Source organism: Exiguobacterium sp. Leaf187, assembly GCF_001423925.1.
GTDB classification, from domain to species: Bacteria; Bacillota; Bacilli; order Exiguobacteriales; family Exiguobacteriaceae; genus Exiguobacterium_A; species Exiguobacterium_A indicum.
The window spans coordinates 1108719-1165730 of record NZ_LMPR01000009.1 but is presented as its reverse complement, the minus strand read 5'-3'; the positions used below and the strand labels follow the sequence as shown (position 1 = coordinate 1165730).

Sequence of the window (57012 nt, the reverse complement as noted above, 5' to 3'; positions counted from 1 at the left end):
AGCGCTTGAAGACGAACGGTTACGGGAACTAATGGATATCAAGGTGTTCGTCGATACGGATGCGGACGTTCGCATTTTGCGTCGGATGCAACGTGATATCAACGAACGTGGACGTTCGATCGACTCAGTCGTTGAGCAGTACACGAACGTCGTTCGTCCGATGCATCTGCAGTTCTGTGAACCAACAAAACGGTATGCGGACATCATCGTACCGGAAGGCGGCGAGAATCATGTCGCGATCGATTTACTCGTGACGAAGATTCGAGCGATTCTTGATTATCGTTCAGCACTCGATCAAAGAGGATATTGATTCCAAAAAAGATGTGAATATACTATACTAGTGGAATAAAAAGGAGCGTGACAAAAATGGCAGAAAAGCAATACTACATGACGCTTGAAGGTAAAGCGAACATTGAAAATGAATTGAATGAATTGAAGTCAGTCCGCCGGAAAGAAGTCGTCGAGAACATCAAGATCGCCCGTTCGTTCGGTGACCTTTCAGAGAACGCAGAGTACGATTCAGCAAAAGAAGAGCAAGCGATGGTCGAAGGCCGGATCGCTCAACTTGAAGAGATGCTTCGTAATGTTGCCATCATCTCAGAAGAAGAGAAGGATATCTCGGTCGTCAGTATCGGAACGACAGTCACTTTCTTAAGTGTCGAAGATAACGAAGAAGATACGTACACGATCGTCGGTAGTGCCGAAGCAGATCCGTTCACGGGTAAAATCTCGAACGAATCACCAATCGCGAAAAGTTTAATGGGGCACCAAGTCGGAGATCAAGTCTCTGTACCAGCACCCGGCGGCGAATACGCAGTAAAAATTACATCGATCAAATAAAGAACACAGGAGCCGGAGCAATCCGGCTTTCTGTTTGATGGAGGAATGAATTATGCCAATCGCAATCATCGGCGCAATGGAAGAGGAAGTCAACTTATTGCGTAATGAGTTATCAGAACGTAAAGATACAGTCATCGCAAACTATCATTTTTATGAAGGGCTCTTGAATAGCGTTCCTGTCGTCATCTTGAAGTCAGGAATCGGGAAAGTGAACGCTGCGATCGGGACGACATTATTGCTGGACCACTACAAACCAAGTGCTGTCATCAATACAGGCTCAGCAGGCGGATTCAAGGAAGGGTTAACGGTCGGGGATGTCGTCGTCTCAACAGAAGTGCGACATCATGACGTCGACGTGACGGCATTTGGATACGAATATGGACAGGTACCTGGAATGCCAGCTGCCTATCAAGCAGATCCGAAGCTTGTTGCGACAGCAGAAGCCGTCATCGAGCGGATGGATGCAATTCGCGTCGTTCATGGATTGATTGCGACAGGTGATTCGTTCATCCACGATTCAGAGCGCTCTGCTCAAATCAAGGCGCACTTCCCAGAAGTCGCAGCCGTCGAGATGGAAGCAGCACCAATCGCACAAGTCTGTCATCAGTTCGGTGTTCCGTTCGTCGTAACGCGTTCGATTTCAGATAGCGCCAATGAAGAAGCGTCACTCTCGTTTGATGAGTTCCTCGAGATTGCGTCAATCAATTCCGCTAAAATGGTCATGGAAGTCGTACGGACGTTAGCAGAATGAGGTATGGGGAAGGGCACGGGAGACCATGCTCTTCCTTTTTTCTTTGACAAAAGCATATTAACGCTTTATATTAGTACCAGATACTAATAAAAAAAGGGGATGCCTTATGAAGATCGGGATTGTAGGATTAGGAACGTCTTTACCGTCACGCCGCGTGACGAACGATGAATTAGCAACGACGCTCGATACGAGCGATGAATGGATTCGGACACGGACAGGAATCGGGGCACGACGGATTGCAGCCGATGATGTGGATGTCACTGACTTAGCGACAGAAGCTGCTCAGAAAGCGCTTGATGATGCTGGATTGACAGTAGAGGACATCGGGTTGATCGTCGTCGGAACGGCAACAGGACGAGCATTTCCGTCTACTGCCTGTATCGTTCAAGAGCGTCTTGGAGCACGCGGAGCGACTGCATTCGATATTAGTGCGGCATGTAGTGGTTTCATCTTTGCATTACAAACAGCTGCTAGCATGTTAGCAACAGTCGAAGGAAAACATGCGCTCGTCATCGGTGCTGAAAAAATGTCGAGTATCGTCGACTGGTCAGACCGGTCAACTGCCATCTTATTTGGAGACGGTGCAGGGGCAGTCGTCATCGGATCAACTGAGCAAGAGGGTCTTAATGCCTTTGAGCTTGGAACAGATGGACGCGGAGCACATTTGTTATTTAAGGACATCGATGGACCAATCGAGATGAATGGTCGTGAAGTCTTTAAGTTCGCTGTTCGCAAATTACCGGAAATCGTTGAAAAAGTCATTCAAAAAGCGGATAGCACACTCGAAGACATTGATATCTTGATTCCGCATCAGGCAAACCTACGAATTATCGATGCAGCGTGCGAACGACTGCATATACCGCAAGAGAAAGTCATCGTCACCATCGATGAGCATGCGAATACATCGGCTGCTTCGATCCCACTCGCGCTCGAAGAAGCACGTCAACAAGGACGCTTGACACCTGGTACGAAGCTCGTACTTGCTGGATTCGGTGCCGGATTGACTTGGGGAGCAGCATACATTACTTGGACTAAAGGAGAGAACACATAAGATGATGAGAAAACGCGTTGTAGTCACAGGAATCGGAGCACTGACACCAATCGGGAACGATGCTAATACATTCTGGGAAGCATTAAAAGAAGGAACGAACGGGATTCGACCGATGGAGCGTCTCGATATCGATGAATATCCAACAAAGGTCACTGGCGAATTGCAGAACTTCGACGTGACAGAATTCATCGAGGCGAAAGAAGCACGCAAGATGGACCGCTTCGTTCATTACTCACTTGTCGCAAGCATGGAAGCTGTAAAAGATGCTGGAATTGATATCAAGTCGATTGCTGAACGTGCAGGTGTCTGGATTGGATCAGGGATCGGTGGCGTGGAGACAATCGAGAAACAAGCAAAAATTTACTTCGAGCGCGGACACCGTCGTGTCAGCCCGTTCTTCATTCCGATGATGATTCCGAACATGGCAAGCGGTCAGGTATCGATCTATACCGGAGCCAAGGGGCCGAATAACTGTTCTGTCACAGCATGTGCTTCAGGAACGAATGCGATCGGGGAAGCACTTCGTGTCATCGAACGGGGCGATGCAGATGTCATGATCGCTGGTGGAGCGGAAGCACCAATCACGAACTTAGCGTTTGCTGGTTTTTGTTCCAACAAAGCGATGTCAACGAATCACGATCCTGAGACAGCAAGCCGTCCGTTTGACGAAGGACGTGATGGATTCGTCATGGGAGAAGGGGCAGGCATCTTGATTCTTGAAGAGTACGAGCATGCGGTAGCACGTGGCGCAAAAATCTATGCCGAAGTCAGTGGGTATGGATTAACAGCTGACGCCTACCACATCACAGCTCCAGATCCAGATGGAGACGGTGGAGCACGTGCGATGGCAATGGCAATCCAAGATGCAGGTATCGCACCAGGAGCAGTCGGATATATCAATGCACACGGAACGAGTACACCGATGAACGACATTCTTGAAACGAAAGCGATCCACAGTGTCTTCGGTGAACAGGCAAAACAACTCGTCGTCAATTCGACGAAATCGATGATTGGTCACTTGCTTGGTGGCGCAGGTGGGGTCGAGGCGATTGCGACGATTAAATCGCTACAAGAACAAACCGTTCACCCAACGATTCATCTCAAACAGCCGAGTGAAGGTTGTGATCTTGATTACGTGACGGAAGGTGCACGGAGCGTCGAATTGAATTACGCCCTGAGCAACTCGCTCGGGTTCGGTGGACACAACGCATCACTCGTCTTCAAACGTTACGAAGCTTAAGCTTAAGCGATTCCCTTGGAAAAACGAGGGGGTCGCTTTTTTGCTGATTTTCTGATTCAATAGAGAAATGCGTGTTTGACGCAGAAAGGAGTCGTTTATGACTAACATCACAAGAAAAACATCAATCCTGATACTGATCCTATTTTTATTGATTGGTCTCAGTGGTACGCTCATATATCGTCTATCATCTCAAAAGACGAAAACAGATCAGGAGACCCAAGCAGTGAAGGTTGAATTAATTGAATCATCACTCCCGAAAACATCCGATATTGCGTTAGCGACGGATAGCCGTTCTCAGACACTGTTAGCACAACTGTATGAAGGATTATATGTCTTTACTTCTGGGACATCCGTCCGTAGAGGATTAGCACAGGATATGTCAGTCTCAAAGGATCGTCTGACGTATACGATTCAACTCAAACAAACGAAAAATGCGCAGGGTCAGTCGATCACGGCACAAGACTTTGTCGATAGTTTCCGACGTGTAGCAGCTAATAAAACGAATTCTCCTTATGGTTTTTTATTTGAAGTGTTTGAAAATGGACGTGCCGTCAACGACGGAAAAATGAAGCCAGAGCGTTTAGGTGTAAAGGCGAAAGGACGCGATCAACTTGTCATCACGCTGAATCAGCCGGTTTCGAATCTAAAAGAACTACTCGCGATGTCCGTCTTTTATCCCCAACCGGAATCCAAGAAGTGGCAGGAGCTCACGGGTAATGGTGCGTTTACACTAGAACAGATGTCGAAAAACGGATATACGCTTAAGAAAAACAACCAGTATCATCAACAAAATGTTGTCACGGTCGAGAAAGTGAAAAGTCGCATCATCTTTGATCATCAGACGCAATGGAGTACGTATGAGAACAGTAAAGCAGCGATTCTTCCGTTACAAGAGAGTGTCGAGACACAAGAAGATCAAGTCTCTCGACCAACCTATCAAAAAAAGCGGAGCGGTGTCTTTTATATCGCATTTAATCAAAAAAATGAAGCCTTCCGCGAAAAGACACTCCGACAACGAATTGCTTACGCCTTGATGGAAAAAGAGTCCGTTCAACTTCCTTTAGGATATGCAGGCATTCCGACGAATCGATTCGTTGTCACAGATACGAATGTATTAATGACAGAACCGGTACAAGTAAAAAAAGAAAATGGTAAACAACAGAAGAAACAACGAATCGAGATGCTTAATTTTGATGATCCACAGGCAAAACGGATCGGGAAACAGCTCGAGACGTATCTTGAGAAACAGTTGCCTGATATTGATATCGTCCTTAAACCCGTTGCGATTGAAGAGAAAATAAATAAAGAACAATCAGCACAATATGCGATGACACTTACAGGTTGGATGCCAGATTATCCAGGTCCACTTGCGTATTTGAATCAGTTCGTTTCGGATAATCCGTTAAATTCCGTAAACTATCAATCCGATACGTATGATCAGACGATTGAAAAAGCACGACAGACACAAGATGTAAAGAAAAAACAAGCACTGTATCATCAAGCGGAAAAACGTTTAATTAAACAAGATGCTGTCATCGTTCCTTTGTATCAGACGACTGAAAAATTATATGTTTCTGATACGATTCAAGGAATTGAAGTCCCCATCTATGGACCAGAATACCTACTTCGATCGATGAAAATTCTAAAATAATTATTTAACTGGGACTATTTTTGCGTGTGGTCCTAGTCTTTTTTGAAAAAATATTTAGAAAAATCGGATAAAAGGTTTGCAAAATTATCAGAACATTGTAAACTATTTGTAACGAAGGGTTTGATTCGAATATAGTAATTCTTTTTTTTTCGGTCAAAAACCTGACAGTATCATGCTTTTAGAATTTTAGGGGGGTCATCGTAACATGAAGAAGAAAAGCTTTGCTCTAGCTACATCTGTAGCTCTCGTATCAAGTGCGTTCCTCGCAGCTTGTTCGACAACGGATTCAGGCGACAAATCGGGCGACACAGGTTCAAGCAAAAAATCAAGTGAACAAACGCTTAACTTGATTGAATCAGCTGATATTCCTACACTGAACCCGACGACTTCGACGGACTCAGTCTCATTCAACGTGTTGAATAACACGATGGAAGGTCTGTACCGTCTTGATGACAAGCAGCAACCAACACCAGGTATTGCTGAAAGCCACAAAGTATCGGACGACAAGTTGACGTACACGTTCAAATTACGTGATGCGAAATGGTCTGATGGTACACCACTTACGGCAAAAGATTTCGAATATGCATGGAAAGAAGTTCTAAATCCTGAGAACGCTTCACAGTATGCATATGTCTTCTACAATATCGAAGGTGCAGAAGAGTACAACACGAAAAAAGGCGATCGTGATGCTGTCGGTGTTAAAGCAGTCGATGACAAAACGCTCGAAGTTAAGTTAAAAGCACCTGCAGATTACTTCCTCGGTCTCACTGGATTCGGACCATTCATGCCGAAATCAGAAGAACTTTCGAAGAAAATCGGGAAAGACTTCGGTTCGACTGCAGATAAGTCGCTCTATAACGGACCATTCAAATTAACAGAGTGGACACGTGAGCAAGGCTGGAAAATGGTTAAAAACGATAACTACTGGGATAAAGATGCGGTCAAACTTAAAACGATCAACGTTAAGGTCGTTAAAGAGACAGCGACAGGTGTTAACCTTTACGAAAAAGGTGACATCGATCGTACAGGTCTAACTTCTGAGTTTGTTGCTCAGTACAAAGACAATAAAGAGTTTAAAACAAAAGGTGAATCAACAATCTTCTACCTTTACCTCAACACAAAGGTAAAAGCACTTGATAACGAAAAAATCCGTCGCGCCATCGATATGGGTTACAACAAAAAAGGAATCACGGATGTTATCCTTGCAAACGGATCACTTCCAGCAAACTATCTTGTACCAAAAGATTTCGCGAAAGACGCTGACGGAAAAGACTTCCGTGACAAGTATCCAACATTCAACGAATACAATGCAGACGAAGCGAAAAAACTCTGGGAAGAGGGCTTAAAAGAAATCGGTCAAAAATCGGTTGATCTTGAACTCTTGAACTATGATAGCGATGATTCGAAGAAAATTGGTGAGTTCTTGAAAGGCGAGCTTGAGAAAAACCTTCCAGGTATGAAGGTTACGATCAAGCAACAACCGTTCAAAAACAAACTTGATCTTGAGAACAAAGGCGATTTCGAGTTCTCAGTAGCGGGCTGGGGTCCTGACTATCAAGATCCAATGACGTTCCTCGATCTCTTCGTCACTGGCGGACCATACAACCGTGGTAAATGGTCAAATGAAGAGTACGATAAACTCATCAAAGATGCACAAACACAAACAGATGCAGCAAAACGTTGGTCTGAATTGCAAGAAGCTGAGAAAATCCTTCTTGATTCTGCAGCGATCTCACCTGTTTATCAGCGTGGACGTGCATTCCTCGTTAAACCATACGTCAAAGGAGTCGTCGAGCATAACTTCGGCGCAGACTTCTCTTACAAATGGGCTTCGATCGAAGGAAAATAAGCAAAATAAAAACTACTTCCGATTTCATTCGGAAGTAGTTTTTTTTGTTTGGAAATATCAAAAAAGACCGGAGCATTCCGATCTTTTTTGAAAAAACTTATTTTTTTACTTTGGCACGCTTCCGCTGTAAGCCCATTGCCTTCTCGATTTTCCCGAGTTTTTTAGCAGCAACGGCTTCAGCACGGTCACGCCCAGCATCAAGAATCTGATCGAGTTCTTCCGAATCAATCAATTCATAGTAGCGTTGTTGAATCGGTTCAAGTTCCGAAATGATTGCTTCGGCGACATCTGCTTTAAATGTTCCGTAGTTCGAACCTTCGTATTTAGTTTCGAGATCTGGAATCGAGATGCCAGCGAGTAGGGAGTAGATCTCAAGTAAATTCGACACACCTGGTTTGTTCTCTCGATCGAATTTGACGATACCTTCCGAGTCCGTGACGGCTGATTTTACTTTTTTACGAATGACGTCTGGTGCGTCAAGCATCGAGATGAAGCCTTTCGGATTCTGATCAGATTTTGACATCTTTTTGTCTGGCGTCGTCAGGCTCATGATCCGAGCTCCTGACTCAGCGATGATTGGTTCTGGTAATGTGAACGTCTCATAGTAACGACTATTGAAACGCTGAGCTAGGTCGCGCGTTAACTCAATGTGTTGTTTTTGATCATCCCCGACCGGAACGAGTTCCGCATCATAGAGTAGGATATCGGCTGCCATGAGTGTGGGATAAACAAACAGACCTGCACCAATCCGGTCTTTTCCTTGAGATTTATCTTTATACTGTGTCATACGCTCGAGCTCACCCATCCCGGAGAGACACGTCAACATCCAGCCGAGTTGCGCATGCGCTTTGACTTCCGATTGAACGAAGATCGTTGATTTTTCTGGATTCAGACCACTTGCGATGTAAAGTGCAGCGAGTGCACGTGTATTGTTCATCAGTTCGACACGATCGATATCGACCGTGATCGAATGTAAATCAACGACGCAATAATACGCATCATGCCCGTCCTGTAAGTTAACGAAGTGTTTCATGGCACCTAAGTAATTTCCGAGTGTCACTGTTCCTGTTGGTTTGATACCTGAGAAAATCGTTTTCATAGTGAAATCCCTCCAAATAATAAAATCAAAATAAAAAACGTCCCTTGAAAATCAAGGGACGAATCATCGCGTTGCCACCCAAGTTGCTATTCGCATAGCCGCTCAATTTGCTGTAATGGGCAACCCCATCTGACTCTACTTGATTCAAGTCAGCCACTCGAAAGTCCATTCACGTAGGCATCACCTGTCCATTTTCAGCACCATGGACTCTCTGAAAGGGATATACCTAAGTTACTACTCTTTGTCGTCATGTTTTCTTGTTTAATTCCTTTAAGTTTACCATACGATAGAAGACACGTCACGGTGATTTCGATTAAAAGTAAGAGATGATCAGCGATACGATGATGAAGATGACACCGCTAGATACATAAGGTTTCGTTCGGGCAGAAGCTCGATTTTGCTTTTTACGGAGGACTTCTTCCTCTTCGTCATCATCTTCGTAGTAATCACCATCAATCTCTCGAAGCTTCGCCTCCCGTTGTTTTTTAAATCCAGCTGTCATGCCACGGAAGAAGCCGTTAGCCGACATGTTGGAAAAGAATCCGATTGCCATCAGCAAAAAGCCTCCAATGAACAACCCACCGGATAGATGGTATATAATACCGTGCGTCGAATCGATGATAGTCGCCCATATCGTATAAAGTAACACCAGAATGACCGCAATGATGACCGGTCGGAAATAGGTCGATTGCATGAAAAATCCCCCTTTATTGCATTGATACTCTTAGTATACGAAACTTTTAATCCTGTTACGAATCAGTAACAGACGAATGATGCAAAATAGCAAATAGTGTGACTATTTACTTGACGTTAATGCTATTCTCACATAAAATCAATTTATCACTTCGTTTAGGTTTTTGAAACTAGGTCAATGGATTTTGGGGAATACATTGCAGTTTCGACGGGACGTTATTGATGTCATAGGCATTATGGCAACTTAGAAATTGAAAAGGAGATGACTTACCGATGAAGAAAAAAACAGTCGGTCTTGCTTTATCCGTCATGCTTGCAGGAAGCGCTGTGCTTGCTGGATGTTCGACAGGTGGAGGAGACAGTGATTCAGGTTCGACAGACGGAAAGAAAAATTTACGTTTGACGGATACATCGGATATCACGACAGTTGACCCAGCGAAAGCTACGGATGCTGTCGCGTTTAACATGATCGGGAACACGATGGAAGGTCTTTATCGTTTAGACAAAGACGGAAAAGCGATTCCAGCACTTGCAGAAAAAACAGATATTTCAAGTGACAATTTAACGTATACGTTCACACTTCGTGATTCGAAATGGTCTGACGGTACGCCGGTCAAAGCACAAGACTTTGAATTTGCATGGAAGCGTGCAGCTGATCCGAAAACAGGTTCTGGTTATTCTTACATCTTTGACACGTTAAAAAACGGCTCTGATGTGACAAAAGGTAAAAAATCTGTCGACGAACTCGGTGTTAAAGCAATCGATGACAAAACGTTAGAAGTAAAACTTGAGCGTCCGGCTCCTTACTTCCTCTCATTGACATCTTTCGGTACGTACACGCCAATTAGCGAAGATTTCTACAAAAAGAATGAAAAAGACTTCTCACTTAAACCAGATAAATTGCTTTATAACGGTCCTTTCGTTTGGGAATCGTGGAAAACGGATTCAAAACGTGTTCTGAAAAAGAACGACAACTACTGGGATAAAGATGCCGTCAAACTTGATGAAGTTACGATCAGTGTCGTTAAGGATACGTCAACAGTAGCGAATCTTTATGATTCAAATGAGATTGATTATGCAGGTCTGACTTCAGAGCAAGTTGAAGCTTATAAATCGAAGCCGGAATTCAAAACAGCTCTTCGCTCTTCGATTGCTTATTTGAAATTCAACAACGAAGATGCAACGATGAAGGACGTGAATGCACGTAAAGCCATCGCTCGTGCGATCGATCCAAAAGGAATCACGGATACGCTTCTTGCGAACGGATCGATTCCAACAACAAGCTTCATTCCAAAAGAATTTGTCAAAGATGCATCAGGAAAAGACTATACAAGCGACATCAACTGGTTCGATCGTGATGCTAAAGAAGCAGCAGATCTTTGGAAAAAAGCAAATGGTAACAAAAAGACGACGATTGAATTGCTCTCATTCGATAGTGAAGATGCGAAAAAAATCGGAGAGTATATGAAAGGTCAAATCGAGAAGAATCTTCCAAACGTCACAGTTGCTATCAAGCAACAGCCGTTTAAGAATAAACTCGATCTTGAAGCAAAAGGAGATTATCAAATCTCTTACTCACTTTGGGGTCCAGACTACCAAGATCCAATGTCTAACCTCTCGATCTTTGAATCAACAAACAGCCAAAACGACGTCAAGTATAAATCCTCTGCCTATGATAAATTGTTGAATGCAGCGAATGAAGAGTCAGATTTAACAAAACGTCTTGATCTCTTTAAACAAGCGGAAGCACAATTGATCGAAAAAGATCAAGCGATTGCTCCAATTTATCAAGCTGGTTCTGCATATTTAAGCCGTCCGACGGTCAAAGATTTCAACCGGCAATTGTTCGGAGCAGATTTCCAATACAAATACGTTGACATTAAGTAATCGAGAATGGGAGCGTCCCCTGATCAGTTCGGGTACGCTCCTGTTTTATACTACTTTTTCTGAATGGAAACTCATTTTTTACGAAAATGTGAAAGTTTCGTAAAAAAGTAGTTCTAATTACTTTGTTAGCAAAGTATAATGGAATCAAACGAAAAATTCTGACTATTGGATGAAATTAGAAAAACATCCAAACGAACATCAAATCAAAGCACAATAAAAAAGAATTTTTAAATTTTTATGACAAAATTCTTGAATGTTCCGACAATTGTGGGTCATACTGATTTTATTGATGTTTCGAAAAAAACAGAAAATCTTTATAGGGGGTGCCATCTTATGGGCCGTTATTTAGCTCAACGCCTGATCTACGGCGTAATGACGTTTTTACTCATCGCTTCGTTCACTTTCTTCTTGATGGATCTGCTACCAGGTTCACCGTTCCAAAACCAGGAGAAACTTTCTCCTGAACAGTTGAACATCCTTCGGGATAAGTACAACTTGAATGATCCACTTCCGCAACGCTACGCAGCGTACATGGTCAACTTGTTCCAAGGAGATCTTGGTATTTCATTTAAGTATGATAGCCGTCCGGTAACGGATCTGATCTCTGAACGAATTGGACCATCGGCTCAACTTGGAGTTCAGGCGTTGATTCTTGGCGTCCTACTAGGGCTTGTACTTGGTGTTATCGCGGCGCTTCGTCACAACACAGTGATTGATTATGGTGCGATGTTCGTATCGGTTATCGGGATCTCAGTACCTTCCTTCGTATTCGCCTCACTCCTTCAGTACTATGTCGGCGTGAAATGGGGCGTTTTGCCAGTCGCGTTCTGGGAAAGCCCGGCGCATACTATTTTACCGACCATATCGTTATCACTTGGGGTCACGGCCTCGATTGCTCGATTCGTCCGTACAGAGATGTTGGAAGTTACAGGTCAGGATTACGTCACGTTAGCTAAAGCAAAAGGCCTAGATGGTCAAGCGATTACTTGGAAACACATGGTTCGGAATGCTTTGATTCCGGCAATCACGATTCTTGGACCGATGACAGCTGCGCTAATCACAGGTACGCTTGTTATTGAAAAAATCTTTGCGGTACCAGGACTGGGTGAGTTATTCGTATCATCGATCACACAAAATGACTACACGGTTATCATGGGAACGACGTTATTCTTCTCGGCAGTCTTCATTCTCATGATCTTAATCGTCGATTTACTGTACGGTGTCGTTGATCCACGGATTCGTTTGGGGGGTAACAAATAATGGCTGAACAAAATTCAAATGCAAAATCAGAACAGTTTGATTCGTCACTGTTCCAACACGTTGAGTTCAATGAACAGGCGGGAGAACGCCTTGCTGGTAAAAGTTTAAACTTCTGGCAAGATGCATGGATGCGTTTGCGTAAGAACAAAGCGGCGATCCTATCGTTAGCGGTCATCATCATCATCGCGATCATGTCACTAGTGGGTTCTTCACTTTCTGGTAATGATCCTTATACCCAAACAATCACACAGGCTAAACTTCCGCCTAAAGTTTCAGGGTTAGAGTGGGCTGGTTTTGATGGTATGGCAACACTTGGTGAAACACCGATTGATTTTTATAAACAAAAACAGGTGACAGAGAACTTCTGGTTTGGTACGGATCACCTTGGTCGTGATCTTTGGTCACGTGTCTGGGAAGGCACAAAGATTTCCTTATTCATCGGTTTAATGGCAGCAGTCATTGACGTTCTCGTAGGTGTCACATACGGTGGTATCTCTGCTTATTATGGTGGACGTGTCGATAACATCATGCAACGGATTGCTGAAATTTTGACAGGTGTACCGAACTTGATATTAATTATCTTGTTCATCTTAATTCTTGAACCAGGGATTACGACGATCATCCTTGCGATGACGATTACCGGCTGGATCGGGATGAGCCGACTTGTTCGTGGTCAAATTTTGAAACTAAAGAACCAAGAGTTCGTTCTTGCAGCACGGACACTTGGTGCTTCTAGCACACGGTTGATCTTCAAACACTTGATTCCAAATACCTTGGGAACGATCATCATCTCACTCATGTTCACGATTCCAAGTGCAATTTTCTTTGAAGCATTCTTAAGCTTCATCGGTTTAGGACTTGCACCACCACAACCGTCACTTGGTACTTTGATCAACGAAGGGTATAAAGAACTCAAAACGTTCCCTTACTTGCTCGTTGTTCCATCGACGGTCATCGTACTCCTCATGATCAGCTTCAACATGTTGGCAGATGGATTACGTGATGCGTTCGACCCACGTTTACGACGCTAACGGAAACTAGAGAGGAGCTCATTCACAATGGAAACTATTTTATCTGTTCGCGACCTGAATGTCGCTTTCCATACGTATGCCGGGACGGTTCAAGCCGTCCGCGGTGTATCGTTTGATTTGAAAAAAGGCGAGACACTCGCAATCGTTGGTGAGTCTGGTTCTGGTAAGTCAGTTACTTCAAAAGCAATCATGCGTTTGATTCCAAACCCACCGGGTGAAATCACGAAAGGCGAGATTTTATTCGAAGGTCGTGACTTAGTTAAGCTTTCCGATAAAGAGATGCAAAAAGTCCGTGGTCGTGATATCGCAATGATCTTCCAGGATCCAATGACATCACTTAACCCGACGATGACAATCTATAAACAAATCGCTGAAGGCTTAAAACGTCACCAAGGTTTAACGGGTGACGCAGCGAAGAAACGTACACTCGAACTTTTGACACTCGTAGGGATTCCAAACCCAGAAGCGCGTCTGAAACAATACCCACACCAATTATCAGGTGGGATGCGTCAACGGATTGTCATCGCGATCGCACTTGCTTGTAACCCGAAAGTATTGATTGCGGATGAGCCGACAACTGCACTCGATGTTACGATTCAAGCTCAGATTCTTGAGTTATTGAAAGACATCCAGCAAAAAACGGGTACAGCGATAATCTTCATTACACACGATTTAGGTGTCGTAGCGAACATGGCTGACCGTGTAGCCGTCATGTATGCTGGTAAATTGATTGAAAAAGGAACGGTAGATGAGATCTTCTATGAGCCACGTCATCCATACACATGGGGACTACTTGGTTCGATGCCACGTCCATCGGATGACCGTTCGCAAGATCTTCCAGCAATTCCTGGAACGCCACCGAACTTGATGCACCCACCAGTAGGTGATGCGTTTGCACCGCGTAATAAATACGCGATGAAGATTGATTTCGAGAAAGAACCACCTTTCTTCAAAATCTCAGATACACACGAAGCGGCGACGTGGTTGCTACATCCACAAGCACCATACGTCGAACCACCTGCAGCAATCCGTGACTTGGCATTAAAATACCGTCCGGACAGCGTGTTCTCAAAATCGCTTCTGAAAGGCGGTCTGAAGTAATGGAAAACCGTAAGAAACTACTTGAAGTAAAAAACTTAAAACAACACTTTAATATTGGTCGCGGTCGTGTCGTTAAAGCAGTCGATGGTCTCTCGTTTGATATCTATGAAGGAGAAGTGCTCGGTCTTGTAGGGGAGTCAGGCTGCGGTAAATCGACAACTGGTCGTTCGATCATCGGCTTGTATGATGCGACAGACGGCGAAGTCATGTTCAAAGGTGAAAACGTACACGCGAAAAAATCGCGTAAAGAGAAACTGAAGTTTAACCGTGCGATGCAAATGATCTTCCAAGATCCATATGCCTCTTTAAATCCACGTATGACAGTCGGTGATATCATCGCTGAAGGTATCGATATCCATGGCTTAGCGAACTCGAAAGAGGAGCGTAATAACCGTGTGTATGATTTACTTGAGACTGTTGGTTTAACGAAAGAACACGCGAGTCGTTACCCGCATGAGTTCTCAGGTGGTCAGCGTCAGCGGATTGGGATCGCACGCGCACTTGCTGTAGAGCCGGACTTCATCATTGCGGATGAGCCGATTTCAGCACTCGATGTATCGATTCAAGCCCAAGTCGTCAACTTGATGAAAAAACTACAACGGGATCGCAGTTTGACATACTTGTTCATCGCCCACGATTTATCGATGGTCAAGTATATCTCAGACCGGATCGGTGTTATGTATCAGGGTCACCTCGTTGAATTGTGTGATGCAGATCGTCTGTATGAGAATCCAGTTCATGCGTATACGAAGTCACTTCTATCAGCGATTCCGCTTCCGGATCCAGAGCACGAGCGGACACGTAAACGGATTATCTTTGATCGTCCGACGAGTGGACCGGTTGGTAAATCGGATGAAGATTCGAGCATTCCACCACTTCGTGAAATCGAGCCAGGTCACTTCGTTTCGATGACGGATGCAGAACTTGAAGCGTATCAAGCGCAACTCGTATAATTTTTTAAAATAAAAGGCATTTCCACGTTGATCGTGGAAATGCCTTTTTAATTTTCTGATGCGATACGCGGTAGATGAGCAAATCGGTGGACTACTGAATCGATCGCATCAAGACGACGCATGGCTTCTTCAAAGTCAATTTTTTCGTAATGATGGAGTCCGCCCGGCTGTTCTTCCAGCGTATCCGCATCATGAACAAGTTGTTGAAGAGGTGTTCGGTTGATCGCACCTGGTGGGAGATAGGAATCCGTATGCAAAAGAACAGCGAGAGCAATTTCTTTTGCGCGTGCTGGTTCTTCACCAAGGCGAATCAATAGTTTATGAGCACGTTCAGCTCCTTTAATGGCATGAATATCATTTTGGCGATATAAATCATAGTTCCAAGTGCCGTCGGTATACCATTCGTAATGACCAATATCATGTAAGAGTGCTGCCTTCGTAGCAGTGTCAGCATCTAAACCACGTTTCGTAGCGAGTGTCAGTGCGCGTTCCGCTACTGAAATCGCATGATTCAAGCCAGAACGAGATAAATATTTTTGAGCGATCGGATGATCGAGAATCGTAACAAGTGTTAATGCCATGAATGAAAAACTCCTTTCTGAGCGTTGATATTTCTATATACTCTACAGAAATTTGAAAGAAATTGCAACTATTTTTCATTTATCAATCGACAATCTCACATATTTAATTGCTTAAAGTAGGAATAGATTTTTGAGATACGTGGTATACTTACTAGTGTAGAAGATGATTTATTCGCTTTCGTATGGTTGTTAGTTCTGTTTCGGGCCGAATGGGGTGTCGGAATATGAAAGAACGTGACAAGAAGAAAAAGCTGAAGAAGCGCCTTTTGCGGGATATTTTAGAGAAAAAACTGAAAGAAATGAAACTTCCTAAAGCAAAAGAGACGATTTCTCAGCCATTTGATCACACGCCAGCTTGTTAAAGCCACGTGGTGGCTTTAACAAGCTTTTTTACGAAAAGTTCTTTCATCTTTGTAAAAAAGCTAGGTTTTCTGCTTTATTAGATGTAAACTGTCAAGTAATAGAACCATCATCAATATCTGCTTATTCACATAGGTATTGAATGATGTTAAATCAGGGGGAGGATGTTTTTCAATGGTAACACTCTATACTTCACCAAGTTGTACTTCTTGTCGGAAAGCACGCGCGTGGCTTGAAGAACATGAAATCCCGTTCGTTGAACGTAATATCTTTTCAGAACCATTATCGCTCGATGAAATCAAACAGATTCTTCGCATGACGGAAGATGGAACGGACGAGATCATTTCAACACGTTCAAAAGTCTTCTCGAAACTCGATGTTTCCGTTGAAAACTTATCGTTGCAGCATCTATACGATTTGATTCAAGAATATCCGGGATTATTGCGTCGCCCAATCTTGATTGATGAAAAACGCCTTCAAGTGGGATACAACGAGGATGAAATCCGTCGATTCTTACCGCGCAAGGTGCGTACATTCCAACTTTTGGAAGCACAGCGTCTTGTCAACGAGTAATTTCAAAAAGCACGCTGCTTCGTGAGCAGTGTGCTTTTTGTTACCGATAAAAAAGGTTAAAATAAAGATAACAAAGGAATAGAAATATATCCTTCGGATTCAAAACCATGAATCCAAGTTATGTCCTCGTTCGTATTCTAGATAAGGAACGAGAAGAAAGGAGTGGACAGTTTGAAAATCGAACGCGTCAATGACAATACGGTCAAGTTCTTCATCACGTACACCGACATCGAACGCCGTGGTTTTGCCCGAGATGAGATTTGGTATAACCGGGAACGGGGAGAACAGTTATTCTGGCAGATGATGGACGAAGCGAATGAAAAAGAGTCCATCTCCTTCGAAGGTCCACTGTGGATACAAGTGCAAGCATTTGAAAAAGGTCTTGAAGTCACTGTAACGATCGCGAAAAATGCAGTTGATGGCGAGCAAGTCGATGAAGACGAACTCGATTCACTTTTACGATCAGCGATGTCTGAGACAGAAGATAAAGATACAGAGTTAAGCCAAGATGTTTTATTTGAAACTCGCGATTTCGAACATATCATCGCGCTCAGTCAATATGCGAATGCTCCTGTATTCGCAGAACTTGAAACAGCGCTTTATCAAAAAGATGGGCTCTATTTACTGCATGTTCATTTCGAAGATGATGTGAACGTAGAAGCGCAAGAAAACGTCATGAGTTTAATCGCAGAGTATCTCCAGTTCAGCGAACAAACAATACATCCTGTAGCTGAATACGGGAAACAGATCATTGCTTCAGATGTCTTTCCGTTCATTCGGAAACATTTTCCGAACTAAGGTCAGAAAAAGTGCGAGGAAAAGGAGGATCACATATCGTGATACCTCCTTTTGTTCTGGTATTAAGTGAGTGTATAGCCTCCATCTACGATGAGCGCTTGACCGTTGATGTAACTCGCTTTGTTTGATAATAAGAAACAAACGACCTCAGCGATTTCAGAAGGTTGTGCAGGCTCACCTCGAAGGTGATGTTTCATTGCGAGGTCAAATTTATCTTTCCCGCCATATAACGCATGACTGAGCGCTGTATCGACTGGTCCCGGGCAAATCGCATTAAATCGGTACTTACCATGGAAGCGGGCGGCGTATGTCTTTGTTAGCGTCAGTAAAGCACTTTTAGACGAAGCGTAAGGCAGTAGCATTGCTGGAAACTTAACATGACCTACGATGGCGCTATTATTGACGATGGAAGCACCTTTTGAAAAGCGTTTCGTCGCGAGCTGTATGATTCGTTCGGGTGCGTGATAGTTCACTTGGAATACTTCTTTTTGTTGATCGGAGACACGTTCAGGTGCAACGGGTTTACCGAAAGTACCTGCATTGTTGAAAATACCATCGATTTCTGGGAAATCTTCTTGTGTTTCTTCAAAGAACGCATCGATTGCAGAGGAATCAGTTAAGTCGACAGGGAAGAAATATAAACGTCCTTCTCCATTTGATTCAAGCGAGGATCCTTTATCTTCATTACGACCAATCGCAAGGACAGTATGTCCCTCCCGGATGAGTTGAAGCGCAGTTGCCTCACCAATTCCACTTGTTGCACCAGTAATGATATACGTACCCATTTAAACGCTTCCTTTCTGTCATCAGTTTAAATACGATTTGTACTACTTACATAAAAGGAGGGGGATTCATGCTACGACGTGTACAACTTCTCATGACCCTCATCTTGACCATCGGCTTGATTGCCTTTTTATCCTACTATTGGAGTGTCTACATGGTAGGTTGGCTGTCCATCGTCATCATTTTGGTCGTCATGAGCGTGTTCGTCATCATTCTACTCGAAAATCGAAACCCAGAACGAACGCTCGTCTGGGCACTCGTCATGATGGCATTGCCTGTCGTTGGCGTATTCGTGTATTTCACATTTGGTCAGAACTACCGCCGAAAAAGAATGTTTCGACTGAAGGCAATGCTTGATGAGGAGTCTTACATTAAATATCGTACCCAGTTTAAGGCAGGGGTACACCAATCAGTGTTCCAAGAAGGGCGTTATGGAAAAGTTGTGACACTTATCGATTCAATCAGTCGTCTTCCGATTTCGTATAATACACATACAAGAATCTTGACGAATGGTCAGGAAAAGTTTCCGATTCTTTTAGAAGAGATTCGTCAAGCACAGCATCATATTCATTTGGAGTACTATATCGTACGGGATGATCAACTTGCGCTTCAGTTACAGGAAGCGTTGATTGAAAAGGCCGAGCAAGGAATCGAGGTCCGTTTTCTTTATGATGCCGTCGGATGTTTTTCGACGGATAAGCATTATTTCAAGAAGATGCAGGCGGCTGGCGTTGAGGTTCGCGCGTTTTTCCCTGTCGTCTTACCGTTTATTTCTAGTAAATCGAACTACCGGAATCATCGGAAAATTGTCGTCATCGATGGAACGGTTGCATTTACAGGCGGAATCAACATTGGGGATGAGTATATCGGTCGCGATCAACATTTTGGTTTTTGGCGTGATACCCATCTTCTCGTAAGGGGAGAGGCTGTCTCTGAACTCCAACTGATTTTTCTCCAAGACTGGTATTACATGACAGGTGAACGGCTGTTTACACCGTTTTACATGGAGCCACTTGAGTACGTTGAAGAAGCAACAGGGGGTGTTCAAATCATTGCGAGCGGTCCTGATGAGCCACATGAGGCAATGAAATCACTTTACTTCGGGCTCATCACGGAAGCGCGTGAATCAGTCTATATTGCTTCTCCGTATTTGATACCGGATGAAGATCTGATGACAGCACTGAAGACAGCTGCTATGGCAGGGATTGATGTCCGTATTTTGCTACCGAGCTTTCCAGACCATAAAATCGTATTTTTTGCGAGCCGTTCTTATTTTGATGACTTGCTACGAGCTGGTGTGAAAATTTACGAGTACAATAAAGGATTCATGCACTCGAAAGTCATCGTTGTGGACGACGCCATCGCAACGATTGGGACAGCGAACATGGATTTACGTAGTTTTCATTTGAATTTCGAAGTGAATGCTTTCTTATATGGAACGAACTCTGTCCATGAACTAACACGTGATTTTTATGAAGATTTTAGCCATTCGACACAAGTTGATGCTGATATGTTCCATCGGCGTCCATTACGCCGTCGATTGATTGAATCGATTTCACGTTTATTCTCACCGTTACTCTAGAAAAAGGGGACGATTCAGATGTTTGAAGCCATTGATGCTTCTGGTAAACGCATCATGATTCACAGATTTCCCATCCATGAATTAAAAGCGATGTCCTTACGTTGTCCGTATTGCCTGAAGCCCTTGCGCGTCAGGCAAGGACGACGACCACATTTTGCACATATCTCAGCTTGTTCAGGAGAAAGTAGTGTGCATATGTCCTGGAAAAAGCGCATTGCCGATTCTTTAATAAATGCAGGTATCCAAGTCGAAATTGAATGGGTGACTGGAGAGAGACGTTTTGACCTGTGGATACCAGAACAGAAACTTGGAATTGAGATTCAACGTTCTCCGATGTCGGCAGAAGAATGGATTAGACGAGCCTTACTTGATGCGAAACAAGAACAAACGGTTCGGTGGATCGGATTTCATCCTTCACATGGTGTCACGTTGCGATTGCAGGGTTGGATGCGACAAGCATTTTTACAAAATGATTATTTGGATCTGATCGTCGAGAATCAAATCCGGAGATTTCGACATCCAGTTCCTTTTGCAAAACACCATGTCTATTGCACGGTTCAATCGCTCTCGTTATCTGATTTTCTCTCGACAGAGCCTTCATCATTTCCTCGGAAATTTTCAATCGCTCGATGGCAAGGGATCGTTCATCGCTATCGGAGACGTCCTTTTTATCCTTCATTACCTCCACGCATTCTCAAGACCCCACTGTATCAAGCAGGTCTCCATCTACAAAACCTTCCCTCATTTGTGTTTCTTCCGATCACACGTCTATTATTTCTCCCTGTCCATCCCTTTGAATTTCAAATCGCAGTCTTTTTAAAGCTAAAAGGGAGATATACTTCAATCCATCTAGAACATGCCATAAATCAACTGCTTTACCAATTGAATCTATCGATTGAAAGAGATTTGATTGATGCTCTCGTCAGAGAATGGATGGAACGGATCGAGGAGGCGAATAAGCTGTTTTAGCAGGAGCACTTCGATTGTTTGTCGAAAAGAAAACAGGTATAACTGAATTAAAGGAGTGAGGGAAATGGCAGAAGTATTAACACGTCAAGATGTTGACGTTACAGAAACATGGAATCTAGAGTCGATTTACGCAACGAACGAAGCGTGGGAAGAAGAATTCGAATCGGTGAAAGCGATGCTTCCATTACTCGTCGAGTATAAGGGTCGTCTTGGACAGAGTGCAGAAACACTCTATGAAGGGTTACAGTTACGCGACGAAGTCTCAAGACGCCTTTATAAGCTTTATACATACGCGCACATGCGTTATGACGAAAATACAGCAGACAGCTTCTACCAAGCTATGAATGACCGTGCTCGGACGCTCGCGTCGCAAATCGGAGCAACACTTGCTTTCATGACACCAGAATTGTTAGCTGTACCTGAGTCAACGATTGAGACGTATCTTAATGAGAATCCAGATCTTGCGATGTATCGTCATGCATTTGATGAATTGAATCAAGAGCGTGAACACGTCCTGACGGAAGCGGAAGAAGCGATTCTTGCAAAGGCAGGAGAAGTACTCGGTCAATCCGGTACGACGTTCGGCATGTTGAACAATGCAGATCTGACATTCCCGAAAATCAAAGGGGAAGACGGAGAAGAGACAGAGTTGACACATGGTCGCTTTATCACATTCCTCGAGTCATCTGATCGTTCGGTCCGTGAAGCTGCATTTAAAGCGATGTATGGAACATATGCAAAATACACGAATACGCTCGCTTCGACACTTGCTGGGTCAGTTAAGAAAGACAACTTCTATGCGGATGTCCGGAAGTTCCCATCGGCACGCGCAGCAGCTTTACATGGTAATGCGATTCCTGAGTCCGTCTATGATGGATTAGTTGAAGCGGTACATGAGCATTTACCATTACTCCATCGTTACGTCGCTTTACGTAAGCGAGTACTTGGACTTGATGAACTACACGTGTATGATATGTACACACCGCTCGTTTCTGAGGTGGAGATGAAAGTCTCTTACGAGGAAGCGAAACAATTGATGGTTGAAGGACTTGCACCGCTTGGAACAGAGTATAAGCACATCCTCGAAGAAGGATTGTCTGAACGTTGGGTTGATGTCCGAGAGACGCGTGGTAAACGGAGTGGAGCCTACTCTTCTGGTGCTTATGATACACAGCCGTTCATTTTGATGAACTGGCAAGACAACATCAACAACCTCTTTACACTCGCACATGAATTCGGACATTCTGTCCATAGTTATTACACGCGGAAGTCTCAACCATATCCATATGGTGATTATTCAATCTTCGTCGCAGAAGTTGCCTCAACGACGAATGAAGCATTGTTGAACGACTATCTATTGAAGAAAGTAACGGATCGTAAAGAAAAACTCTATTTATTAAACAATCAACTCGAAACATTCCGTGGAACATTGTTCCGACAAACGATGTTCGCCGAGTTCGAACATGCAATTCATGATGCGGCTCGTCTTGGCCAATCGCTGACACCGGAATTCTTAACGTCAACGTATTATGCGTTGAATCAAAAATACTTCGGAGAAGAAATTGTATTGGATGAAGAAATCGGTCTAGAATGGGCTCGGATTCCACACTTCTATTACAATTATTATGTCTATCAGTATGCAACGGGCATTTCTGCTGCCGCTGCTTTGACGGATCAGATTCTAGAAGAAGGACAACCTGCTGTAGAGCGATACATTAACAATTTCTTAAAAGCGGGATCAAGTGATTATCCAATCGAAGTATTAAAAGCTGCGGGTGTCGATATGACAACAAAAGCGCCAGTTGAAGCAGCATTGCGTCAATTTGAACGTGTCCTAGATGAATTTGAAGCTTTGTTAGCAGAGTGACATCTTTGTGACAAAGTGAACAAAGAGTGGAAAAGAGGCGAAGTCCACGATATACTTATATTGTGAAGAGGGTCACATTCCCCAGTCGATTCTCTTTTTCCCCCATCCAGTGGTCAAAAGAAAAGTCCTTCTCGTCATGAAGGACTTTTTCTTATTCTATGAGTAAATACTAAAAAGGGACAGTGAAGCATGCTTCACTGTCCTTTTTATTGTTTTTATCATGCGTGTGCCGAATCTTTTAAATGACGCCATACTTTTCCATCACAGTACGATAGAGAAGCACATTTTTGTTGCAAGACCAGTTTTTTTAATTCGTGTTCAATCTGGGATTCAGGAGCATCATAAATAAAGGCGATTTCAGCCGTTGTTGCTGTTTCATACCGTCTCAAGAATTGTTCGAGTGGTGGCTTCGGTTGTTTCTCGATCGTATGATCTAGCAATTCACTTAAGATCGAGACATACACCAAATACTCATAAGGTCCTTCTGCTTTGATCGCTTCTTCGTCTCCGACAAAAGCGAGTGTTGGAAGAATCCGAACATCCCAATCGGTGACTAGTTCGGTTTCTTTCTCGAGCATTTGCTGAATCGTATCCGACGAGACATCACGATGAAACTCTTCTAAATCCAAACCATACTCCGTTAATGCCTCTGCTAGCCGCATCAATGATGGGCGACTATAAGCACTTTCTCCTTCGACGTTATGAAGCATTCGAAGGCGTCGCATGAATCGCATACCAAACGTCTTTCCTTGAAGCTCAATTGCTTTTAGAATGACGAGTGGTGACATATCGCATGCAGATCGTGATGGAGCACATGGAATCGTTGCAATCGTCCGAAGACGGAACAGATGACCATATTCTAGCTCTAGCTTCTTGAGGACGGGTATCAACCGTAAACCATCCGTTTGTGTCACATCTAGAAAATGATAGATTTCCAGAGGTTTCGTCGGTTGTTGAATCGATGGTTCGTCCAATGAACAATAAGATCCGTTACATTGTGAGTGTTCCATCCGTTCACCCCTTCCTGTTGTTATCGTTACCCTATTTTAGCAACGAAAAAAAAGAAAGAGCAAAGGTTTTGCTTGTTCATTCTTACACGAAAAATCAAGAAAGCGCTTTACGCTCCATGAAGCGAACGATTTTGTTTTTTGTTTTGCGCTGGGGAATGTCATGTTCTGAAAGAAGTCGCTCGAAATCCTTTTGCCCTTGTTCGAAGTTACTGACCTCAAACTCTAACTCATAATCGGTGTGTCCGAGATAGCGACTTTTATCAAGGACAAGCAATCCTTCCGGGAGCACGGTTTCGATTCGTTCTGTCTCTAATCGACCTAAATGCTCCAAAGATCCCTGTAAATCAAATGACTTTAGCTGTTCGTTCATCTCTTCGGAATGAATTAGACCGTATTTGAACAGATCTTCTGCTTCAGTTGATGATAACGTGACATGCGTTTCAAGCAACCCTTCCTCATGGGGTTGTTTTAAAGTCAGTACGAGCCCTTGTTTTTTCTCACGAATCCGTAATGCAGCACCTTTTTTTCGAAGTTCAAAATCTGGCGTATCAAAATAATCATTTGCTTGCCAAATGGGTTGTTTAGCTGACGCATAATGGGTAAATAACGATAGATATTCTTGTTCAGACAATAAGTTCTTAAATTCGATTTCCAATTCTTGTCTAATCGGAATCACGCCTTTCTAGTTGAATGTCTGAAAATATGATAACATGAATGAGGTAGGAACAGGCAGTGAACCAATACTATTCGATTAAAAGTGGTGACAAATCAGATGACAAAAGAAAATTGGGATTTATTTCTTGCACCGTATCAGATCGCGGTCGATGAGTTGAAAGTTAAGCTAAAAGCGATTCGTAAACAATTTCAGCAACGGGGAGAACATTCACCGATTGAATTTGTCACAGGACGGGTCAAACCTGTAAAGAGCATTCTTCAAAAAGCGGAACGAAAAGCAATTGCGCGTGAGTCATTAGAACAAGACATGCAGGATATCGCCGGATTACGTATCATGTGTCAATTCGTCGATGATATCATTCATGTCCTTGAGCTGTTGCGCTCGCGCGGAGATTTTAAAATCGTCGAAGAACGGAACTACATTACGCAAAAAAAGGATAGTGGCTATCGATCGTATCACGTCATCATTGCCTATCCGGTACAGACGATCGAAGGTGAAGTTCCGACGTTAGTCGAGATCCAAATTCGAACGCTTGCGATGAACTTCTGGGCAACGATTGAACACTCGTTGAATTATAAGTACCAAGGAAATATTCCGGAAGAGACGCGTGAGCGTCTGCGTCGTGCAGCAGAGGCAGCATTTTTGCTTGATGCGGAGATGAGCCAGCTGAAAGTAGAAATCCAAGACGCACAACTCGTCTTTCAACGCGACGCTAAGGCGTCTGAACGATTAAAAGAGTAGGGGGATGACCATGCGTTTTGCAATCACGGCTCGTGATGATGAGCGATCTCATGCGCTGAAACAGCAACTCGAGCAGGCATTGACGGATCGGGGATGTATTCTTGATGTCAGCCAGCCGGAAATCGTCGTCTCGATCGGTGGAGACGGAACGATGCTACAGGCGTTCCATTCGTATCTCGATCAAGTAGAGACGATCACGCTTGTTGGGATTCATACGGGGCATCTTGGTTTTTATGCGGATTGGCGCCCTGAAGAAATGGATGAACTGATTGATCATATCGCGAAGCAGGATTTAGCGACGGTTCAATACCCGTTGCTTGAACTCTCGATTGATTATGCGGACGGTTCACACAACCAACTGCTTGCCTTGAATGAATGTACGATTAAAAGTTTTAATCAGACGCTCGTTTGCGATTTATCGATTCGAGGCGACTACTTTGAGACATTCCGAGGTGATGGACTGTGTGTATCGACACCGTCTGGTTCGACAGCGTACAATAAGGCACTCGGCGGAGCGATCGTTCACCCGGCGCTCGAAGCAATTCAAATTACAGAGATGGCTTCCATCAACAATCGTGTCTACCGGACGATCGGCTCACCGATGTTGCTACCCAAACATCATGATGTCGAAATTCGTCCCGTTAATCCGATTGATTTTCAGATGACCTATGACCACTATGCTTCGATCATTCATCAAAACGTGACATCGATTCGGTGCCGGGTCTCTGATAAAAAAGTGAAATTTGCTCGTTTTCGTTCTTTCCCGTTCTGGCAACGGGTGCGGGAATCTTTCCTGGCAGACGAAAGACGTTAAAGTAAAGGAAATGGAAACATGAATGGATTTCAGCTACAACAGATGGTGACTGACATTGAGGATGGCTGGCGTGTCAGTCATTTTTGTACGACCCGCTTAGGGATTTCGCGGAAAATGTTAGTATCGATTAAAAATCATGGGGATATCACGCGTAATGGTCAGCATGTTAACGTCCACGACGTCTTACACGCGGGTGATCGTGTCCATGTCTTCTTCCCGGAAGAGACACCAGCACCGGATATGGTGGCGACAGAAGGGGAACTTGATATTTTGTTTGAAGATGATTGGTTGCTCGTCGTCAATAAACCGCCGGGCATGGCATCGATCCCGTCACGACTGCATCCGGAACGCTCATTATCGAACTATGTGCTTGGTTATTACCGAAAACAAGGAATTCCGTATGCAATCCATATCGTTAATCGGCTCGATCGTGATACGAGTGGTCTTGTCTTGTTCGCGAAACACGGGCTTGCCCATCACCGGATGAGTCTCATGCAACGATCTAATGAATTAGAACGACATTATTTAGCGTATGCACCCGGAAACGTACCGGTACAAACGATTGATCAACCGATTGGTCAAACCGATCATTCCTTTATGGAACGGATGGTACGACCAGATGGTCAACGTGCCATCACGCATATCTTAAATAGCCGTCTAGTTCGAGCCTTTGACCAAGAAATTTCATTACTCGATATCCGACTAGAGACAGGTCGGACACACCAAATTCGTGTCCATCTTGCTTTTCTTGGGCATCCCTTGATTGGCGATACGATGTATCAAGGGAACCCGTTACTTCCGCGTCAGGCGCTCCATAGTGCGTCAGCAACGTTCCTTCATCCTGCGACGGGAGAACGGGTTCGTTTTGAAGCACCACTTCCTGAGGATCTTCGATTGGAAGGATAAAGTACACAAATAAAAGGCAATGGACTCGGTCCACTGCCTTTTATTTGTGTTTAGTCTTCATCGAACATGGAAATCCGAGATTGAGAGGCGATTGCCATGATCAATCCTAGACCGACGAGGTTTACGATCATCGTTGATCCCCCATAACTGATGAACGGTAAGGGAAGACCTGTGATTGGTAAGACACCAATCGTCATCCCGATGTTTTGGAAGATTTGGAACGTAAACATCGCGACATATCCTGTCACGATATAGGTACCAAATGGATCCGCTGTCTCGAGAGCAATCTGAATCAAGCGATAGACGAACAGGAACAAGACGATCAAGACGATGGCAGCCCCGATGAAACCGTAGTGTGAGGCAATCGTCGTAAAGATGAAGTCTGTATGCAATTCTGGAACGAACACTTGCAGTTTCCCGTACCCAACGCCGAACATTTGCCCTGAACCTGTTGCGTTGATTGCTTGGACGAGTTGGTACGACAGATCATCCGCATATTCGAACGGTTGCAACCAAGCCATGATCCGGTTCATCGCGTGACCTGGGAAAAAGGTTGCGAGTAAATCGTTTTGGAAAAAGAACAGGTAAAAGAAGATGATGACGGCTCCTGCGAACAGACCGAACATCGTCAAAAGCCATTTCCAGTTTAGTCCGGATAACAACATCGCACATGCTAAGATGACGCATAGAATCAAACCGATCCCTAGATCGGGCTGAATGATGATAAGACCGAGCGGTAAGGCTGTAACCGCGACCAACTTGATAAGTAACAAGAGATCTCTTTCATGTTGAACATAACGCGCATTGTGCTCGGTAATGACGGCAGCGAGCGTAACGATCAAAAAGAACTTCATGAACTCAGCCGGTTGAACCGTACCGATAACGGGGAATTGATACCAACCGTATGCCCCTTTGATTTCAGTGACGATTGGTGTGTTTCGAAGAACGACAAGACCGATCAATGACACGATACCTGCTCCATATAAAAACCAGTGGAATCGCTTCAACTGTTCATAATCGATGAAAATGACGACGGATAACGCCATGAAGCCGATGACATACCATTGAATTTGTTTGGCAGAGAAGTTAATGGCACTGATCGCACCTTTAAGCGAAGGTTGTGCTGTATAGATGGCGATGATACTGATGACCATCAGACAGGCGAGTAAAAAAAGCAACGTATGATCATAACGTTGTGTAAATGATTTGAATCGATTCATTTCATCCCTACTTTCTATCTCTTTCTATATTACCGTAATTTATCAAATCCGCAATATCAAGAGCGATGGTTGACAGAAGCGTTACGTTTTTGTAACCTGAAGATAGGTTTTATTACCAGGTACTAATTCAAGGGGGACTTTATCATGAATATTTATCCTTCACTCGAAGGCAAGACGTACGTCGTCATGGGCGTCATTAACCAACGTTCGATTGCATGGGGTATCGCACGTGCGCTCGACGCTGCTGGAGCAAGCCTGGCATTTACATATGTCGGAGAACGTTTCAAGGCACCACTTGAAAAATTAGGACAAGAATTATCACGACCGGCTTCTTATTATACGTGTGATGTCACGAGTGACGAAGAGATTGAACAGGTCTTCCAAATGATTCATGCGGACCACGGTAAAATTTCAGGGATCGCTCACTCGATCGCATTCGCGGATAAAGAAGCGCTTCGCGGTGAGTTTTCTGGGGTAACGCGTGAACAGTTTGCGCAAGCACTTGATATCTCAGCCTACAGCTTAACAGCAGTCGTCAAGGCCGCGAAGGATTTCTTCACGGAAGATGCATCCGTCATCACGTTGACATACCTCGGTGGTGAGAAAATGGTTCCGAACTACAACGTCATGGGTGTTGCGAAAGCCGCATTAGATGCAAGCGTTCGTTATCTCGCTGCTGAATACGGTCAGCAAGGCGTTCGTGTCAATGCGATTTCAGCTGGTCCAATTCGGACAGTATCCGCAAAAGGTGTCGGCGACTTCAATTCCATTCTTGATAGCATCGAAGAACGAGCGCCACTTCATCGTAACGTGACGACGGAACAAATTGGTCAAAGTGGATTGTTCTTGCTTTCGCAAATGTCGAGTGGGGTGACAGGAGAAATTCTTCACGTCGATAGCGGATTCCACATTCTTTAATAAACGATCGATTAAGCCAGGCTTTCCCATGCGGGAGGCTTGGTTTTTTTTGTGCTCGATCGGGGAACTACCAAATATAAGTGTCACTAGAAGGAGAGAGGAAGTGCAGAGGATGAACGCAATCGATTTTACAGTCGTACAATATGTCAATCGTCAAGTACGTGTCGATCCACAGCTAAAGACTGAACCAGTCGCTCGAGTTCAACCGATACGCCCAACTGACCCTTACCGCGAACACGAAGCGGACGACTTTTTAGAAGAACAGGCAAATGCATACGGTGTATTACCAGAACTAAAACTTCCCGGTCGAAGCTTCGACCGGGAAGTTTAATCATTCATTGACCTGTGAAGCGGAATGTCTCATAGACACTCCAAGCACCGTTCTCCAGTTCATACAATAAAGCCATTTTCGTGACGTCCTCTTGGAAACGGATATCTTCCATCTTGAGACGTTCTAGTACATCGAACAGTTCGACATCCGACAGTTCTTGACCGATTGTGATGTGTGGCAAGAAATCGTATTTCGGCTTATGTTCGAGTGGTCCCGTATGCAAAGCGCGATGTAATTGTTCTAACTCATCCGTCGGCATTACTTTAAGGAACAAGACATTGTTCGTCGGATGGAACGAACGAGCTCCTTGGATGTGCAAATTGACAGGCTTCGTTTCGGACGCGATTCGATTCAACTCCGTCACGATGTGGTCTAATTCTGTCTCATCAACTTCCATCCGCTCCCGTAGCGTGATATGAGGTGTGATCAGTGCATACTTCGAGTCATATCTCTTTCGGTATGAATTTGCAAAATCTTGAACGCGTTTCGATGGAAACAATACAACCCCGATGTTCATCGAAAATCCCCTACTTTCCCCTGAAATGATAACGCTTTACAAAATAATCATGACGGATTCTGGCGTCGATGTCAAAGAAGTTTGAGAGGAGGTTCAGAATCCGTGTATACTAATGAAGTACTTTGTTGGAGAGGTGGATATAGTCATGAAGAAAACACATTCAAAAGAGGTCAAACAGGCAGCTATCGATAAGTTACATGAACGAGGGGTGACGATTCATGCAATCGCTGAGATCGTTTACCAAATGCAGGCCCCCTACACGGTGGATCTGACAATTGAAACATGTGTCAGTTCAGTAGAACGTGTTCTTGAAAAACGTGAATTACAACATGCGATTCTCGTCGGAGCAGAACTAGACATCTTGGCGGAAAAAGGGTTATTATCAGAACCCCTCCTGTCCATCATCCAAAGCGATGAAGGGCTATTTGGCGTAGATGAGACGATTGCGATTGGTGCCGTCAACACGTATGGTTCGATTGCGGTTACGACGTTCGGCTATTTGGATAAAGCAAAGGTCGGTATCATCAAAGAACTCGATACGAAGCTTGGGGACGGAAAAGTCAATACGTTCATGGATGATATCGTCGCAGCCATCGCAGCAAATGCATCCGGACGACTAGCGCATCGTTTGCGAGATAAGGAAGACTATTCAGCAGAAGAATTAGAAGAACGTAAGGGGACATACTGATGCGAGGTGCGAGAGGGGCATGGATTGGTGCATCCATCGCTGTCGTCTTATTCGTGATCATCGCTGTCTCCATTCGGACGACAGGCTATTTTTTATTTGATGCTCAATTATCGTCATATATGTCGCAACACGTCCCAGGGGATTACGTTTCTTGGTTCACTCAACTCGGATCAGGTCCAGGGGCGATGACGATGACGGTGTTACTTGGAATACTGAGTTATGTTTTGTGGCGGGATCGCATTGCAAGTATCTGGTATGTAATCATGGCAATATCAGTAGGTGTATTGAATCAAGTCGTTAAATTTGCCTTTGTCCGAGAGCGCCCCTCATTAAATGAATTGGTTGGTGGCGTAGGATACAGTTTTCCGAGTGGTCACTCAGCGATGGCTTTTGCCGTCTATACCGGATTTCTCGTTGTTGCGTTTCGTCATTTGAAAACAGGTGGGAAGGTACTTGTATCGATCGTGACGATTGGATTATTCCTCGCCATGGGAGCTTCTCGAATCATTTTAAACGTTCACTATTTCTCAGATGTCATCGGTGGATATTGTTTTGCCGCGATTCTTTTATGTAGCTCCTATGCATTCATCGTCTCCCGTAGAAAAAAAGGAGTGGCTTGATGTTACTGTTAGATGTTGATCATAGTTTATTATTTGATGAAGAGACGATGCGCTCCATCGACAAGCCGACGTTGCTTGTCGAGCGAGTCGCTGGGCGACCTCGTTTTATGACGATGCGAGCGCATCTTAGATTAAAACGGTTAGTATCGATTAACGGTGTTGTTCCGGTGACGAAACGAACGATGGAAGAGTACCAGCAGTTGGAACTCTTTCAAATCGATGCGCCACCGAAGTGGGCGATCATTGACGGTGGAAAGATTTTGCTTAAAGAAGGAAAAGTGGATCGTCGATATGAAAATTGGCTTCGTCAGTTCAATAAGGAGACATCACTTGATTCCATCCTTGAGTATCTCATCGAAATGGAACAAGTTTCGATTGATGTATATCCTTCTGAGACGTTATCCAGTGTAATCACGCTTCCGCATGAGCCGATTCAACGGACGACGGACGAAGCCGTATTATTAGAAGAACTATTTCGTAAGTATGAAACGACATGAAAAAACCGGACGGTCTCAAGCAGACCGTCCGGTTTTCATCGTTTCGTGCAAGATATCAAGTTGTTGGTAAAGGAATCTCATCGAACCAGTACACACCGACCGTCTCAGCGCCAGCATGTGCCAAGATGGAAGGACCAAATTGGGTAATGCGTACTTGAAGCTCCGGATGTTCTGTAGAAATCAAGCGCCGTAATTCTTCAGCAGCGGCATGAGCGAGCGTATGACTGACATAAAGCGTCCGATCATATACACCATGAGCACTGACTTTTGATGAAATTTCACTGACCATTTCTTTAAAAGCTTTTTTGATGGAACGGACTTTTTTAAATGGGACAAGTCGTCCTTCCTCATTAAATTGAGCGATTGGTTTAATATTGAGCATGTTTGCTAGTAAAAATTGACTTCCTGAGACACGTCCGCTCCGTCGCATCGTCTCCATATTTCCGATGATCAGATAAAAATGCGATTTGTGTTTGAATGTCTCAAGCGTAGACATGACTTCATCTGGACCTTTACCAGCAGCAACGAGTCGTTGTGCGATCCGGACAAGTTCTTGCTGATTCGCAGCACCTGTATACGAATCAATCGCGTATAAGGGGAAACCGACAGCTTCAGCTGCAGCGACGGAACTCGAATATGTGCCGCTCAGTCCACTCGTGATATGAATCGCATACCCATAATCATAGCCATCTTCAAGCAATTGTTCATACAAGGTTACGAAGTCACCGAATGATGGTTGAGAAGTCGTCGGTGAAGCGTGGGAATCTTCTCGCATTTTTTGATCAAGCTGTTCAATCGAGATATCGACATACTCCCGGTAAGACTCTCCGTTTAAGATGAGTAAAGTCGGTATCACATGGACTCCGATTTTTTCAGCCTCTCCTGGCTCAAAAAAAGCCATGCTGTCGGTAATCCAAGCAATCTTATCCATGTATATGACGCCTCCATTAATAGAACCATTTTGTTCATCATACCATAGCGATGAAAGCGGAATCACTAGCTAGCGCGTTTTTGTGTGATAGAAGCACTGGAAACGTGTCCAAACCATGAACTGATACCGAAGGCGATGAGTGTTGGGAATAACCATTCTAAACTTTGATCCACTAAAGGTAAGGATTGATAGAACGTCTTAAGATTTCCCGGGAAAAGCGAAAGTTGATTCAACGCACTACAGAATGAGAAGAAAATTGTTACACCAAGAGTTGATTGATAAACAACCGACTTACGACGGAACAGATGACGCATGAATGTCAATGCGATCAAGACGATGACGATTGGATAAAGGAACATCAATACCGGAACAGCAATGGATAACAATGTTTGCAATCCGACGATCGATACCGTAAGACCAAGAGCAGTCGTGAAGATACTTGCCGCTTTTAAAGATACACGGTTGGAAATCGTCATCATATATTCTGCAAATGCGGTGACGAGACCAACTGATGTCGTCAAACATGCAAGCAGAATTGCAAGACCAAGTAAAGCTAAACCAATTGAGCCGAAGGCAGTATTTGCATAATGCTGAAGAAGTGCTGGACCATCAACTTTTCCGATGGCGGCAAATGTGTTACGTCCGATCATTCCAAGTCCGACATAGACGAGAGTCAAAGCAGTGGCAGCGATGATTCCGGCACGAGTGACGACTTTAAATTGTGCTTTTCGTTCATGAACGCCTCGGCTTTTCAATGTATGCAGTACGACGACACCAAATACCAAGGCGCCGAGTGCATCAAGCGTTAAGTATCCTTGAAGGAAACCTTGAATGAATGCCTGTCCAGTCGTCTCATACGCTTCGTTTGGTGAAGCGACACCCGAAAGTGGCGAAATGATGCTACTGATGCTTAATGCAGCAAGAGCAATCAGTAATAATGGTGTGATGAAACGCCCGATGATCTCAAGTAATTTTCCTGGTCGTAGTACAAGATAAAGTGTGGCAAGGAAAAAGAGACTCGATGAGATGATCAACGTCATTTGTGAGGGAGCACCAAGAAATGGTACGACTCCGAGCTCATACGTGACAACCGATGTGCGCGGAATTCCGAAAAAGGGACCGATCGCAACATAGAGTGCGAACGTCAAGGCAGCACCTACAAAACGAGGGAGTGGTGCAGCAAGTGTTTTGATGCCACCCCCGATAGAGGCAACTGCAAGTAAGCCGAGCAAAGGAAGACCGACACCCGTTACGATAAAACCAAGGATGGCAGGAAGGAACTGTGAACCCGCAAGCGCACCGAGTTCCGGTGGGAAGATCAGGTTACCGGCACCGAAAAATAAAGCAAAAATCATAAATCCTAAAGCAAATGTATCTTTTGTCTTAAACATGTGTTGTCCTCCATTCATCCTAATTTCATAAAAAAAGCCTCATCCACTAAGTTTGTGGATAGGCGTCGTTTGCTCAGACGCCTTGTCGAAATGACGAAAAGGGCCTGGATCTTCATTTTCTCAAACGAGAAATGAATCTTCAGTCCCTACTCTTAATCACAATCAGTCGTTCTTGGATGAGCGTTGCGTGTGTCATGTTTAAAACCTCCTGTTTGAATTTTTCTAAGGATAACATGAAGAATTTAATAAAACAATATTTTCTGAAAATTCATCACCGAATTTTTGAAAATAAATAACGCCTCTAGTAGAGATGAGGTTCTCTACTAGAGGCGTTTCGGATTACATATCAGCTCGTTGCAATCGAGCGCGTTTTTTTGTGGCGTTTCAATTTATGGAGGAGCCAAGCGTGAACGACCTCACAGGATTGACGTGGTAACGTCAGTTCAACAAGCGATTCCTGCTGTTGCCCTCTAATGATGAAAAGTCCATTTTCTTCATCGACAGGGGCGATGGTCATTGAACTCGCTTCATTCAGCGACAATTTCACTTCACCGAGTGTCGCATCCTTTAATTTCAGGATGTTCCCATTTGTCGCAAATTTCGTGAATGAGCCAATTCCGTTCACTTTTAACTGATCCATATTGAATTCCTCCTTCTGCTGATTCCAGTACTATCCCTATAAAAAACAGGGTCTAACTTCTATCTTGAAAAGGTTATCCTCATTATAGCGAAGTCTTCACAAGATGCTAGTCTTATTTTGTGTGAAAATTCGAAAAATTTTTTAACAATATTGTCATATGGATAGGAATACCTGTTAAGAGGCAATCGTGATATGAAATTCAAATAGAACAAAAGCATCCTTTTCCAAAAGAAAAAGATGCTAAAGGTCAATCTAACTCAAAACTCCATTTCTTTTTGCGACAAACAAGCGATCCACGTCGAAGGATCGATTCTTTCTCTGCTTCAAAATCTTCATGTAATACGTTCATGTCTTCGTACCGTCCTGCTACATAGACGGGAATCGTGATATTTCTTGAGAAAACAGACCGTTTTGCACTTTCGAAATCAATCAATACTCCTTCTTTGAGAAGATGACGGATATGAATCATGATTTCAGCTGTTAAAGCGATCGAGGCGACGGATCGTGCGTGCTGACGAAATTTCCGTTGTACGAGATCAGAGATAAGTTGTTCTACCCGTGACCAATCCTTCAAGTAAACAGAAGCATGAAGACCATCGTGTTCGCTAAAATAGACCAGTTCATTCTCGATCGAGTCAAGGAAAGGAAGCGGTGTCCCTCGTTTCATATGCATTAAAAATAATAACTCCGCGATTTCGACATCCGTCAATACATCAAGCGAATGAGAGGAGCGAATATCAATAGCAGTCAAAGGATGACGCTGGACATCCGTTGATTGTGAAAACTGTTCGATCTCATGCGCTTCGATGTAATGAAGCATCGTTCGAAACGATTGTTTCGTCTGTTTGAAATCACTTCCTGAAATGAGTAAAGGACGTTTCAAATCGACGGCTGCAGCGAAATCAGAGAAATGTACTCCTGACATCGTTAATCGTTGATTTTCCTCGTCCTCATATAAGTAAAGTAACGCACTCGACATACCACTTCGCTTCCTTTCCATGACTAACTCCTTCATAATTTAATAGTAGCAAAACTTCGAATTGCCTGAAAGGATATTTACTTCTGAAAACGGGCATACTACATAGAGAAGCATAAAGAGAGGTGATGGAGCATGTGGGGCTTGCGAAAGCCTTTCCCGGAATTGCGGACCGAGCGCTTCATATTACGTGAGCTCGAAAACCGTGACGCACGCGAATTGTTTAAAATCCTATCGGACGATAAAGTCATGTATTATTACGGATCAGATCCGCTCGTGACGGTCTATGAAGCTAAAAATGTCATCAGTTACTTTAAAGAACAGTTCACGCAAGGTAAAGCGATTCGCTGGGCAATTGCTGATGCACAAACGAATCAATTGATCGGTACGATCGGTTTTCATAACTGGCTGTCTCAATACCATCGGGCTGAAATTGGTTTTGAAGTTAGTCAAGATTATTGGCAACGTGGTGTCGCTTCGGAAGCGGCAAGAGCTGTTCTGACATATGGCTTTGAAGAATTTGCTCTCCATCGAATCAGCGCCCTCGTCGCACCTGAAAACCTCGCTTCTAACGCATTGGTTCAAAAATTAGGATTCAAAGCAGAAGGATTACTAGAAGATTATGCATACAGTCATGGTCGTTTCATGGATTTGACGATGTACCGTATGCTCGCATCTGAATGGAAGGGATGAGGTAGTCAATGGAAAAACAAACACTTGTACTCCTGCATGGATTTACAGGAGGAACAGATTATTTTAATCGGGTAGAGGCAAATTTACGACATTCCTTTGATGTCTTACCACTAAGTTTACCGGGGCATGAGGGACTTGATGTTGGTCCGGATACGATTGAAGGCTTTGCCGAATGGGTCATGCATGAACTTGATCGACGTGGTATCAAAAAGCCGATCATCATCGGACATTCCTTTGGTGGATACATCACAGCTGCAATCGTTGAAGGGTATGCGGATCAAATCAGTGGATACGGTCTTGTGTATTCGACAGCTAAAGCAGATGATGAACAAGCGAAACAAAAACGAAATCAAAACATCACACGCGTTGAAGAAGTCGGTGTCAGAGAATTCGTCAATGGTCTTGTTCCATCCTTATTCGCTGAAGGGGCAGATGAGTTCGCTGTCGCTGAAGCACTTGAAATCGGGTACATGATGACGGTCGAAGGAGCGATTCGTGCGCTCTCTGCGATGCGAGATCGGCGAGATATGACGAAGGTCTTGACGAGGTCAAACGTGAAGGGTGTCATCATTCACGGCACGAAAGATCAACTGATTTCAGAGGAAAGTGCATTTGCACCAAAGAATGATCATCTCATACATCGGTCAACAGACAGTGGACACATGGGGATGCTTGAGACACCGGATGCTTTCGTTGCAATCATCGAAGAGGCATTCAAGTAAGTTTTTGCCCTACAGTCACGTCTGTAGGGCATTTGCTTTGCATTTCAGATTAGATATCTGAAATGATAGAAATGGAGGGGATACACATGAAAATCGTAGCGATTGAACCAACACCAAGTCCAAATAACATGAAAGTCATCGTTGATGAGGTCTTTCCGGAAAAGGGGCAGACATTCGAGCATGCCTTTGGCGCACCGGAACACATTCAGCGATTACTTGAAATACCTGGCGTTAAGTTCGTTTATCAGGTCAGTGACTTTTTATCGATCGAGCGTTATCCGAAATATGATTGGCGCTCGCTTGTCATCGATATACGACGTGCGTTCGGTGAAACGTTGAATGATGTTGAACAGCACGAGACAGATGCTGAGTATGAGCCTGTCCATCTATTCGTGCAGTTCATTTTAGGCGTACCGATGCAAATCAAAGGTGTGAAAGGATTAGAAGAAAAACGAGAAGGACTGTCGGAACGTTTCCGAGAAGCAGCGCTATTCGTCCAACCATTCGTTCAGAATGTCATTAGCGATCGACGCTGGGTGGAACAAGCACCTCGATACGGAGATCTTGACGAAAGTTTGCGTGAAGTAGCGAATGAGATTGAGATTGCCTATCCAGTCGAACGTATCGAACGTCTCAAGTCGCTCGCAGCAGGAGAAGATATTACGTTTAGCGGTCAAGCGATTCAATCATCCGATTGGAAAGAACGATTCGCGGCGCTCGATGAATTACCTGTTGAGATGGAATGGGTTCCAGCTTATGCTCGCCTGTTACAGGATGAGAAGATGCAAATTCGGCGTCAAGCGATTGTAAAGCTTGGGATGTTCGAAGATCACCGAGAAGAACTGTTAGAGTATTTGACGAGTGCACTGCATGATCCGTCAGGGATCGTTCGTCGGACAGCAGGCGATACGATTTCAGATTGGGCGATGCCAGAAGCTGAACCAATGATGATGGAAGCGTTAGCGGATAAAAATAAATTAGTACGCTGGCGAGCTGCACGCTTCCTGTTTGATGTCGGAACGGAACAGTCAATCCCAAGACTGCGTGAAGCAAGCCGAGACCGGGAATATGAAGTAGCTCTACAAGCCGAACTCGCATTAACGCGGATCGAGAGTGGGGAAGAAGCACTAGGAACGGTTTGGCAGCAAATGAATCGAATGATAGATGAAAGTTCATGAGAACTTAAAAAATAATTGGGTGAGAGAATCATTCGACAAAATGAGTCACTAATTGTCTAGGTATATATTCCCTGTTCCCTAAAAATACTGGTAAAATAATCAAAATAATGTTGTCATCTTTTTGAAATCGAAATGAAATGTGTTGGAAATGCTTATTAAAACGCTTGCATCTAACAACTAAATGGATTATTCCAAAATATCCCTGATGAAATTGAAATATTGTTTTGAAATGAAATGTCGAATGACAATTTTCTTCTTTTTTCTGCCCTTTGGTACAGTTAACCTACAATAACGAATTCGGAACATGTAGGTCATCTCTTGGCTGGGCATTATGAATGAGAAAAGGGGAGAATCGGGGATATGTTACTTTTCGCTGAAACTGATTTAGCAGTAGGATATAAGGAACGGACAAAAACAGGGGTATATGTAACGATCGAAACAATCGACAGTCGTACGATTACATTAGTCGCACCAGCAAACGCGGCAGAGGATATTTGTGACGAACTGTTTGCGACAGGACTAGAGCAATTGTTTTCATTCAAGATGAATCCATCGACTTTACCTGTGGCATAAGTGAATAACCGTGCGAGAGAGGAGAATCCTCTCTCGCTTTTTTTGTGATAAAATTATTAGAGATAAAAGGAGGGATGAGATGAAACGTCTCGTTTTCATTCTGCTACTGCTTTCTGTTTGTTTAGCAGGTTGCCAAGAAAAGAAACAACAGGCAACAACAACTACGAACGAACCGATTCGGATCGCAGTCAAAACGACAAAGCAGGACGACATGATGCAATTAGACATTTCTTTAACGAATCCAAATGATCACAGTGTGAACGTGACGTATCCTTCCTCACAACGTTTTCAGGCTCAATTGATTGATGCGAAACAACACGTAACGTATGATTTTGAGAAAGAGCAAGTATTCACGCAAGCGATTGAAAAAGATACGTTCACGAAACATGAAACGAAACAGTATACGGTTGAATTACCAATCTCCTCTTTAGGTGATAGCACGGAAGTTCGCGTATCGACAATCCGTCAATTCAAGGGAGCAAGTGCGAAACGAACGACGGATCAGCAAATAATTGATTCAAAATGACGATCAACATAATGTGAAGGAGTGAAGCGATTCATGCAACAAAAAATCATCCAAGTAACAGGCGTAAAACCTGTCATTGACCCAGCACAAGAAGTAAATGAGCGGGTAGCCTTCTTGAAGGCATATCTCAAGCATACAGGTGCAAAAGGATTCATATTAGGCATCTCTGGCGGACAAGATTCTTCGCTCGCCGGTCGTCTGTGCCAACTGGCAGTTGAAGAGTTACGAAAAGAAGAGGGGAAAGATGTCGCATTTTATGCGGTCCGTTTGCCTTACGGGGAACAACAAGATGAAGCAGACGCACAGACAGCCTTGACGTTCATTCAACCGGATCATTCGCTTCGTGTGAACATTAAACCAGCAGTTGAAGCATCGATGCAGGCGTTCAAAGAAGCGACAGGTGCAGAACTTTCCGACTTTAGTAAAGGAAATACGAAAGCGCGGGAGCGAATGAAAAGCCAATATGATTTAGCTGCTCATTATGGCTGTTTAGTCGTTGGAACGGATCATGCAGCTGAATTCGTGACGGGATTCTACACGAAACACGGTGATGGTGCATGTGATTTGACGCCATTGACAGGACTGAACAAACGGCAAGGGAAACAACTGTTACGTTACTTGAACGCACCAGAAGTCTTGATTGAAAAAGTTCCGACAGCAGATCTTGAAGAAAATCGTCCGGCACTACCAGACGAAGTGGCACTTGGTATGACATATGAAGAAATCGATGACTACTTGGAAGGAAAGACGATTTCAGAAGCAAGTCAAGAAAAGTTAGAGACGCAGTATAAACGTGTTGGACACAAGCATCATATGCCGGTCTCACCACTCGATGAATGGTGGAAAGCATAATCCAAAATAAGGAGGCGTGATTTCAAGATTGAAATCGCGCCTTTTTTCATGTTCTTCGATTCTTCTTCAATCGTTATGGGAAAAGAAAAGAAATGACGATTGAGGAGGCGGGAGTATGACGATTGGTATCATAGGTGGAGGGTTATCCGGCTTGACGGCAGCGGCATTATTCGCAAAACAAGGAACGCCGGTCACGCTCTGGGATGCGGGATTACTTGGAGGACGTGCCACCTCTCAAACCGTAAAAGGATTTACGTTTAATTACGGTGCTCATGCGATTTATGGACGCGATCAATCGATTCTTCGCAAATTAACGAAACAGCTCGGTATCGAAGTGACGTGGCTGGATTTCTCAGCAAGTCGTGCGAAATATGAGTTTTCAGGTCATTTGACGGCAATTCCTGCGAATGCCTGGGGATTATTGAAAACAGAAGTCATCGAAGGAACGAACAAAGTACGTTTCACATGGGAAATCATTAAAACGATTTTACGAGTCGAACGAGGGGATCCGCAACAATCAATCGGGCAATGGTTAAAAACAGAACGAGTCGATGAACAAGTGGCACAGTTGATGCTTGATTTGGCATCAACGAACTTTTTTACGGCAGAACCCGAAAAAATTCCGTCAGACGTCTATTTCGAGTATTATCAAAAACTTTTTCGGACGCGCAAGCCTGTCTCATACATCGAAGGTGGATGGCAAGGGTTAGTTCAGGAGTTGGAACGGATCATCCTAGAAAACCGTGGAGAGATCCTGAAAAAAACAAAAATAACAGCAGTCGAATCGACTAAGACCGGATTTTTAGTACGTGATCGAAAGAAACAAGAATGGAACGTCGAACGGATCATCTTTGCCGTACCACCGCGTGAAATCTTGAAAATGGCGACCCCCACTGCCATTCAGCGATTTGTTACACCGTACGCGAGCCATGAACCGGTAGAAGTATTCGTGTATGATCTTGGACTTCATCCGTATATCCAAACACCGTATTCATACATCTACGACCGTTCGCATCGAGCGTTCATCACGGATTTATCGCATTATGATGCAAGTCTTGCACCGAAGGATGGTCAAGTCCTTCAAGCAATCGCCTACCTTGAACACGATCGACTTGAGGATCCTGATTATATTGGACATGTCCGAACAGGAATCGAACAGATGCTTGACGTTCATTTTGCAGATTGGCGACAACGTATCGTCGCAGAACGAACGATCAAACGAGCAGTCGTACAAGAAATCAAATGGAAAATGGGGCAAGCGCCGCTTGCGACTCATATTCCGGATCATGCAGGTGTCGCTTTCGTCGGGGACTGGTGTGAAGGTACGGGACAGCTCTCAGAGCTTGCGTTCACAAGCGCCGTCAGCGTCTTCAATCGATGGGCGTGATATCAAACGACAAAAAAGAGAAGTCGAATCGACTTCTCTTTTTTGTATCTTATGCTTCATTGTTCGAACGTGCTGGATAGAACGCTAGAATCAAGAGTAATGTAAAGGCAATGAGACTCATCATCGGAATCGTCAAGAAACCAAAATAGTTGACCCACTTGATGAGACAGCCGCTTGTACATAACGCTTCGCCATCGGGTAAGCGCTCAAGAATGACGTGGTACAAGGCGACACCAAAGCCGGCAAGCACATACAGGCGGACGAAGAGTGGATCAATCGTTTTCGACCGGAATAGCGAGATGAGCAAATAAAAGGCAGTCGTATACATGAATAGTCGTTGCCACCAACAGAGAGGGCAGGGGATGAATCCACGAATTTCACTGAAATAGAGACTGCCAAGCGTTGCAATCGTTGAGATGATGAACATAAAATGATAGCGTGTCATATGTATCGTCCTTTCTAACGTGTTAAACTAATGCCATCTTATATCATGAGGAGTCGAATCTCACATTGCAAGTGTCGGAAATGGAAATGTTGATCACCTTATCGGAAGAATTGAATATGAGGCGCGCTGCTGAACGATTATTCGTCTCGCAACCTGCACTTAGTCAACGTCTCGTTGCGATTGAAAGACGCTGGGGAACAAAGTTATTCATTCGTTCATCGCGTGGGTTAAGCATCACACCACAAGGAGAAAAAGTAATCGGTCTCGCAAAAGAGATGAATCGGAAGGAACTTGAGTTAAAAAGTGAATTGACGGCAGAAGAGGGTGCTGTTTATGGAACGCTTCGAATTGCCGTCGCTTCCATCATGGGGCAATACTGGCTCCCGCGTGTCTTGAAACGATTCGTTGAGCGTTATCCGCATGTCCGTGTTCAGCTCGTCACGGGATGGTCCAGTGAGATGATGCGTCATATGTTAGAGGAACATTTTCATATCGGGATCATTCGTGGAAACCCGGACTGGAAAGGTGTTAAAGAACGTCTTTTCTCGGATCCGCTCTATTTAGTCGATAGTGAGTTGACGTCAATCGAACAGTTACGCGTGACGGATCGACCATTCATCCAGTTCAAGAGTGATTCAACGTACTATCAAGAAATTTTAGAGTGGTGGCAAGATCGGTTCGCAAGTCCACCATCTCGGACGCTGGTCGTCGATCAAATCGAGACATGTAAGCAGATGGCTCTACATGGAATTGGATTTGCGATTTTACCCGAGTCGACGATCCAACAATCAAATGAAGTCATGCAGCTTCCGTTAAAAACATCGTCCGGAAAGATATTAAAGCGAGATACATGGATTTTGTCTACGGAATCGATGCTTGAACTAAAACAAGTTCAAGCATTTTGGGACATCGTAAAAGAAGAAGGAGGAAGTCAGTCAGATGGAATACGCCATTGAAATGCGGCGCGCGCTTCATAAAATACCAGAACCAGGGTTCAAGGAATTTAAGACGCAAGCTTTTATATTGGAACAAATTCGTGCTTATCCACCAGATCGTGTCACGTATGATACGTTTGAAACGGGTGTTTTCGTTCGAGTGAAAGGATTGACTGGGAATCGGACGATTGGATACCGGGCAGACATTGATGGGTTACCGATTGAAGAAGCGACAGGTCTTCCATTTTGCTCGGAACATCCAGGCTTCATGCATGCCTGTGGTCACGATATGCACACGTCGATTGCGTTAGGGTTGATGAAACGAATCATTGAATTGCCGGTCATGGATGATGTCGTCTTTTTATTCCAACCAGCGGAAGAAGGTCCGGGCGGGGCAGAACCGATGATTAAAAGTCCGTTGTTTGAAAAATATCGTCCAAGTGAGATGTATGGTCTTCACGTCGCACCGGAGTATCCAGTCGGTACGATTGCAAGCCGTCCCGGCGTCTTGTTCGCGAGTGCTCGAGAAGTCCATATCACGATCTATGGTCAAAGTGGTCACGCGGCCTTTCCTCATTTGACGATTGATACGGTCGTCGCGCAAGCAACCCTAATCATGCAATTGCAAACAATCGTCAGCCGATCCATCAATCCGATGAACTGTAGCGTCATCACGATCGGAAAGGTCGATGCCGGGATTCGAGAAAACGTCATCGCCGGTAGAGCAGTTCTTGACGGTACGATGCGCGCACTCAATGGAGAAGACATGGAAAAACTGGAACGACGCGTTCGTGACATCATTCGAGGAATCGAAGCTTCCTTTGGCGTCAAGATTGATCTGCAATTCGGAAATCGTTATTACGAGGTCGTCAATGACCGACACATCGTTGATAAATTTTCATCATTCGTCAAGATGAATGCGAACTACATTGAATGTGATGCAGCAATGACAGGAGAAGACTTTGGATTCATGTTGAAGGAAATTCCAGGGATGATGTTTTGGCTTGGAGTCGACAATCCGACATCTGGACTTCATCAACCAACCTTGAATCCAGATGAATCCGCTATTCCATTTGTGATTGATTTACTCGATCATTATTTCCGAGAATATGTTTAAAAAGTTTTATGAAATAATAAAGGACATTAAGCTTTCCCTTTCGAAATCAAGAATGGGAAAGCTTTTTATATATGTAAGAATAGGAGTTTTCGAACATTTTGTGAAAAAAATCACGTGCACATGTGAACAATTTGTTACATCAAACATTATAAACAGACATAAAGGGTTATGTTCTCTATGATACGGTTATAGACCATATAGAGAAGTATGTTTTAGGAAGAGGGGGCTATATACATGTTCAATGATCCCGTATTGCTCAGTCGATTGTTGACAGGGCTCACATTAGCGTTTCATATTATATTCGCGACGATTGGCGTCGGGGTACCACTCATGGTACTCGCAGCTGAATTCATCGGTCTGAAACGCAAAGATCCGGATTATATTTTATTAGCAAGACGGTGGACGCGTGGATACGTCGTTACCGTCGCAGTCGGTGTCGTGACAGGGACGGCCATCGGATTGCAATTATCACTACTTTGGCCGTCACTCATGCAAGTGGCTGGTCAAACGATCGCACTACCGCTATTTATGGAAACATTCGCATTCTTCTTTGAAGCGATTTTCCTCGGTATTTATCTGTACACGTGGGATCGGTTCAAAAACCCATGGTTACACTGGTTGATCGGGATTCCGGTCGTCATTGGTGCGACAGCATCAGCATTCTTCATTACGACGGTCAACTCCTTCATGAACTCACCGGAAGGATTTAAGATCGTCAACGGAACGCTAACGCAAATTGAACCATTGAAAGCAATGTTCAATACAGCAACACCTACAAAAGCAACACACGTCATCGTATCGGCTTATTTAACAGTCGCATTCATCTTGGCGGCAATCGCGGCGTTCCACTTACTCCGCAAAAAAACACTCTCGGCAGCGGAAACAGCGTATCACAAAAAAGCACTTCGCTTAACGGTCATGGCTGGATTGATTTTTGCCTTCTCGACGGCACTTGTCGGGGACTTCTCAGGGAAATACTTGGCGAAATACCAGCCAGAGAAACTCGCAGCTGCTGAATGGCATTTTGAAACGACAAGTGAAGCCGAGTTGATCTTCGGTGGGATACTTGATCAGCAAGAAGACGGCAGTTATGAAATCAAGGGTGCCGTCAAAATCCCATATGCACTCTCAATTCTTGCGGGTGGAGCTCCAGATACAGAAGTCATTGGTCTAAATGAGTTCGCAAAAGAAGATCAAGCACCGCTGATCGTTCACTATTTCTTCGATATCATGGTTTCGATTGGTATGTATTTGGCTGCCATCTCTGCCTTGTTCATCTTGGCATTCCGTTTGAAAAAATTAAATCCTTATAACAAATGGATTTTAAGAGGTGTCTTCATCGGTGGACCTCTGGCGATGATTTCAATTGAAGCAGGTTGGATGTATGCTGAAATTGGTCGTCAACCTTGGACACTGTACGGCATCATGCGGACAGCAGATGCGGCGACGACATCAACTGCTGTTGGTCCGATGTTGATTCTATTCAGTGCCTTGTACTTGATGCTCGGTACGATTTGTACAGTCGTATTATTACGGATGTTCAAGAAAAACCCGGTTGGAAAAGAACTTCAAGAACTTGCTGAAAACCACCACGCGCGTGGGGAAGCTATGTTCGTGGATGATAACAAGTAAGGAGGGAACGATTTGGACGTTCAAACACTAGGAATTACGGTCCTTTGGACTTTCCTGTACGGATATCTCATCGTTGCCTCAATTGACTTCGGTGCTGGATTTTACGCCTTTTATTCAAAATATACGAAGCGGGATCACTTAACGAATCGATTGATTCTTCGTTATCTCTCACCAGTGTGGGAGGTAACGAATGTCTTCTTCGTATTCTTCTTCGTCGGACTAGTCGGGTTCTTCCCGGATACCGCTTATTATTTCGGTACGGCACTGCTCGTGCCAGCCTCAATCGTTCTCGTATTAATTGCGATTCGTGGTAGCTTCTATGCATTTGCCAATTATGGATCAAACGACAGCATGTTCTATACGTTCTTATATGGAGCAACTGGTCTATTGATTCCGGCGGCGATGTCAACGACTTTGACGATCAGTCAAGGTGGATTCATTCGTAAAACGAATGAAACAGTCGAGTTTTTAGGAACAAAATTATTTACGAACTTTTACTCTTGGTCGGTCGTAGCACTCGCTATCGTATCCGTCCTCTATATCAGTGCGATGTTCCTCTTGTTCTACGCAGATAAAGCGAAGGATGAAGGGGCTACTCCGCTAATTCGTAAATGGGCACTCTTCTGGAGTGGTCCAACGATTCTAGTCTGTGCACTCGTTTTCTTTGGATTGAAAAATCAAGCGGCATGGCACTATGAGAACATCTTAAACGGGAACTGGTGGTGGTTCGCTGCTAGTTTCATCTTCTTCCTTGTTGCGGTGACACTCGTCTACATGAAGAAGAATTACGGAATTGCTTTCGTCGCGGTCATGCTACAGTATGGAGTGGCATGGTTCGGTTACGGTTATACGCACTTACCATATATCTTGTATCCATATATCGATATCAACAAAGCGGTCGTTAACGAAACAATGGCTTCCGCACTCGTCGTTGTCTTCATCTTCGGACTCTTACTCTTGATTCCGGCGTTGTACTTGATTTTACGACTCTTCTTGTTCGATAACGATTATGTACGTGGGAAATCCTCAAAATAATGGATGAATACACGCCTCTGCGAATCGCAGGGGCGTTTATAGTAATTTTAAATTGAATCGGGTACACTACTAAGGAAGAGCGATTGTGAAGGAGAGTTGTGAAAATGAATGGAGAGTTTGCAGTAATTGGACTAGGGCGCTTTGGTGGCTCGATTGTCCGTGAATTATCGAAAAATGGCTATGATGTCTTAGCGATTGACTCCGACGAGGAGCGCGTCAATGAATTCATGGGAATTGCGACGCATTCCGTCATCGCGGATACGACGGATGAGAACGTCTTAAAGAGTCTAGGAATCCGAAACTTCGATCATGTCATCGTTGCCATCGGGGAAAATATTCAAGCATCCATCTTGACGACATTGATCTTAAAAGAGCTCGGGGTACAATCGATTACTGTCAAAGCGACGAACGATTATCACGAAAAAGTATTACGAAAAATCGGAGCAGATTTCATCGTTCACCCCGAACGGGATATGGGAGTCCGGATTGCAAATGGTTTAATGAGTTCCAATATTCTTGACTATCTCGATTTATCTCAAGAATTTTCGATCGTTGAAATTAAAGTCAGTGATCGGATGGCAAAACAAACATTGATTGACCTGGATCTACGGAGCAAATACGGAGCGAACGTTGTCGCCATTAAACGTGGAGAAAACGTTCTGATTTCTCTACAAGCTGACGAAATGATTGAAAAAGGGGACTACCTCGTCGTCATTGGTGAAAATGAGGACCTCGACCGTCTAGAGCGTGCGATTCATAAAGTGAAGAACTAAAAAAAGCTGAGGCGCGCCTCAGCTTTACATTTACTTAATTAAATGAGTTGGAATTCTTTTAATCCGTGTGCGATACCGTCCTCAAGGATGGGTTTCGTGACATAGTCAGCGGCAGCTTTCGTTTCTGGAAGTCCGTTGCCCATTGCAATACCCGTTCCGACGTAGCGAAGCATCTCTAGATCGTTTAAAGCATCACCAAATGCAAAGGTATCTTCGCGGCGAATATTCGTCAATTTCAGGAATTGTTTGATCCCTTCTGCTTTCGAAGAACCGACATTGATGACATCCATTGCATGTGGGTGCCAACGAATGAAATCAAATGCGTCATAGCGTTTAACATAATCGCTCTCTTCTTCAGCCGTACAGTAGACGAGCGTTTGGAAAACATCATGCGATAAGAATGCTTCTTCATCGTGAATCGGCAACGGCATATCAAGCTCCCCGAGTGAATCGACGACATGAACATCATTTGATTTCGTCGTGAAGCCTTTTGTTTCGCCAAGATAAACGAGTGTATGCCCGTTTTCTTTCGCTTGTTGCGTTAAATGCGTTAAATCCGTCTTAGGTTGTGGACGTTTGTAGATGATTTCATTTTGATGAACGACGATTTGCCCGTTATAGCCGATAATCGTATCGATGTTGAGTAGTTCACGGATTCCAGACAACATCGCAGGTCCGCGTCCAGTTGCAAGGGCTACATAGACACCATTTTCTTGAAGCTTACGAATTGCCTGTTTTGTTGATTCCGGAACAAAATGACCATCATGCAATAAGGTTCCGTCGATATCGAAAAAGACGACTTTCTGATTTGCCATGGTTTCACCTTCTCTTTTTAATTGGTCGAAATGACCTGTTCATGTGAAAGTATAGCATAACCAAAAGCGTGTTGCCGGAAGGGAACATGCCGAATAAGGATGAAAAATAGTCCATGTATCGTGTATACTGTACTAAGGACAAAAAACAATGTACTGATAAGGAGTTGCTAGGCATGATTTTTAAAGTATTTTACCAACCGCTTCGTTCGGAAGCACCTGTTCGTGAACGGACAGAAACAATGTATGTAGAAGGGGAAAGCATTCGTGACGTGCGATCAACGATTGACCACCTCAAAGATATCAACATCGAGTTCATCCGCGAAGTCAGCGGAGAATTTTTGACATACGAACAACAACATCCTGATTTCAAGGTTGCGACGTTCGAATGAAGTTCGTCAAAAACCATCAGGCCGCCGTTTTCGCACTCGGTGGACTCGGGGAAATCGGGAAGAACACGTATGTCGTTCAATTCCAAGATGAGATCATCGTCATTGACGCGGGTGTCATGTTCCCAGAAGATGAATTACTCGGAATCGACTATGTCATTCCAGATTACACGTACTTGATCAAGAACAAGGACAAGGTCAAAGGCGTCTTCATCACACACGGTCATGAAGATCACATTGGCGGTTTGCCTTTCTTGCTTAAACAAGTGAACTTACCGATTTACGCTGGGAAGATTGCGATGGGTCTCATCAAGGTGAAGTTAGAAGAGCATGGTTTGCTTCGCAACGCGGAACTGCATGAGATCGATGAAGATTCGGTCATCAAGTTCCGGAAGACAAGCATCTCGTTCTTCCGTACGACACACTCGATTCCGAATTCGTTCGGTGTCGTCGTCAAAACACCACAAGGGAACATCGTGCATACAGGGGACTTCAAGTTCGATTTCACGCCAGTCGGAGAGCCGGCTGATTTAGCGAAAATGGCTGAACTCGGTAAAGAAGGCGTATTGTGTCTTCTATCGGACTCAACGAATGCAGAAGTGGAAGGGTTTACGATGAGTGAACGTGTCGTTGGGGAAACGATCTCAGACATCTTCCGTAAAGCGGAAGGACGGATCATCTTCGCGACGTTTGCGTCGAACATCTATCGTCTGCAACAAGTCGTCAATGCTTCTGTAGAAGCAGGACGGAAAATCGTCGTCTTCGGACGTAGCATGGACAAGGTCATGATGATTGGTCAAGAACTTGATTTCATCAAAGCGCCGAAGGGTACGATCATCGAGCCGAACGAGATGAAACGTTATAAATCAAATGAGTTGACGATCCTTTGTACCGGTTCACAAGGAGAACCGATGGCTGCACTTAGCCGTATCGCAAACGGAACACATCGTCAAATCTCGATCATTCCGGATGATCTCGTCATCTTCTCTTCGTCCCCAATCCCAGGAAACGTCGTTTCTGTCGGAAAGACGATCAATCAGCTATATAAAGCTGGCGCAGATGTCATGTACGGTAAACTGAATGATATCCATACATCAGGTCACGGTAGTCAACAAGAGCAGTTGCTCATGTTACGTCTATTGAATCCGAAATACTTCATGCCGATTCACGGGGAATACCGGATGCTGAAGAAGCATATGTCGCTTGCGATGGATGCTGGTGTACCGGAAGAGAACTGCTTCGTCATGGATAACGGTGAAGTACTGGCATTAGATGCGAATGCAGCCGCTATCACTGGTAAGATTCAAGCGAATGCCGTTTATGTCGATGGAAAAGGAATCGGAGACATCGGAAACATCGTTTTACGCGATCGCCGTATTCTCTCAGAGGAGGGACTCGTCGTCGTCGTCGTGACGCTTGACTCGAAGACGAATCGTCTCGTCTCTGGACCGGACATCATCTCGCGCGGTTTCGTCTACATGCGTGAGTCGGGTAATTTGATTAAAGATGCTGAGCGTCTACTCAAGCGTTCACTTGATCAATCGCTTGCGAACCGTAATACGAAATGGACGGACATCAAACAAGTCATCAATGATACGCTCACACCGTATTTAACAGAAAAAACACAACGTCATCCGATGGTCATGCCGATCATCATGGAAGTCTGATTCAAAAAATCCTCGTCTCCGAAAACGGAAACGAGGATTTTTGTATTACGTGGCAGGACCGTATTCCTTGAACGGTTCTTTTTTATCAATCCGATCATAGAACATGACGCCATCTAGATGGTCGTATTCATGCTGGCAGACGATTGCTTTCATCCCTTTTAAACGTAATTTTATAGGATTTCCGTTATGATCGATGCCAGTTAGGGTAATACGCATATAGCGCGGTACATGTCCTTCGACTTCACGATCGACGGACAGACATCCTTCGCCGCCCGTTAAATACGTCTGCTCGACGGAATGACTGATGATTTTTGGATTATAGATACCAAATTCCAGCAAATCATCACCATCTGGTAAGCGGATCGCGAACATGCGCTTGTTGACACCGATTTGTGGTGCTGCAAGTCCAATGCCGCTTCGTAAATCGTATTTCTTCGCAATTTCATCATCTTGACTGTTGGCGAGGAACTCGCGCATGAGTCGCATCGTTTCCTTATCCTCATCGCTGAGAGGGAAGGTCACTTCTACTGACCGTTCGTGAAGAGCAGGAACGTCTTCGCGTACGATTTCATTCATGGTGATCATGAACAACACTCCTTTCGTCTACAAAAAGTATAGCATAGGAAAGTGGGGAATGATGACAACTAACACAGTAGGAAAATATCGAATGATACAGAAGATGGAATATTCTAGTTTTGTGATTGAATTCACAATGTGAAACGCGAAAAAAATAAAACATTTCCTTTGATTTTAAGGTGTTACAGATTTATACTTGTAACGTAATGAACAAGACACTATAACGTGTCGATTCATGATAATACAGTTTACTCAACTGAATAGGTACACAGACACATGTTCAAAGGATAGTCACACGGGACTTCGTTTTTTGGACACTATTGTCATGTGGGCAAATCAGTCAGAGGAATATTTCGCTGAACGCAGTGAAAGGATGAGGTGAAAAGATGAACGTAAACATGTTTAAAAACGTGGAAGAAAACTTTGAAACGTTCCGCATTCTTGACGAGAAAGGTGAAGTCGTCAATAAAGACGCTATGCCAGACCTCTCGGATGAAGAGCTTACGGAATTAATGCGCCGTCTCGTATACACACGTATCTGGGACCAACGTGCAATCTCACTTAACCGTCAAGGACGCCTTGGTTTCTACGCTCCAGTAGCTGGACAAGAAGCGTCAATGATTGGTACGCAATTCGCTTTGGATAAAGATGACTGGATTCTTCCTGGATACCGTGATATTCCACAAATGGTCTTCCATGGCTTCCCACTTTACAAAGCATTCTTGTTCTCACGCGGTCACATCACAGGTGGTAAGATTCCTGAAGGTGTTAACGTCTTGATGCCACAAATCATCATCGGTGCGCAGATCGTTCAAGCGGCTGGTGTTGCTCTCGGTCTTAAGAAAAGCGGTAAAGAACAAGTCGCAATCACTTACACAGGTGATGGTGGTTCTTCACAAGGTGACTTCTATGAAGGTATGAACTTCGCTGGAGCTTTCAAAGCACCTGCAATCTTCGTCGTTCAAAACAACCGTTTCGCAATCTCGACACCTGTCGAAAAACAATCTATGGCGAAAACAATCGCTCAAAAAGCTGTCGCTGCTGGTATCAATGGTATCCAAGTCGACGGTATGGACGTTCTTGCTGTATACGCAGCTACGAAACAAGCGCGTGTTGAAGCACTCAACGGTGTTCCGACATTGATCGAAACATTGACTTACCGTTACGGACCACACACACTCGCTGGTGATGATCCAACACGTTACCGTACAAAAGACATGGATGATGAGTATCAAGCACAAGATCCACTCGTCCGTTTCCGTGCTTTCATGGAAGCAAAAGGTCTTTGGAACGAAGATAAAGAGAACGAAGTCATCGAGCAAGCTAAAGCTGACGTTAAGGAAGCACTTGCACAAGCTGACAAAGAACCAAAACAAAAAGTTACAGATTTCATCAACGTGATGGCTGAGAAGCTTCCACAAAACCTGCAAGAGCAGCTTGATGAGTATACAGCAAAGGAGTCGAAATAACCCATGGCACAAATGACGATGATCCAAGCGATCACTGACGCAATGCGCGTCGAGATGAAACGCGACGAACAAGTTCTCTTGTTCGGTGAAGACGTCGGTAAAAACGGTGGGGTATTCCGTGCGACAGAAGGTCTTCAAGATGAGCTCGGCGAAGACCGCGTCTTCGATACACCACTTGCAGAATCAGGTATTGGTGGTCTTGCTGTCGGATTCAGTCTGACAGGATTCCGTCCAATCATGGAAATCCAATTCTTCGGATTCGTATTCGAAGTATTCGATTCAGTCGCAGCACAACTTGCGCGTCTCCGTTACCGTTCAGGCGGCACATACAGTGCACCTGTTACAATCCGTTCACCATTCGGTGGCGGTGTTAAAACACCGGAACTTCACGCAGATAACCTCGAAGGACTCATGGCTCAGTCACCAGGACTTAAAGTTGTCATTCCTTCAACACCTTACGATGCAAAAGGTCTTTTGATCGCGTCAATCCGCGACAACGACCCAGTCGTATTCCTCGAGCACATGAAACTCTACCGTTCATTCCGCGGTGAAGTGCCAGAGGGCGATTACACGATCGAACTCGGAAAAGCTGATGTAAAACGTGAAGGTACAGATGTAACAATCGTCACTTACGGTGCGATGGTACACGCTTCACTTAAAGCAGCGGAAGAGCTCGAAAAAGAAAACATCAGCGTCGAAATCATCGACTTGATGACAATCAGCCCAATCGATATCGACACGATTCTTGCTTCTGTCAAGAAAACAAACCGTGTCGTCGTCGTTCAAGAAGCACAAAAACAAGCGGGTATCGCTGCAATGGTTGCAACTGAAATCCAAGAACGTGCAATCCTTGACCTCGAAGCGCCAATTCTTCGTGTTGCTGCTCCAGATACAATCTTCCCATTTGCACAAGGTGAAGACGTCTGGATCCCAGATCACAAAGATATCGTTGAGAAAGTCAAAACTGTCTACAATTTCTAAGAGCATTTCGGAAAATAAGGAGAGGGGTCCATTCTCTCCTTGCTTCCGTTTTTACAGATAACAATCGACTAGAAGAGTGAACTAAAAGGAGGCATATTCAAATGGGTTTATTTGAATTCAAATTGCCGGATATCGGTGAGGGTATTCATGAAGGTGAAATCGTAAAGTGGTTCGTAAAAGCGGGCGACACTGTCAAGGAAGACGACGTTCTTCTTGAAGTACAAAACGATAAAGCAGTCGTTGAAATCCCATCACCAGTTGATGGTACTGTTAAAGAAGTTAAAGTTGACGAAGGTGTCGTAGCTGTCGTTGGCGACGTCCTCATCACTTTCGAAGTCGAAGGCGAAGGTTCTGCTCCTTCTGAAGAAGCAGAGCAACCAAAAGCTGAAGACAACGCGAAAGACGTTCAAGATACGGATCAAAAAGTGGAAGACAAACCAAACGAGGTTCAAATCCATAAATCAGAACGCGTCATCGCGATGCCATCTGTCCGTAAATATGCACGTGAAAAAGGTGTCGACATCCGTGAAGTCCAAGGTTCTGGAGACAACGGTCGTGTCGTCAAAGAAGACATCGATGCATTCGCAAACGGTGGTCAAACTTCTGAAGCACCAGCAACAGAAGAAAAAGCACCAGCTGCAGCTGCTTCTGCACCAAAAACAGAAGTTAAGCCATACGTTGCTGCTCAACCTGAACTTGAAACACGCGAGAAAATCAAAGGAATCCGTAAAGCGATTTCGAAAGCAATGGTTAACTCGAAACATACAGCTCCACACGTAACACTCATGGACGAAGTCGATGTTACGAACCTCGTAGCACTCCGTAAAAACTTCAAAGAAGTTGCGGCTGCTCAAGGTACGAAATTGACTTACCTTCCGTTCGTCGTAAAAGCATTGACTGCTGCTGCTAAAAAATACCCAGCAATCAACGCATCAATCGACGATGTAAACGAAGAAATCGTCTACAAAAACTACTTCAACATCGGTATCGCTGCAGATACAGACAACGGTCTTGTCGTACCAGTCGTTAAAGATGCAGATCGTAAATCGATCTTCTCACTCGCTGACGACATCAACGACCTTGCTGGTAAAGCACGCGAAGGTAAACTTTCTGGCGAAGAGATGAAAGGCGGATCAATCACGATCACTAACATCGGTTCTGCTGGCGGTCAGTGGTTCACACCAGTCATCAACCACCCAGAAGTTGCAATCCTCGGTATCGGCCGTATCGCTGAAAAAGCAGTCGTTAAAAACGGCGAAATCGTTGCTGCACCAGTTCTTGCACTTTCATTCAGCTTCGACCACCGTCTCATCGATGGTGCAACTGCACAAAACGCGCTTAACTTAGTTAAACGCCTATTGAACGACCCACAACTTCTCATCATGGAGGGATAAGCAATGGTAGTAGGTGAATTCGCACAAGAAACAGATTTACTCGTAATCGGGGCTGGCCCTGGTGGTTACGTTGCTGCAATCCGCGGCGCGCAACTCGGTATGAAAGTAACAATCGTTGAACGTGAAAACGTCGGTGGTGTTTGCTTAAACGTTGGATGTATCCCATCAAAAGCCTTGATCACTGCAGGTCATAACTTCCAGCATGCTAAAGGTTCAAGCGATATGGGGATCACTTCTGAGAATGCAACTGTCGATTTCTCGAAAGTTCAATCTTGGAAACAATCTGTCGTCAACAAATTGACTGGCGGCGTTAGTGGTCTTCTTAAAGGGAACAAAGTCGAGACTGTCGTTGGGGAAGCTTACTTCCAATCAGAAGATACAGTCCGTATCATCAACGAAGATTCTTCGACTCCTTACAAATTCAAGAAATGTATCATCGCGACAGGTTCGACTCCAATCGAACTTCCAGCTTTCAAATGGTCAAAACGCGTTCTTTCTTCAACAGGCGCATTGAACCTTCCTGAAATCCCGAAAAAACTCATCGTCATCGGTGGTGGATATATCGGGATGGAGCTTGGTACAGCGTATGCGAACTTCGATACAGAAGTCGTCATTCTTGAAGGAACAAAAGACATCCTTTCTGGTTTCGAGCCTGCTATGACGCAAGTCGTTAAGAAAAAGCTCAAACAAAAAGGTAACATCACAATCCACAACGAAGCACTTGCTCAAAGTGTGGAAGAGTCGGAAGATGGCGTTAAAGTAACATTCGAAGTCAACGGTGAAGCACAAACAGTTGAAGCGGACTACGTCCTCGTCACTGTCGGTCGCCGTCCGAACACTGGTGATCTTGGTCTTGAAATGGCAGAAGTCAAAGTCAGCGACCGTGGTCTTGTCGAAATCGACGATCAGTGCCGTACTTCAAACGAAAACATCTACGCAATCGGTGATATCGTTCCAGGACCACCACTTGCACACAAAGCTTCATTCGAAGCTAAAATTGCTGCTGAAGCAGCTGCAGGACACCCTGCATACCTCGACTACAGCGCGATTCCAGCGGTCGTCTTCACAGACCCAGAACTCGCTACTGTCGGTTACACGGAAGCACAAGCGAAAGAAGAAGGACTCGACTACATCGCGTCTAAATTCCCTTACGCTGCGAATGGTCGTGCACTTGCACTCAACGAGCCAGACGGCTTCTTGAAAATGATCACTCGTAAATCAGATGGTCTCTTGATCGGCGCGCAAATCGCTGGTACAGGCGCATCTGATATGATCGCTGAAATGGGACTCGCAATCGAGTCTGGTATGACAGCTGAAGATATCGCACTCACAATCCACGCGCACCCATCACTCGGTGAAATCGCAATGGAAACTGCTGAAGTTGCAATCGGTAGCCCAATCCACATCATTAAATAATTTCGAAACACCTCATACACGGGGAGCCGACCGTGTATGAGGTGTTTTTTTGTTTGGTCTTGATACAAAAAAGGAAAAGAAAAAGTAAAAATCGGAGAGGGTGGACGCACATGGAATCCGTGACTACCTTAGAGGAGCTGTATTACGTATCGGAAATGGATAAGGTTCGTTTTGTCGGCTGGACGACTGCACTCGCCCGCTATGATTTTGCTGTCGTCTGTACGGGACAATTCTTCGGGAAAGTACTTGTCGTCAGTTTAACCGGTGGTCAGTCAGCGTTACTCGATCAACAGGATGTGTTGAATGGAGATGTCTTAATTCGTACATTTGCGATTGAACGAGAGGATGTCGAAGTAATCGGTGAAGCACTCGCAGCATTCATTCCTTGTTCACCAAACGATGAGTACGCAGAATGAAATGACAAAAAAAGCAGTAATCCTCATTAACTAAGGATTACTGCTTTATCTTGTCTTCACCGAATCGCATTCGATTGTTGAATGACTTTGATCGTCTCAAGCGAATGATCTTCAAGACCTTGAACCGGAAGACCGGCTTCGATGTTTTCTTTAATATAGGCAAGGTTGTCTGCCGTGATCATTTCGCCTGGGATGAAGATAGGAATACCAGGTGGATATACCATCATGA

General features: G+C 44.3%; 61 protein-coding genes and 1 other annotated feature (2 of these 62 running past the window's edge). Of the genes, 45 read left to right on the top strand and 16 right to left on the bottom strand.

The window, feature by feature from the left end; all coding sequences use genetic code 11:
* The 7 genes from udk to ASF99_RS10355 all read left to right on the top strand — a co-directional run.
* On the top strand, nucleotides 1-310 hold the 3' portion of the coding sequence (gene udk / locus ASF99_RS10385) for a uridine kinase (RefSeq protein ID WP_023468905.1). 338 nt of this gene lie to the left of the window's left edge; the window shows 310 of its 648 coding nt (coding positions 339-648); the start codon falls outside the window, past its left edge; the stop codon is at nucleotides 308-310.
* 56 nt (nucleotides 311-366) lie between these two features.
* Nucleotides 367-840, top strand: coding sequence for a transcription elongation factor GreA (greA, locus tag ASF99_RS10380; RefSeq protein ID WP_023468904.1), 474 nt, complete (start codon nucleotides 367-369; stop codon nucleotides 838-840).
* 52 nt (nucleotides 841-892) lie between these two features.
* Entirely contained in the window at nucleotides 893-1591 is a 699-nt protein-coding gene (mtnN, locus tag ASF99_RS10375; RefSeq protein ID WP_023468903.1) for a 5'-methylthioadenosine/S-adenosylhomocysteine nucleosidase, read from the top strand.
* 106 nt (nucleotides 1592-1697) lie between these two features.
* Nucleotides 1698-2642 carry a beta-ketoacyl-ACP synthase III gene (locus ASF99_RS10370; RefSeq protein WP_023468902.1) on the top strand — a complete coding sequence of 315 codons (945 nt, stop codon included), beginning with the start codon at nucleotides 1698-1700 and terminating at the stop codon, nucleotides 2640-2642.
* A gap of 1 nt (nucleotide 2643) precedes the next feature.
* The gene (fabF, locus tag ASF99_RS10365; RefSeq protein WP_023468901.1) at nucleotides 2644-3882 is read left to right on the top strand and encodes a beta-ketoacyl-ACP synthase II; all 1239 of its coding nucleotides are present in this window, start codon (nucleotides 2644-2646) and stop codon (nucleotides 3880-3882) included.
* A gap of 223 nt (nucleotides 3883-4105) precedes the next feature.
* Complete coding sequence (locus ASF99_RS10360; RefSeq protein WP_162236809.1) at nucleotides 4106-5533, top strand: peptide ABC transporter substrate-binding protein; 1428 nt, start codon at nucleotides 4106-4108, stop codon at nucleotides 5531-5533.
* Between the two features lie 205 nt (nucleotides 5534-5738).
* The gene (locus ASF99_RS10355; protein WP_023468899.1) at nucleotides 5739-7382 is read left to right on the top strand and encodes a peptide ABC transporter substrate-binding protein; all 1644 of its coding nucleotides are present in this window, start codon (nucleotides 5739-5741) and stop codon (nucleotides 7380-7382) included.
* Between the two features lie 97 nt (nucleotides 7383-7479).
* Here ASF99_RS10355 and trpS read toward each other — a convergent pair whose 3' ends face one another.
* Nucleotides 7480-8481 (bottom strand): tryptophan--tRNA ligase, encoded by a 1002-nt coding sequence (gene trpS, locus ASF99_RS10350; protein ID WP_055968686.1) that lies wholly within the window; start codon nucleotides 8479-8481, stop codon nucleotides 7480-7482.
* Between the two features lie 51 nt (nucleotides 8482-8532).
* Nucleotides 8533-8738 (bottom strand) — a binding site (T-box leader).
* A gap of 56 nt (nucleotides 8739-8794) precedes the next feature.
* Entirely contained in the window at nucleotides 8795-9175 is a 381-nt protein-coding gene (locus tag ASF99_RS10345; protein ID WP_023468897.1) for a DUF3899 domain-containing protein, read from the bottom strand.
* Nucleotides 9176-9447: 272 nt separating this feature from the next.
* Here ASF99_RS10345 and ASF99_RS10340 point away from each other — a divergent pair, with 272 nt between their 5' ends.
* The 5 genes from ASF99_RS10340 to ASF99_RS10320 all read left to right on the top strand — a co-directional run bounded on the left by ASF99_RS10340 (nucleotide 9448) and on the right by ASF99_RS10320 (nucleotide 15406).
* Nucleotides 9448-11061, top strand: a complete 1614-nt coding sequence (locus ASF99_RS10340; protein WP_023468896.1) for a peptide ABC transporter substrate-binding protein — start codon at nucleotides 9448-9450, stop codon at nucleotides 11059-11061.
* Nucleotides 11062-11394: 333 nt separating this feature from the next.
* Entirely contained in the window at nucleotides 11395-12321 is a 927-nt protein-coding gene (gene opp3b, locus ASF99_RS10335; RefSeq protein WP_023468895.1) for an oligopeptide ABC transporter permease, read from the top strand.
* Nucleotides 12321-13352 (top strand): oligopeptide ABC transporter permease, encoded by a 1032-nt coding sequence (gene opp3C / locus ASF99_RS10330; protein ID WP_023468894.1) that lies wholly within the window; start codon nucleotides 12321-12323, stop codon nucleotides 13350-13352. Before opp3b ends, opp3C begins: the two co-directional genes overlap by 1 nt.
* A 27-nt stretch (nucleotides 13353-13379) precedes the next feature.
* A complete protein-coding gene (locus ASF99_RS10325; RefSeq protein ID WP_023468893.1) occupies nucleotides 13380-14453 on the top strand; it encodes an ABC transporter ATP-binding protein in 1074 nt (357 codons plus the stop codon).
* The gene (locus ASF99_RS10320; protein ID WP_023468892.1) at nucleotides 14453-15406 is read left to right on the top strand and encodes an ABC transporter ATP-binding protein; all 954 of its coding nucleotides are present in this window, start codon (nucleotides 14453-14455) and stop codon (nucleotides 15404-15406) included. Before ASF99_RS10325 ends, ASF99_RS10320 begins: the two co-directional genes overlap by 1 nt.
* Before the next feature lie 47 nt (nucleotides 15407-15453).
* On the opposite strand, the gene ASF99_RS10315 is transcribed toward ASF99_RS10320, so the two are convergent.
* Complete coding sequence (locus ASF99_RS10315; protein ID WP_023468891.1) at nucleotides 15454-15987, bottom strand: HD domain-containing protein; 534 nt, start codon at nucleotides 15985-15987, stop codon at nucleotides 15454-15456.
* A gap of 224 nt (nucleotides 15988-16211) precedes the next feature.
* Here ASF99_RS10315 and ASF99_RS17440 point away from each other — a divergent pair, with 224 nt between their 5' ends.
* The 3 genes from ASF99_RS17440 (at nucleotide 16212) to mecA (ending at nucleotide 17718) form a co-directional block, all read left to right on the top strand.
* Nucleotides 16212-16349 carry a hypothetical protein gene (locus tag ASF99_RS17440; RefSeq protein WP_023468890.1) on the top strand — a complete coding sequence of 46 codons (138 nt, stop codon included), beginning with the start codon at nucleotides 16212-16214 and terminating at the stop codon, nucleotides 16347-16349.
* Between the two features lie 172 nt (nucleotides 16350-16521).
* Nucleotides 16522-16920 carry a transcriptional regulator SpxA gene (spxA, locus tag ASF99_RS10310; protein WP_012370920.1) on the top strand — a complete coding sequence of 133 codons (399 nt, stop codon included), beginning with the start codon at nucleotides 16522-16524 and terminating at the stop codon, nucleotides 16918-16920.
* Nucleotides 16921-17091: 171 nt separating this feature from the next.
* Nucleotides 17092-17718 (top strand): adaptor protein MecA, encoded by a 627-nt coding sequence (gene mecA / locus ASF99_RS10305; RefSeq protein WP_023468889.1) that lies wholly within the window; start codon nucleotides 17092-17094, stop codon nucleotides 17716-17718.
* 62 nt (nucleotides 17719-17780) lie between these two features.
* On the opposite strand, the gene ASF99_RS10300 is transcribed toward mecA, so the two are convergent.
* Nucleotides 17781-18503 (bottom strand): SDR family NAD(P)-dependent oxidoreductase, encoded by a 723-nt coding sequence (locus ASF99_RS10300; protein WP_023468888.1) that lies wholly within the window; start codon nucleotides 18501-18503, stop codon nucleotides 17781-17783.
* Nucleotides 18504-18571: 68 nt separating this feature from the next.
* Between ASF99_RS10300 and cls the strand changes: the two genes are divergently transcribed.
* The 3 genes from cls to pepF all read left to right on the top strand — a co-directional run bounded on the left by cls (nucleotide 18572) and on the right by pepF (nucleotide 22919).
* Nucleotides 18572-20083: a cardiolipin synthase gene (gene cls, locus ASF99_RS10295; protein WP_023468887.1), complete on the top strand. Its 1512-nt coding sequence runs from the start codon at nucleotides 18572-18574 to the stop codon at nucleotides 20081-20083.
* Nucleotides 20084-20101: 18 nt separating this feature from the next.
* On the top strand, nucleotides 20102-21052 hold the full coding sequence (locus ASF99_RS10290; protein ID WP_055968684.1) for a competence protein CoiA family protein: 951 nt from the start codon (nucleotides 20102-20104) through the stop codon (nucleotides 21050-21052).
* A gap of 64 nt (nucleotides 21053-21116) precedes the next feature.
* On the top strand, nucleotides 21117-22919 hold the full coding sequence (pepF, locus tag ASF99_RS10285; protein ID WP_023468886.1) for an oligoendopeptidase F: 1803 nt from the start codon (nucleotides 21117-21119) through the stop codon (nucleotides 22917-22919).
* 218 nt (nucleotides 22920-23137) lie between these two features.
* Here pepF and ASF99_RS10280 read toward each other — a convergent pair whose 3' ends face one another.
* The gene (locus ASF99_RS10280; RefSeq protein WP_023468885.1) at nucleotides 23138-23929 is read right to left on the bottom strand and encodes a DsbA family protein; all 792 of its coding nucleotides are present in this window, start codon (nucleotides 23927-23929) and stop codon (nucleotides 23138-23140) included.
* 94 nt (nucleotides 23930-24023) lie between these two features.
* Nucleotides 24024-24605 carry a CYTH domain-containing protein gene (locus ASF99_RS10275; RefSeq protein WP_235515916.1) on the bottom strand — a complete coding sequence of 194 codons (582 nt, stop codon included), beginning with the start codon at nucleotides 24603-24605 and terminating at the stop codon, nucleotides 24024-24026.
* A 96-nt stretch (nucleotides 24606-24701) separates the two neighbouring features.
* Between ASF99_RS10275 and ASF99_RS10270 the strand changes: the two genes are divergently transcribed.
* Genes ASF99_RS10270 through ASF99_RS10260 form a run of 3 tightly spaced genes read left to right on the top strand, consistent with a single transcriptional unit; the run spans nucleotide 24702 to nucleotide 27066 of the window.
* Entirely contained in the window at nucleotides 24702-25346 is a 645-nt protein-coding gene (locus tag ASF99_RS10270) for a GTP pyrophosphokinase (protein WP_035396676.1), read from the top strand.
* 10 nt (nucleotides 25347-25356) lie between these two features.
* A complete protein-coding gene (locus ASF99_RS10265; protein WP_023468882.1) occupies nucleotides 25357-26160 on the top strand; it encodes an NAD kinase in 804 nt (267 codons plus the stop codon).
* A gap of 18 nt (nucleotides 26161-26178) precedes the next feature.
* Nucleotides 26179-27066 carry an RluA family pseudouridine synthase gene (locus ASF99_RS10260; protein WP_023468881.1) on the top strand — a complete coding sequence of 296 codons (888 nt, stop codon included), beginning with the start codon at nucleotides 26179-26181 and terminating at the stop codon, nucleotides 27064-27066.
* 50 nt (nucleotides 27067-27116) lie between these two features.
* Here ASF99_RS10260 and ASF99_RS10255 read toward each other — a convergent pair whose 3' ends face one another.
* Nucleotides 27117-28286, bottom strand: a complete 1170-nt coding sequence (locus tag ASF99_RS10255) for an FtsW/RodA/SpoVE family cell cycle protein (protein WP_035396680.1) — start codon at nucleotides 28284-28286, stop codon at nucleotides 27117-27119.
* 144 nt (nucleotides 28287-28430) lie between these two features.
* Here ASF99_RS10255 and fabI point away from each other — a divergent pair, with 144 nt between their 5' ends.
* Complete coding sequence (gene fabI, locus ASF99_RS10250; protein ID WP_023468879.1) at nucleotides 28431-29204, top strand: enoyl-ACP reductase FabI; 774 nt, start codon at nucleotides 28431-28433, stop codon at nucleotides 29202-29204.
* A 112-nt stretch (nucleotides 29205-29316) separates the two neighbouring features.
* On the top strand, nucleotides 29317-29535 hold the full coding sequence (locus ASF99_RS10245) for a hypothetical protein (RefSeq protein ID WP_023468878.1): 219 nt from the start codon (nucleotides 29317-29319) through the stop codon (nucleotides 29533-29535).
* Between the two features lie 4 nt (nucleotides 29536-29539).
* Here the strand turns inward: ASF99_RS10245 and ASF99_RS10240 are convergent, their stop codons facing one another.
* Nucleotides 29540-30052 (bottom strand): YjcG family protein, encoded by a 513-nt coding sequence (locus ASF99_RS10240; protein WP_023468877.1) that lies wholly within the window; start codon nucleotides 30050-30052, stop codon nucleotides 29540-29542.
* Nucleotides 30053-30197: 145 nt separating this feature from the next.
* Between ASF99_RS10240 and ASF99_RS10235 the strand changes: the two genes are divergently transcribed.
* Genes ASF99_RS10235 through ASF99_RS10225 form a run of 3 tightly spaced genes read left to right on the top strand, consistent with a single transcriptional unit; the run spans nucleotide 30198 to nucleotide 31857 of the window.
* Nucleotides 30198-30740, top strand: a complete 543-nt coding sequence (locus ASF99_RS10235; RefSeq protein WP_034786059.1) for a phosphatidylglycerophosphatase A family protein — start codon at nucleotides 30198-30200, stop codon at nucleotides 30738-30740.
* Nucleotides 30740-31360: a phosphatase PAP2 family protein gene (locus tag ASF99_RS10230; protein WP_023468875.1), complete on the top strand. Its 621-nt coding sequence runs from the start codon at nucleotides 30740-30742 to the stop codon at nucleotides 31358-31360. The genes ASF99_RS10235 and ASF99_RS10230 overlap by 1 nt, the downstream gene beginning before the upstream one ends.
* The gene (locus ASF99_RS10225; protein WP_055968682.1) at nucleotides 31360-31857 is read left to right on the top strand and encodes a hypothetical protein; all 498 of its coding nucleotides are present in this window, start codon (nucleotides 31360-31362) and stop codon (nucleotides 31855-31857) included. Before ASF99_RS10230 ends, ASF99_RS10225 begins: the two co-directional genes overlap by 1 nt.
* Nucleotides 31858-31912: 55 nt before the next feature.
* Here ASF99_RS10225 and ASF99_RS10220 read toward each other — a convergent pair whose 3' ends face one another.
* The 4 genes from ASF99_RS10220 to ASF99_RS10205 form a co-directional block, all read right to left on the bottom strand.
* The gene (locus tag ASF99_RS10220) at nucleotides 31913-32788 is read right to left on the bottom strand and encodes a DegV family protein (protein ID WP_055968680.1); all 876 of its coding nucleotides are present in this window, start codon (nucleotides 32786-32788) and stop codon (nucleotides 31913-31915) included.
* Between the two features lie 65 nt (nucleotides 32789-32853).
* Nucleotides 32854-34179, bottom strand: a complete 1326-nt coding sequence (gene brnQ, locus ASF99_RS10215; RefSeq protein WP_023468872.1) for a branched-chain amino acid transport system II carrier protein — start codon at nucleotides 34177-34179, stop codon at nucleotides 32854-32856.
* 346 nt (nucleotides 34180-34525) lie between these two features.
* A complete protein-coding gene (locus tag ASF99_RS10210) occupies nucleotides 34526-34819 on the bottom strand; it encodes a hypothetical protein (RefSeq protein ID WP_023468871.1) in 294 nt (97 codons plus the stop codon).
* A 247-nt stretch (nucleotides 34820-35066) separates the two neighbouring features.
* Nucleotides 35067-35819 carry a hypothetical protein gene (locus ASF99_RS10205; protein ID WP_235147585.1) on the bottom strand — a complete coding sequence of 251 codons (753 nt, stop codon included), beginning with the start codon at nucleotides 35817-35819 and terminating at the stop codon, nucleotides 35067-35069.
* Between the two features lie 111 nt (nucleotides 35820-35930).
* On the opposite strand from ASF99_RS10205, the gene ASF99_RS10200 reads away from it, so the two are divergent.
* The 7 genes from ASF99_RS10200 (at nucleotide 35931) to ASF99_RS10170 (ending at nucleotide 41726) form a co-directional block, all read left to right on the top strand.
* On the top strand, nucleotides 35931-36488 hold the full coding sequence (locus tag ASF99_RS10200; RefSeq protein WP_023468869.1) for a GNAT family N-acetyltransferase: 558 nt from the start codon (nucleotides 35931-35933) through the stop codon (nucleotides 36486-36488).
* Between the two features lie 8 nt (nucleotides 36489-36496).
* Nucleotides 36497-37210: an alpha/beta fold hydrolase gene (locus ASF99_RS10195; RefSeq protein ID WP_035396687.1), complete on the top strand. Its 714-nt coding sequence runs from the start codon at nucleotides 36497-36499 to the stop codon at nucleotides 37208-37210.
* A gap of 86 nt (nucleotides 37211-37296) precedes the next feature.
* Nucleotides 37297-38388, top strand: coding sequence for a conserved virulence factor C family protein (locus ASF99_RS10190; protein ID WP_023468867.1), 1092 nt, complete (start codon nucleotides 37297-37299; stop codon nucleotides 38386-38388).
* Nucleotides 38389-38748: 360 nt separating this feature from the next.
* A complete protein-coding gene (locus tag ASF99_RS10185) occupies nucleotides 38749-38961 on the top strand; it encodes a hypothetical protein (protein WP_023468866.1) in 213 nt (70 codons plus the stop codon).
* 79 nt (nucleotides 38962-39040) lie between these two features.
* Nucleotides 39041-39487: a BsuPI-related putative proteinase inhibitor gene (locus ASF99_RS10180; RefSeq protein ID WP_055968679.1), complete on the top strand. Its 447-nt coding sequence runs from the start codon at nucleotides 39041-39043 to the stop codon at nucleotides 39485-39487.
* Nucleotides 39488-39520: 33 nt separating this feature from the next.
* Complete coding sequence (gene nadE / locus ASF99_RS10175; protein ID WP_055968678.1) at nucleotides 39521-40339, top strand: ammonia-dependent NAD(+) synthetase; 819 nt, start codon at nucleotides 39521-39523, stop codon at nucleotides 40337-40339.
* Nucleotides 40340-40454: 115 nt separating this feature from the next.
* Nucleotides 40455-41726: an FAD-dependent oxidoreductase gene (locus tag ASF99_RS10170; protein ID WP_055968676.1), complete on the top strand. Its 1272-nt coding sequence runs from the start codon at nucleotides 40455-40457 to the stop codon at nucleotides 41724-41726.
* 49 nt (nucleotides 41727-41775) lie between these two features.
* On the opposite strand, the gene ASF99_RS10165 is transcribed toward ASF99_RS10170, so the two are convergent.
* Entirely contained in the window at nucleotides 41776-42171 is a 396-nt protein-coding gene (locus ASF99_RS10165) for a disulfide bond formation protein B (RefSeq protein WP_023468862.1), read from the bottom strand.
* Nucleotides 42172-42236: 65 nt separating this feature from the next.
* Here ASF99_RS10165 and ASF99_RS10160 point away from each other — a divergent pair, with 65 nt between their 5' ends.
* From ASF99_RS10160 to ASF99_RS10140, 5 genes are all read left to right on the top strand, one after another.
* Complete coding sequence (locus ASF99_RS10160; protein WP_029342184.1) at nucleotides 42237-43127, top strand: LysR family transcriptional regulator; 891 nt, start codon at nucleotides 42237-42239, stop codon at nucleotides 43125-43127.
* Complete coding sequence (locus ASF99_RS10155) at nucleotides 43111-44223, top strand: N-acetyldiaminopimelate deacetylase (protein WP_055968674.1); 1113 nt, start codon at nucleotides 43111-43113, stop codon at nucleotides 44221-44223. The genes ASF99_RS10160 and ASF99_RS10155 overlap by 17 nt, the downstream gene beginning before the upstream one ends.
* Before the next feature lie 234 nt (nucleotides 44224-44457).
* Nucleotides 44458-45855 carry a cytochrome ubiquinol oxidase subunit I gene (locus tag ASF99_RS10150; protein ID WP_023468859.1) on the top strand — a complete coding sequence of 466 codons (1398 nt, stop codon included), beginning with the start codon at nucleotides 44458-44460 and terminating at the stop codon, nucleotides 45853-45855.
* A gap of 12 nt (nucleotides 45856-45867) precedes the next feature.
* Nucleotides 45868-46890, top strand: a complete 1023-nt coding sequence (locus tag ASF99_RS10145) for a cytochrome d ubiquinol oxidase subunit II (protein ID WP_023468858.1) — start codon at nucleotides 45868-45870, stop codon at nucleotides 46888-46890.
* A 104-nt stretch (nucleotides 46891-46994) separates the two neighbouring features.
* Nucleotides 46995-47663 (top strand): potassium channel family protein, encoded by a 669-nt coding sequence (locus tag ASF99_RS10140; RefSeq protein WP_023468857.1) that lies wholly within the window; start codon nucleotides 46995-46997, stop codon nucleotides 47661-47663.
* 38 nt (nucleotides 47664-47701) lie between these two features.
* Here ASF99_RS10140 and ASF99_RS10135 read toward each other — a convergent pair whose 3' ends face one another.
* Nucleotides 47702-48478 (bottom strand): Cof-type HAD-IIB family hydrolase, encoded by a 777-nt coding sequence (locus tag ASF99_RS10135; protein WP_023468856.1) that lies wholly within the window; start codon nucleotides 48476-48478, stop codon nucleotides 47702-47704.
* A 173-nt stretch (nucleotides 48479-48651) separates the two neighbouring features.
* Between ASF99_RS10135 and ASF99_RS10130 the strand changes: the two genes are divergently transcribed.
* Both ASF99_RS10130 and rnjA read left to right on the top strand, forming a co-directional pair.
* Nucleotides 48652-48867 (top strand): DNA-dependent RNA polymerase subunit epsilon, encoded by a 216-nt coding sequence (locus tag ASF99_RS10130; RefSeq protein ID WP_023468855.1) that lies wholly within the window; start codon nucleotides 48652-48654, stop codon nucleotides 48865-48867.
* The gene (gene rnjA, locus ASF99_RS10125) at nucleotides 48864-50531 is read left to right on the top strand and encodes a ribonuclease J1 (protein ID WP_035396693.1); all 1668 of its coding nucleotides are present in this window, start codon (nucleotides 48864-48866) and stop codon (nucleotides 50529-50531) included. The genes ASF99_RS10130 and rnjA overlap by 4 nt, the downstream gene beginning before the upstream one ends.
* Nucleotides 50532-50576: 45 nt before the next feature.
* Here the strand turns inward: rnjA and def are convergent, their stop codons facing one another.
* Nucleotides 50577-51116, bottom strand: coding sequence for a peptide deformylase (gene def, locus ASF99_RS10120; protein WP_029342180.1), 540 nt, complete (start codon nucleotides 51114-51116; stop codon nucleotides 50577-50579).
* Nucleotides 51117-51493: 377 nt separating this feature from the next.
* Here def and pdhA point away from each other — a divergent pair, with 377 nt between their 5' ends.
* From pdhA to ASF99_RS10095, 5 genes are all read left to right on the top strand, one after another.
* Nucleotides 51494-52576: a pyruvate dehydrogenase (acetyl-transferring) E1 component subunit alpha gene (pdhA, locus tag ASF99_RS10115; RefSeq protein ID WP_023468852.1), complete on the top strand. Its 1083-nt coding sequence runs from the start codon at nucleotides 51494-51496 to the stop codon at nucleotides 52574-52576.
* 3 nt (nucleotides 52577-52579) lie between these two features.
* On the top strand, nucleotides 52580-53557 hold the full coding sequence (locus tag ASF99_RS10110; RefSeq protein ID WP_023468851.1) for an alpha-ketoacid dehydrogenase subunit beta: 978 nt from the start codon (nucleotides 52580-52582) through the stop codon (nucleotides 53555-53557).
* A gap of 101 nt (nucleotides 53558-53658) precedes the next feature.
* Entirely contained in the window at nucleotides 53659-54951 is a 1293-nt protein-coding gene (locus tag ASF99_RS10105) for a dihydrolipoamide acetyltransferase family protein (RefSeq protein WP_023468850.1), read from the top strand.
* 3 nt (nucleotides 54952-54954) lie between these two features.
* On the top strand, nucleotides 54955-56367 hold the full coding sequence (lpdA, locus tag ASF99_RS10100) for a dihydrolipoyl dehydrogenase (protein WP_029342176.1): 1413 nt from the start codon (nucleotides 54955-54957) through the stop codon (nucleotides 56365-56367).
* 110 nt (nucleotides 56368-56477) lie between these two features.
* On the top strand, nucleotides 56478-56783 hold the full coding sequence (locus ASF99_RS10095) for an SAV0927 family protein (RefSeq protein WP_023468848.1): 306 nt from the start codon (nucleotides 56478-56480) through the stop codon (nucleotides 56781-56783).
* Between the two features lie 56 nt (nucleotides 56784-56839).
* On the opposite strand, the gene ASF99_RS10090 is transcribed toward ASF99_RS10095, so the two are convergent.
* A protein-coding gene (locus ASF99_RS10090; protein WP_035396697.1) for an aminotransferase class I/II-fold pyridoxal phosphate-dependent enzyme crosses the window boundary here: on the bottom strand, nucleotides 56840-57012 show its final stretch. 1315 nt of this gene lie beyond the right edge of the window; 173 of the gene's 1488 nt are visible here — the last part of the coding sequence; the start codon falls outside the window, past its right edge; it ends in the stop codon at nucleotides 56840-56842.

Excerpts from the sequence above, each read along its gene's own strand:
- greA (WP_023468904.1), top strand. The coding sequence starts at position 367 with ATGGCAGAAAAGCAATACTACATGACGCTTGAAGGTAAAGCGAACATT.
- opp3C (WP_023468894.1), top strand. The coding sequence starts at position 12,321 with ATGGCTGAACAAAATTCAAATGCAAAATCAGAACAGTTTGATTCGTCA.
- ASF99_RS10265 (WP_023468882.1), top strand. The coding sequence starts at position 25,357 with ATGCGTTTTGCAATCACGGCTCGTGATGATGAGCGATCTCATGCGCTG.
- ASF99_RS10140 (WP_023468857.1), top strand. The coding sequence starts at position 46,995 with ATGAATGGAGAGTTTGCAGTAATTGGACTAGGGCGCTTTGGTGGCTCG.
- rnjA (WP_035396693.1), top strand. The coding sequence starts at position 48,864 with ATGAAGTTCGTCAAAAACCATCAGGCCGCCGTTTTCGCACTCGGTGGA.
- ASF99_RS17440 (WP_023468890.1), top strand. The coding sequence starts at position 16,212 with ATGAAAGAACGTGACAAGAAGAAAAAGCTGAAGAAGCGCCTTTTGCGG.
- ASF99_RS10095 (WP_023468848.1), top strand. The coding sequence starts at position 56,478 with ATGGAATCCGTGACTACCTTAGAGGAGCTGTATTACGTATCGGAAATG.
- nadE (WP_055968678.1), top strand. The coding sequence starts at position 39,521 with ATGCAACAAAAAATCATCCAAGTAACAGGCGTAAAACCTGTCATTGAC.
- ASF99_RS10170 (WP_055968676.1), top strand. The coding sequence starts at position 40,455 with ATGACGATTGGTATCATAGGTGGAGGGTTATCCGGCTTGACGGCAGCG.
- lpdA (WP_029342176.1), top strand. The coding sequence starts at position 54,955 with ATGGTAGTAGGTGAATTCGCACAAGAAACAGATTTACTCGTAATCGGG.
- spxA (WP_012370920.1), top strand. The coding sequence starts at position 16,522 with ATGGTAACACTCTATACTTCACCAAGTTGTACTTCTTGTCGGAAAGCA.
- trpS (WP_055968686.1), bottom strand. The coding sequence starts at position 8,481 with ATGAAAACGATTTTCTCAGGTATCAAACCAACAGGAACAGTGACACTC.
- ASF99_RS10320 (WP_023468892.1), top strand. The coding sequence starts at position 14,453 with ATGGAAAACCGTAAGAAACTACTTGAAGTAAAAAACTTAAAACAACAC.
- ASF99_RS10225 (WP_055968682.1), top strand. The coding sequence starts at position 31,360 with ATGTTACTGTTAGATGTTGATCATAGTTTATTATTTGATGAAGAGACG.
- ASF99_RS10325 (WP_023468893.1), top strand. The coding sequence starts at position 13,380 with ATGGAAACTATTTTATCTGTTCGCGACCTGAATGTCGCTTTCCATACG.
- ASF99_RS10230 (WP_023468875.1), top strand. The coding sequence starts at position 30,740 with ATGCGAGGTGCGAGAGGGGCATGGATTGGTGCATCCATCGCTGTCGTC.
- ASF99_RS10315 (WP_023468891.1), bottom strand. The coding sequence starts at position 15,987 with ATGGCATTAACACTTGTTACGATTCTCGATCATCCGATCGCTCAAAAA.
- ASF99_RS10110 (WP_023468851.1), top strand. The coding sequence starts at position 52,580 with ATGGCACAAATGACGATGATCCAAGCGATCACTGACGCAATGCGCGTC.
- ASF99_RS10205 (WP_235147585.1), bottom strand. The coding sequence starts at position 35,819 with ATGGAAAGGAAGCGAAGTGGTATGTCGAGTGCGTTACTTTACTTATAT.
- ASF99_RS10200 (WP_023468869.1), top strand. The coding sequence starts at position 35,931 with ATGTGGGGCTTGCGAAAGCCTTTCCCGGAATTGCGGACCGAGCGCTTC.
- mtnN (WP_023468903.1), top strand. The coding sequence starts at position 893 with ATGCCAATCGCAATCATCGGCGCAATGGAAGAGGAAGTCAACTTATTG.
- pepF (WP_023468886.1), top strand. The coding sequence starts at position 21,117 with ATGGCAGAAGTATTAACACGTCAAGATGTTGACGTTACAGAAACATGG.
- ASF99_RS10270 (WP_035396676.1), top strand. The coding sequence starts at position 24,702 with ATGACAAAAGAAAATTGGGATTTATTTCTTGCACCGTATCAGATCGCG.
- ASF99_RS10280 (WP_023468885.1), bottom strand. The coding sequence starts at position 23,929 with ATGGAACACTCACAATGTAACGGATCTTATTGTTCATTGGACGAACCA.
- ASF99_RS10150 (WP_023468859.1), top strand. The coding sequence starts at position 44,458 with ATGTTCAATGATCCCGTATTGCTCAGTCGATTGTTGACAGGGCTCACA.
- fabI (WP_023468879.1), top strand. The coding sequence starts at position 28,431 with ATGAATATTTATCCTTCACTCGAAGGCAAGACGTACGTCGTCATGGGC.
- ASF99_RS10210 (WP_023468871.1), bottom strand. The coding sequence starts at position 34,819 with ATGGATCAGTTAAAAGTGAACGGAATTGGCTCATTCACGAAATTTGCG.
- opp3b (WP_023468895.1), top strand. The coding sequence starts at position 11,395 with ATGGGCCGTTATTTAGCTCAACGCCTGATCTACGGCGTAATGACGTTT.
- def (WP_029342180.1), bottom strand. The coding sequence starts at position 51,116 with ATGATCACCATGAATGAAATCGTACGCGAAGACGTTCCTGCTCTTCAC.
- brnQ (WP_023468872.1), bottom strand. The coding sequence starts at position 34,179 with ATGTTTAAGACAAAAGATACATTTGCTTTAGGATTTATGATTTTTGCT.
- ASF99_RS10255 (WP_035396680.1), bottom strand. The coding sequence starts at position 28,286 with ATGAATCGATTCAAATCATTTACACAACGTTATGATCATACGTTGCTT.
- ASF99_RS10105 (WP_023468850.1), top strand. The coding sequence starts at position 53,659 with ATGGGTTTATTTGAATTCAAATTGCCGGATATCGGTGAGGGTATTCAT.
- ASF99_RS10290 (WP_055968684.1), top strand. The coding sequence starts at position 20,102 with ATGTTTGAAGCCATTGATGCTTCTGGTAAACGCATCATGATTCACAGA.
- ASF99_RS10190 (WP_023468867.1), top strand. The coding sequence starts at position 37,297 with ATGAAAATCGTAGCGATTGAACCAACACCAAGTCCAAATAACATGAAA.
- ASF99_RS10370 (WP_023468902.1), top strand. The coding sequence starts at position 1,698 with ATGAAGATCGGGATTGTAGGATTAGGAACGTCTTTACCGTCACGCCGC.
- ASF99_RS10180 (WP_055968679.1), top strand. The coding sequence starts at position 39,041 with ATGAAACGTCTCGTTTTCATTCTGCTACTGCTTTCTGTTTGTTTAGCA.
- ASF99_RS10260 (WP_023468881.1), top strand. The coding sequence starts at position 26,179 with ATGAATGGATTTCAGCTACAACAGATGGTGACTGACATTGAGGATGGC.
- cls (WP_023468887.1), top strand. The coding sequence starts at position 18,572 with ATGCTACGACGTGTACAACTTCTCATGACCCTCATCTTGACCATCGGC.
- ASF99_RS10340 (WP_023468896.1), top strand. The coding sequence starts at position 9,448 with ATGAAGAAAAAAACAGTCGGTCTTGCTTTATCCGTCATGCTTGCAGGA.
- fabF (WP_023468901.1), top strand. The coding sequence starts at position 2,644 with ATGATGAGAAAACGCGTTGTAGTCACAGGAATCGGAGCACTGACACCA.
- ASF99_RS10195 (WP_035396687.1), top strand. The coding sequence starts at position 36,497 with ATGGAAAAACAAACACTTGTACTCCTGCATGGATTTACAGGAGGAACA.
- ASF99_RS10245 (WP_023468878.1), top strand. The coding sequence starts at position 29,317 with ATGAACGCAATCGATTTTACAGTCGTACAATATGTCAATCGTCAAGTA.
- pdhA (WP_023468852.1), top strand. The coding sequence starts at position 51,494 with ATGAACGTAAACATGTTTAAAAACGTGGAAGAAAACTTTGAAACGTTC.
- ASF99_RS10300 (WP_023468888.1), bottom strand. The coding sequence starts at position 18,503 with ATGGGTACGTATATCATTACTGGTGCAACAAGTGGAATTGGTGAGGCA.
- ASF99_RS10235 (WP_034786059.1), top strand. The coding sequence starts at position 30,198 with ATGAAGAAAACACATTCAAAAGAGGTCAAACAGGCAGCTATCGATAAG.
- ASF99_RS10155 (WP_055968674.1), top strand. The coding sequence starts at position 43,111 with ATGGAATACGCCATTGAAATGCGGCGCGCGCTTCATAAAATACCAGAA.
- ASF99_RS10345 (WP_023468897.1), bottom strand. The coding sequence starts at position 9,175 with ATGCAATCGACCTATTTCCGACCGGTCATCATTGCGGTCATTCTGGTG.
- ASF99_RS10135 (WP_023468856.1), bottom strand. The coding sequence starts at position 48,478 with ATGGCAAATCAGAAAGTCGTCTTTTTCGATATCGACGGAACCTTATTG.
- ASF99_RS10355 (WP_023468899.1), top strand. The coding sequence starts at position 5,739 with ATGAAGAAGAAAAGCTTTGCTCTAGCTACATCTGTAGCTCTCGTATCA.
- ASF99_RS10220 (WP_055968680.1), bottom strand. The coding sequence starts at position 32,788 with ATGGATAAGATTGCTTGGATTACCGACAGCATGGCTTTTTTTGAGCCA.
- ASF99_RS10240 (WP_023468877.1), bottom strand. The coding sequence starts at position 30,052 with ATGAACATCGGGGTTGTATTGTTTCCATCGAAACGCGTTCAAGATTTT.
- ASF99_RS10130 (WP_023468855.1), top strand. The coding sequence starts at position 48,652 with ATGATTTTTAAAGTATTTTACCAACCGCTTCGTTCGGAAGCACCTGTT.
- ASF99_RS10165 (WP_023468862.1), bottom strand. The coding sequence starts at position 42,171 with ATGACACGCTATCATTTTATGTTCATCATCTCAACGATTGCAACGCTT.
- ASF99_RS10185 (WP_023468866.1), top strand. The coding sequence starts at position 38,749 with ATGTTACTTTTCGCTGAAACTGATTTAGCAGTAGGATATAAGGAACGG.